Raw genomic sequence first — 57,671 nt, forward strand, 5'->3', positions numbered from 1 at the left:
GCTGCCACCGCTGCTCGCGCTCAGCGCCAGCTCCCCGTACTGGCTCGGCGCCGACACCGGCTACGCCAGCTACCGCACGCTCGTGTGGGAACGCTGGCCCACCACCGGGCCGATGGCCCGCTTCGGCTCGGCCGCCGAGTACGAGGAGATGCTCGCCGAGCTGATCCGGTCCGGCGTGATCAGCGACGCCGGCATGATCTACTACGACATCCGCCCGTCCGCCCACGTGCCCACCGTCGAGCTGCGCATCTGCGACTCCTGCCCGCGCATCGACGACATCGTGCTGATCGCCGGCCTGTTCCGGGCCCTGGTCGCCAGGGAGCTGGCCGAGATCGGCGACGACCCCGACCGTGAGGTGCCGCTGGACCCGGTACGCGCCGCGCGCTGGCAGGCCGCCCGCTCCGGCCTCGAAGGCGAGCTCGTCGACCCCGTCGAAGGGGTGCCCGCCCCGGCAGCCGACGTGGTCACCCGCCTGGTCGCCGCGCTGCGCCCGCACCTGGAGGAGGCCGGCGACTGGGAACTCGTCTCCGCCCTGGCCGCCGACGCCCTCGGCCGGGGCGGCTCGGCCCAGCGCCAGCGGCGCGCCTTCGCCCGCCGCGGCTCCCACGCCGACGTCGTCGACCTGCTGCTGGAGGAGACGAGACCCGGGGGCTGGACCACCGGCCGCGGCTACCCGTCGGCGGCCTGAGGTGTGCGGGCTGAGCGGCGAGATCCGCTTCGACGGGCACAAGGCCGACCTCGGCGCCGTCGGCCGCATGACCGAGGCCATGCACGAGCGCGGCCCCGACGGCTCCGGCCTGTGGTCACGCGGCCCCATCGCGCTCGGGCACCGCCGCCTGAAGATCATCGACCTGTCCGAGAAGGCCGCCCAGCCCATGGTCGACGCCGAACTCGGCCTGGCGGCGGTCTTCAACGGCTGCCTCTACAACTACCGCGAACTGCGCGACGAGCTGCGCCGCGCCGGCTACCGGTTCTTCTCCGGCTCCGACACCGAGGTCCTGGTCAAGGCCTACCACCGGTGGGGGCCCGCGTGCGTGGACCGCTTCGCCGGCATGTTCGCCTTCGCCGTCGCCGAGCGCGCCGACGGCCGGCTCACGCTGGCCCGCGACCGGCTCGGCGTCAAACCGCTCTACCTCGCCGCGGACGGCCGCCGCCTGCGCTTCGCCTCCACGCTGCCCGCCCTGCTCGCCACCGGCGGCGTCGACACCGCCATCGACCGGACCGCGCTGCACCACTACATGACCTTCCACTCGCTGGTGCCCGGCGAGCGCACCATCCTGGCCGGGGTCCGCAAGCTCCCGGCGGCCACCGTACGCACCTACGAGGCCGACGGGACCGTCACCGAACGGCGCTACTGGGAGCCCGACCACACGCCGGCCGACCGGCCCCCGCACGCCGGGGAGTGGCGCGAGGCCGTCCTGGAGTCGCTGCGCACCGCCGTGCGGCGGCGGATGGTCGCCGACGTGCCCGTGGGCGTGCTGCTGTCCGGCGGGCTGGACTCCAGCCTCATCGTCGCCCTGCTCGCCGAGGAGGGGCAGTCCGGGCTGGCCACGTTCAGCATCGGCTTCGAGTCCGCCGCAGGCGAGAGCGGCGACGAGTTCGCCTACTCCGACCTGGTGGCGCAGCGGTTCGGCACCGACCACCACCGCATCCGCGTGCCCGGCTCCGCGCTGCTGTCCGGGATCGAACGGGCGGTGGCGGCGATGAGCGAGCCCATGGTCAGCCACGACTGCGTCGCCTTCCACCTGCTGTCCGGCGAGGTGTCCCGGCACGTCAAGGTCGTGCAGTCCGGGCAGGGCGCCGACGAGGTGTTCGCCGGCTACGACTGGTTCCCGCCGCTGGCCGGGGTGCCCCGCGAACAGGCGGCGGACACGTACCTGGCCGCCTTCAGGGACCGCCCGCACGACGAGCTGGCGCGCGTCCTCGCGCCCGAGCACCTCGTCGAGCGCGACGTCAGCGGCGAGTTCGTCCGCGGCCACCTGGACCGGCCCGGCGCGGCGACCGCGCTCGACGCGGTGCTGCGCCTGGAGACCACCGCGATGCTCGCCGACGACCCCGTCAAACGCGTCGACAACATGACGATGGCGCACGGGCTGGAGGCGCGCACGCCCTTCCTCGACCACGAACTCGTCGAACTCGCCGCCGCCTGCCCCGCCGGGCTCAAACTCGCCGGCGGCGGCAAGGGCGTGCTCAAGGACGCCGCCCGCAAGCTGCTGCCCGCCGAGGTCGTGGACCGGCCCAAGGGCTACTTCCCGGTGCCCGCCGTCCGCCACCCCGACGGGCCGCTCCTCGACCTGCTGCGCGACGCGCTGACCAGCCAGGCGGCGCGCTCACGCGGGCTGTTCCGGCGCGAGTACGTCGACGGGCTGCTCGCCGACCCCGGCCGCGACCGGGCCGCCACCGGCGTCAACACGCTGTGGCAGGTCGGGCTGCTGGAACTATGGCTGCAAGCGCACGGCATGTGACCCACCTCCCGTGGTCCTGCTGGGCGCCCGCCCCGGCCCCGGACCGCTCGGCGGTCGTCTACGGCAGCGACCGCGACGGCACGCCGCGCGCCTGGATCCGGCCCGCGCGCGGCGAGCCCCGGCCCGTCCCCACCGGCCCCCACCCCGTCGTCGACGTGCACTGGGCGCCGACCGGGGCGCGGCTGGCCGTCCTGCTCGCCCCCGGCGGCGGCGAGCACACCGAGGTCTGGACCGTACGGCCGGACGGCGGCGACCTGCGGCCCCTCGCCGCGCCCCCGGGAGGGTCGGCGGTGTTCATCCGATGGACCGAACGCGGCGAGGACCTGCTGGTCGCTGAGACCCACGCCGGCGGGCGCACCGACGCGGTCATCGTCGACGCCGCCACCGGCGGACGCCAGATCGTCGCCTCCGGCCCGCTGCTGCGGCCCGCCGCCGTCAGCCGCGACCACGCCACCGTCCTGCTGCGGCACGGGCCCCGCGGGGCGCGCCGCATGTCGGTGCGGCACGCGGGGGGCGGTGAGCACGAACTGCTCGCCGGGCTGCCGGGGACGACCGACTACGGCATCCTCGCCCCGGACGGGCACACGGCCTACCTGCTCACCGACGCCGGCCGCGACCGCACCGCCCTGGTGGCCGTCCACGGCGACGGCCTGTGGCAGGCCTCCGACGAAGGCCCCTGGCAGGGCACCCTCGGCGGCCCCGATGGCGGACTCGGCGGCGGCCCCGGTGGCGGCTCTGGCGGTGGCCTCTGGACGGGCTCGGGTGGGGGGCTCCGGCGGGGGCTGGGGGAGCCGGAGGTGCTGGCGGAGCGGGCGGACGCGGAGCTGGACCAGTTCGCGCTCAGCGCCGACGGCCGGCACGCCGTCCTGGTGTGGAACGAGCACGGCCGCTCCCGCCTGGAGCTCCTAGACCCGCGCACCGGCCTCACCGTCCCGCTGCCCGGGCTGCCCGCCGACGTCGTCACCTCCGTCCGCGTCTCCCTGGACGGCGGCGTGGCCGTGCTCGCCGCCGAAGGCCCCGCCCAGCCGTCCCAGGTGTACGCGTGCGACCTGCAGACCGGCGCGTACGAGCACGTCGCGGGCGCCGGACGCCTGCCGGACGCGGTCGAGGCCCAGCCGGTGCGCTTCCCGGCCCGCGACGGCCTCGGCCTGGCCGCCTGGCTGTATCGCCCTGCACGGGCCCAGGGCGCCGCGCCGTACGTCGTCCACCTGCACGGCGGCCCCGAGGACCAGGAACGGCCCACGTACAACCCGCTCTACCAGCATCTTCTCGCCCACGGCATCGGCGTGTTCGCGCCGAACGTGCGCGGCTCCGGCGGCCACGGGCGCGCGTTCCGCGAGGCCGACGACCGCGAGCGCCGCTTCCGCGCCGTCGACGACGTGGCCGACTGCGTCGCCGAGCTCGTCCGGCTGGGCGCCGCCGACCCGTCCAGGATCGCCTGCATGGGCTGGTCGTACGGCGGCTACCTCACGCTCGCCGCCCTGGTCGCCCATCCCGCGCTGTTCCGGGCCGGGGTCGAGGTGTGCGGCATGGCCGACTTCGCCACCTTCTACGAACGCACCGACCCGTGGGTCGCGGCGGCGGCCGTCCGCGAGTACGGCCATCCCGAGGCCGACCGGGACCTGCTGCGCGCCCTGTCGCCGCTGCGCGCCTTCGACCGGCTGCGCGCCCCGCTCCTGGTCGTGCACGGCCGCCACGACACCAACGTCCCCTTCCACCAGGCCGAACAGGTGCTGGCCGCCGCCGCGGCGCTCGGCCTGCCCTGCGACAGCCTGCTGTTCGACGACGAGGGGCATCACATCCGGCAGGTCGCCAACCGGGTCGCGTTCATCAGCAAGGTCACCGGCTGGCTCGAACACCAGCTCCTCGGCTCCTTCGCGGACCGCGCCTGACCGCGACCCTCCCTGTGGTGACCCGTGACACCCCTTCACGATCGACTCCCCCAGACCGCCCTCGACGACCTGCCCCGCCGGTTGCGCGTGCCCGCTGCAAGGGCTCGGCCCGTCCCGGCAGCCGGTCATGAACGAGTGGATCTGTCCGGTCAATGTCCTGGTGAGGGCACCCGGCGGTCCGCGAGAGTCGTCCGGGCAAGGATCGTGTCCGGTGAGCCGAGACACGTGACAGAACTGACCGTAGAGGAATCATGACAGCAATTCCAGCCCGGGTTCTGGCCATCGCCGCTCTGCTGACCGGTTCACTGCTGGCCACCGCGAACGCTTCTGTCGCAGCGTCCGCCACCGCGGCCCACACGGCTCCGGTGTCGACCTCGATGCTCAAGTCCGGCGACAAGCTGGCCCCGGGGGAGAACCTCTTCTCCGCCAACCGCCGCTACCAGCTGCGCATGCAGCTGGACGGGAACCTGGTCCTGCTCGAGACCGGTAGGCCGATCTGGCATTCGGCCACCGGACGCAATCCCGGTGCCACCGCGTACATGCAGCGCGACGGCAACCTCGTTGTCAGATCCGCCGCCAAGCTACCGCTCTGGCAGTCCGGCACCCACAGCCTGGGCGCGACCGCGCACGTGCAGAACGACGGCAACTTCACGGTCCGCACCACCACGGGGAAGGTGCTCTGGGCGCGCCGTTAGCATTCGGTGAGCAGCTGCAGCTCGCGCCGCAGCCGGTCAGCCTGCGCGATCCGGTGCTGGCTCCGGTAGAGCGCCTCGGCCTCGCACCAGGCGGCGCGGGCTTCAGCATGCTGCCCCAGAGCGGCATGCGGGTAGCCCAGCCCATCCAGGGACTCGGCGGCCTCGTAGTGGTCGCCGAGCTGGCGGCGCAACTCCAGCGCCCGCTGGTAGTGGGAGATCGCGTCGTGGTGCCTGCCGGTGTGGTGGTCGATCCAGCCGAGGCTGTCCAGGGTCGCGGCTTCGCCGGCCGGATCGTGGTGGCGCTGATACAACTCCAGGGCGGCGGCGCAGTGCCTGCGGGCCTCGCCGTGGTCGCCCAGGTGGGCCGCATGCCACCCGACCGCGTTCAACGCGGCGGCCTCCCATACCGGCAGGTCGAGACGGCGGAAGAGATCCAGGGCCCGGCCCGCGTAGTGCATGGCCTTGCCGTGGTCGCCTCTGCGCTCCCAGGTGTGGGCGAGCCTGCCCAGGGTCTGGGCCTGCTGACGCAGGTCGCCTGCCTGCTCGGCCAGAGTGACGCCGCGGTGCAGCTGTTCGGTGGCCTCCTCCAGCAATCCGAGGTCTCCGTAGGCTCGGCCCAGGTAGCGGTGGGCCGCGACGCCGGCGTCGAGGGGCAGGTGAGCGGCGGCCTCCAGCCCGGTCAGCCACGCATCCAGACGGTCGTGCAGGAGCCCGCGCCTGGCCTGGAAGGTGCCCAGCGCGAATGCCAGGTGCCACACGTGCTCGTGCCAGCCTCGCTCGGCCGCGTCCTGCTGGCTGTCGAGCAGGTTGGCGTACTCGGCGTCGAGCCACTCCATCGCGGCTTCCTCGTCCGCAAGCGGGTACGGTCGGCTCTTGCTCGCGGGCGGGGCGAGCGGCCGGGGCATGTGCGGGTCCAGCAGCCAGTCGGCCTCGTGGGCGGTCCGTACGTAGAAGTCCGCGAGCCGCATCAGCGCCGCATCTCGCTCGTCCGCTCTCAGCTCGGCTTTGGCGCGCTCGGCGGCGTGCTGCCGGATCAGGTCGTGCATCCGGTACCTGCCCTGCTCGTCGCGCTCCACCAGAGACGCGTGCTCGAGCTCGCGCAGCAGCGTCGTGGTCTCGGCGGTGGTCGACCCCAGCAAGTTCGCGGCGCCGTACGGTGCGAGGTCTGTTCCCGGCGCGAGCGAGAGCAGGGCAAGGGCGTGGGCCTGCGCTTCGGTGAGGCGATCGTAGGACCAGGACAGTACGGCCGGCAGGCTCGTGGCGCGGTCTCCCTCCGCGAATCCGGACAGCCCGGTCTCGCGCAGTTCGGCGACCAGCGCCGTCAGCGAGAGTCCAGGTCTGCCTGCGACGATGCTGAGCGCGAGAGGGAGTCCGCCGCAGCGGGTGAGCAACTCAGCCACGGCTTCGGGGTCTTCGGCGAGCCGTTCCGCACCGAGTCGTATGACGAGGAGCTCCCGGGCCTCGGCATCGCTGATCATGCGCAAGGCGAGAGGGCGCGCGCCGTATGCGATGAGCAGGCCCGAGAGCCTGCTGCGGCTGGTGACCAGCACGCCGCAGGAGGCGCTGCCGGGCAGGAGCGGCACGACCTGGTCGGTGTCGGCGGCGTTGTCGAGAACGACGAGCATCCGGCGACCGGCGACGAGGCTGCGGTACAGCGCGGCTTGGGCGTGCACGTCCGCCGGAAGCTGTTCCGAGGGGACACCCAGGGCACCCAGGAACCCGCGCAGCACCGAGGTGGCGGCCAGTGGCCGGCTGTCCGGGCTGAACCCACGCAGATCGGCGAAGAGTTGCCCGTCCGGAAAGCGATCCAGCCGCTGGTGTGCCCAGTGCAGTGCCAGCCACGTCTTCCCGATCCCGCCCGCGCCCGTCAGCACGCAGATCTGCGTGGTGCTCGCGTCCAGAACTGCCAGCTCGAGATCCCGCCCGGTGAAGTATCGCGGCTCTGCGGGAAGCTGACGCGGGGCGGTCAGCGGTGCGGGCGTGCCCTGGGCGGCCGCGGTGAAGATGGCGCGCTCCTGCTCGTTCAGCCCGAGTGCCGTGGCGAGCTGAAGGATGGATGCGTTGCGCGGGCGCTGCACGACGTCGCGTTCGAGCCTGCGGATCGTTCGAGCGTCGACGCCTGCCCGCTGAGCGAGCTGCTCCTGGGTGAGCAGAGCGCGTTCGCGCCAGGCCCGCAGAAGTGCTCCTAAGCCCTCCGGACGTTGATCGTCGGGCATCGCACACCTCCCGGTAGACGGAATTTCCTGAATCCGGATCGCTGGTGCTGGCTGTTCCGTGAGATCCGGGCGCAGGGATACCGGGGCAGCGCGAGCCCGGTTGACCGCACCATGTCGCGCCACCTGTGCGGCGACCGTATCCCGCCCGGATCGACGCAATTCCCGGTGAACCGCCGCCTCCGATCAGGAGGAGGCGGCGTTCACGTTCCTGGGCTGCACCTTCCGGGTCAGGAAAGCCCCGACCCGGGACATGGCGTCGATCTTCTCGGCGTTTCCGCCCGCGGTCAGCACGGGCGTCCTCAAGACGATGGGCGCCGAGCTGCCAGACAGATCCGGGTGCCCTCGACTCAGCTGTGCAGGGTAGGCCGGTAGATGAGCTCTTGAGTCCGGCCGTCGAGTGTCCGGCTCTTGAGCAGTTCGAGGTCGAAGTCGGCCGCGTTCTGGAAGATCGGGGCCGTTCCGGTGTGTCCGGTGATCACCGGGAAGATCGTCACCTGGATGTGGTCGACCAGCCCGGCGGCCATCAGCGCTCGGTTCATGGACAGGCTGCCGTGCGAGCGCAGTGGCACGTCGGACTCTTCCTTGAGCCGGGCGACGACGTCGACGGCGTCGCCGCTCACGAGGGTCGCGTCGGGCCAGGCGAGGGGGCCTTCGAGTGTGGTCGAGATCACCGTCGTCGGCAGGTTCCTCAGCCGGGCATTTACAGGATCGAGCGCCTCGGGCTCGGTGCTCAAGTCCAGAAGCTGCACGGATTCCCGGTAGGTGCGGGCTCCGAAGACCATCCGCTGCTCCTCGCCGTACAAGGCGAAGCGGTAGTCCAGGAACTCGGGGCCTTGCTTGCCCCAGTAGCCGCCCCAGTCGCCGTCGCCGCTGTAGGAGCCGTAGCCGTCGAGGGTGGAATAGACGTCCCAGGTGTAGGTCGCGGTCATGATGTTCTCCTTACGTGTGGTTGATCGGGTGTGATTGCGCGGCGGTCATGCCGATCACGTGATCCTCGGGATCGGCGAACCGGCCTGATGGCCGGGCCGACTGTCAGTGGAGTTGAGGCCCAGGTGATCCGTTCGGCTGGATGAGGCCGTACGACGGGTTGGGCTTCTCCTCGATCGGGGTCAGATCGGGGAGCGCTCATCGCCCGGGGCGGCCGGCGTGGCCGTTTCGGCTGCGGGCAGTGGGGCGGCGGCCGGCGCCGTGTCGCCGCCGTGCGAGTTCCGAACGTGTTTGAACGCCCGCACAGCGAGAACGGCCAGGCCGACATACATGATGGCGCTGACGATGCCCACCGCGTGCACGCCGGAGGTGAAGGCGTCGCGGACTGTGGCCAGCAGGTCGCCGCTCTGCTCCGCGGGCAGCCGGCCGGCCGCGGCGACCGCGCGGTCGATGCTTTCCCGGGCCGCGTCCGCCACCTCAGGCCGTGCCGTGCCGAGCGCGCCCTCCACGTTGCCCCGGTACACCGCTGTCCCGAGCGTTGCGAGCGCGGCGATGCCGAACCCGATCCCGAACTCTGCGGCCGTCTGGACGATCGACGCCCCCGAACCGGCCTTGTCCGGCGGCACGGCTCCCATGGCGAGGTGGTTGCAGAGCGCGGCCAGCGGAGCGGTGCCGAGCATGACGACACACATCGCGACGAAGATCGTCGTCGGGCCGGACGTCGAGTCGGCCAGCGTGAAGACCAGGTAGCCCGCGCCCGCGACGAGAAGGCCGCCCGCGATCAAGTACGCCGGGCGGATGTGGTTCGCCACAGGAGGAGTGGCCAGATTGCCGATGATCATCAGTACGTTGGGCACCAGCAGGAGCAAGCCGGCCGCCAGCGGGGTGAGCCCGGCGACGTTCTGCAGGTACTGCGTGACGAGGAAGAGGGTGCCGGCGCCCACGACGGCGGTGACGAACATCAAGGTCAGAGCTGAGCTGAACGTGCGGTTGCCGAACATGCGCAGATCGAGCAGCGGGTGCTCCAGGCGCCGCTGCCGCTGGACGAACACCAGCCCGACCGCGATGCCGAATGCCAGTGTCCCGGCGGGGAACCACTCCCAGCCGTTGCGAGCGAGTTCCTTGAGCCCATAGACGAACGGCAAGATCGCTGAGAGGGACAGCACGACGCTGACCGGATCGAGCTTGCCGGTCTGCGGCGCCTTCTGCTCGGCGAGCAGGGAAGGGCCGAACGCCAGCAGCAGCACGATGCCCGGCACGGACACCAAGAAGACCGAACCCCACCAGAAATGCTCCAGCAGTACGCCACCGACGAGCGGGCCGAGCGTCGCCCCGCCCATGAAACAAGCCAGATAGACGGCCAGAGCGCGGCGGCTCTGCTGCGGGTCGGTGAACATGCCGGTGATCAGGGCCAGCACCGACGGCGTCACCGCGGCGCCTGCCACGCCGAGCAGCGCACGGCTGGCGATGAGCATCTCCGGGCTGGTGGAGAACGCCGCCGCCACAGAGGCGATGCCGAACACCGCGGCGCCGATGAACAACAGCTTCCTCCGGCCGATCCGGTCACCGATGGTGCCCATGGTGACCAGCAAGCCCGCGATCATGAGGCCGTAGATGTCCACGATCCACAGCTGCTGGATGCCGCTGGGTGCGAGGTCGGCGGTGAGGCGTGGTACGGCCAGGTACAGCACCGAGAAGTCCATCGTGACGAGGAACGTGGGCACGCTGAGCACGGCGAGCCCAACCCATTCCCGCCACCCGGCTCCAGGCCTCGCATGTCCAGTAGTCACGATCTACTCCAGTCTGTGGTGCTTAGCTCCTGGTCCACCGATCCGCCGGGCGAGGCGATCGCCGCGGCAGCCCGGCGGCCCTCGATCGTCAACGACGCCGAGCATCACGCAGCGGCGACCATGGAACGGCGCGCGGGCCGCTGCACCAGGTCGTCGACGCCACCGACGATGAAGGCGACCGCTACGTGGCGTGCGATGGCGAAGACCGGGCTCAGTCGCCCGCCGCCCGACCGCGACCGCGGCGGCCGTGGTGCTCGGCACGCTGATGCGGGCGGGTAAGGGCCCATGCCATACCCGCCCGCCCCTCAGGTCAGCCCTCTCTGGTCCTCATCTCGCACCTCCCTTCCCCGAAACGGTGATCAGTACAGCCATGGCGATGCCGACGGCGGCGCAGCCCGCGATGGCCAAGTGCGGCCCGATCAGGTCACCGAGCACGCCGCCCGCCAGAACGCCGAGCCCCTGCCCGCCGACCAGCCCGGCTGAGCCGACCGCGATGATCTGCCCGCGCTGCTCCTCCGGAGCGGCGCGGAACAGCAGCGCGTGCGCCACCACCATGTAGCTCGACAGCAGCCCGGTCAGCCCGAGCAGCACCAGGGAAGCCGGCATCCCCGGCAGCCACGCGAAGAGCACCAGCGGCACCCCGGTCAGTACGGCCAGCGGCACCATCAGCCGCGCCCGCCGCTCCGGCGGCAGCAGGCGGGTGATCAGCAGAGTCCCTACGGCCGAGCAGACGGGATCGGCGGCCATGAAGACGCCGACCGCCGCGGCGTCCTGCCCGATCGCCGCGGTGTACGGCGCGGCCAGCGCCTCGGGCACCACGAAGAAGGAGTACAGCCACGACAGCGAGGCGTAGTACCGCAGCCGCCGGTCGGACCAGAGCGTCCTGATCCCGCCCAGCGTCGTACGGCTGGGCGCCTTCCCCGTCGCCGCTGCCGGGCGGTGCCGGACGAACGCTCGTAGCACGAGCGCGCACCCGGCGAACGTGGCGGCGTCGAGCAGCAGCGCGACGTTGGGCCCGAGCGCCGCCACCAGCAGGCCGCCCCCGCCGAAGCCGAGGAGCTGGATGGCCTGCTGGGTGGTGTGGGTGATGCCGAGCCCCACGGCGTACCTGTCGCCCGGCAGCACGTCGGACAGGGTGGCCAGACGGGCGGCGTTGAACGGCGCGTTCAGCATCACCACCGGCACCAGCAGCACGCCGATCGCCGGCAATGGCAGCCCCGGCACTGCCATCGCCAGCATCAGCACCGCCCGCACCACGTCGGCCGCGATCATCACCCGGCGGCGCGGGTAGCGGTCGGCCAGGCCGCCCAGCAGCGGCCCGCTGACCAGCGCCGGCACCAGCGTCAGCGCGTACGTGAGCGCCGTCAGCGAGACCGAGCCGGTGCGGCCGTAGACCAGGACGGCCAGCGCGACCCTGGCGACCTGGTCACCGACCAGGGACAGGGTGTGGGCCAGCCACAGCGCGCGGAACTCGCCGATGGCAAGAACCTCACCGAGGGTGGTGCGCGGCTTCTCTTCGACGGTCATCGGTTCTGGGCGGGATTCTCTTTCTTGCCGGTCAGCGGATGTCAGTATTCGCGGTCGCGCATGGTCGCCTCCCTCGGGTGGATTCCGGTTCAACAGAAAGCATGGGATGCGGCGGCCCGGGTTCCCAGGACAGCGATCGGACATCGGCCGGACGTTTCGTCAGCAGCCGGTCGAGCCATCAACCGGCTCGAAGGCCGCCGCCCACATCGCGAGACAGGCTCCAGCAGCGCACGTGGGTGTCCTACGGCCCCAAGCGGCCGATCTTCTTGGTGGTGAGAGTGGCGCCGATCCGCGTGGAGAAACGTTGTGCGGCCAGGTTGTCCTCCGCCACCTCCCAGCGGATGAGCTGACCCTTGGCGGCCTCCGAGGCCGCTCGCATCAGTTGTTCACCCACGCCGCGTCCCCGCTGCCCGCCGGTGACGAACACATCGTCGATGTGAAGGTAGTCCTGACCGGACCAGAAGTTGATCCGTTCCATCCAGGAAACGTAGCCGACGGCCAGGCTGTCGCGTTCGGCGAGCAGGTACGTGATCTCCGGCCGGGTCAGCAGCTCCTGGAGATCAGTGACGCTCACGCCGATGGACGCGATCTGGCCGAGGTGGTCAGCCAGCTCCAGGATCAGGTTGTGCACAGTAGCGGCGTCTTCGACGGTCGCGCGGCGTATTGATATCACGCTGGTTCCTTCCAGGGATTGGGCATGGAGTTATTCGCCGGCCTTACCGGGACCGGTGGGCGGAATGTGGCCGAGCCGGACCAGAGCCAGCACTGCCGCGCCGGCGGCGATGGTCGCGGCGACGGCAGCCGCAGTGTTGAGTCCTCCGGCGAAGGCCGCTCGAGCTGGTGTGAGCACTGCTGCGGCGAGGTCGCCAGGCAGCGTCTGCGCGGCGGCGACGGCGCCATCCAGGCTGTCCCGGCTGTCGGCAAGCGCCTGTGGCGGCAGGCCGTCGGGCAACTCGGCGCCGGCCTGGCCGCGGTAGACCGAGGCGGCGATGCTGCCGATGACCGCGATGCCGAGCGAGATGCCGAGGTCGCTGCACGTGGTTGCAAGTCCAGAGGCTGCCCCCGCCTTCTGGGGCGGGACCGAGCCGACGACGATGTTCGTGGTCAGCGCCATGGACGGCGCAACTGCCGGGTACAGGACCATGAAGCCTGCGATGAGCAGCCCCAGGCCACCGATGGCGCCTACTTGGGTGAGCATCAGGTAGCCGATCACCTGAGTGGCCAGCCCGGCGGCGATGAGGTGTCCCGGACGGACACGTCGGGCCAGAATGGGGGAGGCGCTGGAGACCAGCACGAGCAACGCCGCTGCCGGTAACACCCACAGCCCCGCCTGCAGGGGAGAGAGTCCTTCGACCAGCTGGAGGAACTGAGTGAACAGCAGATACACGCCCCCCAGCGCGGTCGCCGCCAGAAGGAACACGCCCAGGGCGCCGCTGACCGCTCGGTGAGTGAAGAGCCGGACGTCCAGCAGCGGTTCGGGCAGGCGCAACTGCCGGATGACGAACCAGGCGCCGAAGGCCAGCCCGATCACGATCGCGGCCAGCGCCACAGCGAATTGGTCGTCCTTTCCGAGTTCTTTCGCGCCGTAGACGATCGGCAGCAAGGTCGCCAGGGACAGCAGCACGCTGACCACGTCCACGCGGCCGGCGGCGGGATTGCGGTTGGCAGGCAGCAGGAAGGGCGCCCCGATCGCCACCAGCACCATGACGGGAACCGCTAAAAGAAAGGCCGCACGCCAGGAAAAGGCCTCCAGAAGCGCCCCGCCGATGACCGGCCCCAGTCCTGTCCCGACCGAGATGGCGCCCGACCACACTCCGACCGCGACCCCGCGCTGGCGCGGGTCGGTGAAGGTGGAGAAGATCAGACCCCGGGGTCGCGGGCATCTGGGTAGCTGCGGCGATGCCGAGGACAGCTCTCCAGACGATCAACAGAGTGGGGTCGGAAGTGCTGGCCGCCAGGATCGAGACGATGGCGAAGACGACCGCACCAGTTATTAACAGCCGTCTGTGCCCGATCCTGTCCCCCAGAGTGCCCATCGTGACCAGGAACCCGGCCATCAGGAAGCCGTAGATGTCGATGATCCAGAGTGTTTGAGTGCTGCTCGGCCTGAGCTCTGCGGCCAACTGCGGGATGGCGAGGAACAACACTGTGAGCATCGCGAAGAGCAGCATCGCGGGCAGGACCAGCACGCCCAGACCGAGCCACTCCTTCAAGCCGGCACGGTGGGCGGAACTGATGTCGGCGGTCGTCACGAGAACGTCCTTTCTGTCGTCGGGCCAGGCACCGTGTGCCGGCCACATTCCGTAGTCGGCCTTGCTGACTTCGCCGCTGGGCCGAGTCACATGCTGTTTGCCGGGGACCAGGAGGGCTGAGCACGCTCCGCGCCCGAACTGGCCTCGGCCCACGCTGCTGGTGACTGAGCGCGCTCGCGTCCTAAAGCATGAAGAGCACCTGAAGGGCGACCAGTACGTCCACCACGCCGCACCACTCAGCGAAGGATCGGGCCACCGGCTTGTTCAGCCGCAGATGCGCGAAGTCCCACACCCCGTGGAAGAACCAGCCCGCCGCCACCAGGTAACGACCGACGGCCGGATCGACCAAGAGCGCAGCAACGGCCAGACCGCCGAAGATGAGCATGCCCACCGCCTGTGCGCGGAAGGTGCCGTCGCGGCGCAACTGCCCGTCCACCCCTGACCACACCAGCACAGCCAATGCCAACATGGCGAAGGCCGTAGAAGGTGTGACGACCTCCGTCATGCGCAGCCCGACCGTCGTGACGAGCCCGACCACCAGCCCGATCCACGTCAGAGCCGGCCGACGCAGCTTGGCCATGACCAGATACAACGTCGGTAGGAGCATCAACGCGTGGGCCAGTCCCCACACGCCCTCGTCCGTCGCGCTCCCGCCGAAGGTCGCCGCCGAAGCAGCCACTGCCAGCGCTGTTGGCCAGCGCCTCACCAGCCAGCCGACCCAGCTCGAACTCCACCCCGCCGCTCGACGTTCGCCCTGCATTTCTTGTACGTCCTGAGGGGACCTCGGCCCGGGATCTCGTTGTGTCCCCAGGTACGGGGAAGAGGTGTCCATGTCCCCAATCCTGAAGATGAGCACGCCGGACCCACCAGTGCCGAGAACACTGGCTGCGCCTGGGTAACGCACTGCCGCAGCCATGACAATTGTCATATGGTCATGGACGTCACCCTCGGGGCATCACGTCGCTTGCCTACCGCTATTTCGGCGCCACCGCCTGGCAACAGGGCCCCTCGCCACAGCCTCTGTTCGCCGGCGGAAGCCTCACCCGCCTGTCGTACGCCATGACCAGACGACATCCTCGTGCCCGCCCCTACGACGATCAGGCCGAAGCGTCGCTATAAGAAGCTCTGACGACTGATGTACCAAGGTGTGGCTCTGTATCATTTGGGCCCCACCTTCAGGTCTGCTCGCCCACGAGACGATGGAGCCGAAGTCGGGAGCCCGATGTGTCCGCTTCCAGACGGGCAGGGTGGGGCATATCGGACCCTGGGCTCTCCTGCATTGAGTGACTCCAACGGCGGAAGGGACACCGCACGAAGCCGAACGCCTCCACTCCTGGCAAGGGCGGTCCGGCATAAATGTCCGGTCACTGTCCTGGCCCTGGGATGTCGGCTCCGCAAGGGTGTCTGCACACGCGCGACCGGGTGACGGTGAAGGGATCCGGTGAGCAGATGCCCGCCTGCAGCGCCGGAGGCGTGCCGCTCTGCGTCAGGACCCTGAAGAAGGCCCCCAAAGGTGGCATCGTCACCTTCGGCAGCTCGGTCCTGGTGCAGACTCTCACGAACGCGGGGCTGGTCGACGAGTATCGGATCCTCGTCCACCCGGTCATCGTGAGCGAAGGCAGGCACCTGTTCCAGAATCTGACGGGGCGCACCGATCTCCAGCTCGTCGGATCGGAGACGTTTGCGGGTGGCGCCATGCTGGTCACCTACGCACCGAAGCGACTCTAGGGCGGGGTGGCGCGTTCGGCGTCGTGCGCTCTGCTCAGGCAGCTCAACGAAGTACGGAAGATGGAGCGCGATGGACGTCACCAGGTACACCAATGCCACTGTCCTGTGCCGACGGCTCGCCGGACGGCTCTCCGACGTGGTTCTCGAGTCCGTCCGGGTCTACTACTTCGTCGGCGAAGACGGGCTCGCCGACGACACACTCCTGGTCAACCTGGTGATCGAGGAAGTCCAGATCGATCCCGCGGAACGGGACCTGCTCCGTGCTGTGGTCGGAGATCCGAACGCACCCGAGATCGACCGTCTGCGGGTCGTGGACAAGCCGGCGAGCAGGACGCACGATTTCCGGCTGACGGCGCCCCCCGCGGCCCCTGACCCGTCCCGAGCCGATGACCTCCTGGCCACTCAGGCCGAACGACAACGCGTGCACGGCCTGTATCGCACGTGGCGCAGCCGCGCTGACAACGCCGAAGCTGGAACATGGCTGTATGTGGCTTTGGTGGACGACACGGCCGACGAGCTGCGGGTGCACTCAGCCCTCAGTTCGATGCTCGGCACGGCACTCGGATTGGCGTGGCCGATCGAGGTGACGACGGCGTATGGCGAGCCGGCCTCCTACCAGCACCGAGCCTTGGCAAGCGCCGTCCTGGTGGCCGGCGAAGACGCTTCATGAACGATCGAGCTACGGCGTACGTGAGCCAGCGCGTCGTTCTTGGGCGACGGTGCCGGGGCCGACCAGGGTGCGCAGTTCCCCCTAGCCCAGCGGGATCTGGATGGCGACCTCGAACTGCCGCTGCCCCGACCGGGTGGTCAGGCACCCGCCGAGCGCCTCGGCGCGTTCGGCGAGGTTGGCCAGGCCATGCCCTGGACGCTCCGGTGCTGCCGGCCGGTCGCCGGCGAGCCCGTCATTGACGACCCGCAGTCCGGCAGAGTCCCGCTCGATGGTTACCACGATCGTGCACTCTCGTGCCGTGGCATGCCGTACGACGTTGGTGACGGCCTCCCGCAGCGAGATCGCCAGCACCGTCGCGACCGGTGAGGGAACGGACTGTTCCGTCACCTCCACGTGGACCTGGACGCCGGCCAGAGCGAGCACGGCTCCGGCGGACACCAGTTCGGCCTCCAGCGACAGCGGATGCCCCTGGTCTGCGATCGCCTGGATGTCGCTGCCGGTGGTGGCGGCGACGGCCACAAGCTGCTCCAACTCGGAGCGGGCCTTGCGATCATCACGTCCGATGAGGCGGACGACCAGGTCGCACTTGAGCGCCACTGCCGACAGTCCCAGCCCCAGCAGATCGTGAATGTCCCTGGCCAGCCGCGACCGCTCCCGCAGCGCGGCCGTCATGGCGAGATTCCGGCGCGCCGTGGCCACCTGGCGTGCCAGGTCGGTCAGACGCGACAGCCCGTACACCGCCAACCCGTAGGCCGCCGTCCCCGCCGCCGCGTACACCCCGTCGAAGGCCCCGTAGGGGGAGACGGCCCCGCTGATGACCCCGACCGTGGCGGCGATGGTCAGGAACACGGCCCACGCCCACCGTCCGGGCACGAGCAGCAGAGCAGATCCTGCCGCGAACCCCGCCAGCCCGAGCACCGCGACCTGCCCGACCACCCAGAACGACCCGAGGCTCACGGCCGTCTGCGCCGATAGCGTCCACACCCACCCGCGAGGCCGAGCACCCGTCCGGTAGGCCGCGGAGTGATGGAGCTGGAGCCCGCCGACGACGACCACGACGGCCGCCACGCTCGCCGCCACGGTGATGCCCAGCCCTGCGGTGTTGGCCAGGACCTGCACGAGAAAAGCCGCCAGCACCACCACGAGCACCGCGCGCGCCAGCCGGGGCGCCAAGATGCCGTCGTCGGGATCCACATCGGCTTGCGGCGGGGCGGCGTGGGCCTCACCTGCCACTGCCCTGACTCCCTGGAGCGCTTGCCTGGCGATGCTGCCGCCTTCGATCAGCCGGGCGCGGGCCTGCTCGGCGTATTCGGGCAGCAGGTCCAGGGCGGCCCGGGCCCGATCGGTGACCGCCTGGAGGTGGTCGCCGACCGCCTCCCGTAGCCGACCGGCCGAGCGGCGGCGCTGGTGATCGGCGGCCGCGGCTGCGAGCTTTCGCCGGGTGGTGTGCAGCTCGGTGACGAGATCGGCAAGCCGAACCAAGCCGAACAGGGTCAGCGCCGTGCTCGCCAGGGAGACGACCATGTTGACGGACAGCGCGAACGGCGCTCCCGGAGTCGGCACCCCGGCGGTCCGTAGCACCACCTCGATCACCACGATGGCGCAGAACCCCAGCCACGACAGCGGGTACCGAACGGTGAGCAGGATGAGCCCGCCGAGCAACCCCGACACCGCCGCGACCCAGTCGGAGCCGAAAACGAGAAAGGGCAGGTAGGTCAGGGCGGCCTGCGCGGCCAGCAGCGGCCCGCGGAAACGCGACCAGAAGACTCGGCCACGCGGGATCGTGTAGAGCAGAGGCAACAGGAACAGCATCACGGTCGTGATGACCCCACCGGGCCCGGCCCAGAACGCCGCGAACGACGCTCTCGCCGGCACCAGCAGGCACAAGAACGCGGTGGCGAAGACCCACGCCCCCCGAGGCTCCGGACCGGTTTCCGGATCCGAGCCCATGAGGTCGCCCCGCCGTGTCACCGCGCCACCCCGCCCGCCCGTCCGCCTCGCCCCCTGCCTACAGCCAGCCGGCCTCGTCGGCGATGCGGGCCGCGTCGACGCGATTGCGCGCGCCGAGCTTCGTCACGGCCGCGGCGAGATAGTTGCGTACGGTTCCGTACGACAGGTGCGTCACCGCGGCGATCTCGGCCGTGGAGGCTCCGCCCGCATGCCGCCTGAGCACTTCCGCCTCGCGCTGCGTGAGCGGATTGTCGGATCGCTCGAGCGTCGCCAAGGCCAGCTGCGGGTCGATGACCCGTTCTCCGGCGACGACCCGGCGGATGGCGTTGACGAGGACGTCTGCGGGGGCGTCCTTGACGATGAAGCCGGACACCTGTGCGGCCAGCGCGCGGCGCAACGTTCCTGGCTTGGCCAGCCCGGTCAGGATCAGGATGAGGCAATCGGGCAGCCGGGTGGACAGTTCCGCCGCTGCCGTGAGGCCGTCCACCTGCGGCAGGTCGACGTCGATCAAGGCGATGTCGGGGCGATGCTCGAGCGCGGCGGGAACGATCTGGTCGCCTGCGCTGACCGCGGCGACGACCTCGAGATCGTCCTCCAGATCGAGCAGAGTGGTCAGGGTGTCTCTCAGGATACGCATGTCTTCGGCGATGAGAATCCGGATCACATGGTCCTCCCGAATGGTGCGTATGGCTTGATGCTCAAGCGAAACCGCATCGTGGCCGCCGTCCGCCCTGTCCAGCTGTAACCGGCGGGGCCGTGGGGCCCGGTTCCGTCTTGGCCGTGAACCGGGAGAACGACCCAAGGGCAACACCGTCACGGCGACGGAGACAGACGATGCCCTGTGCCGGGCGCGCACCGTGCCGCCGGCCAAGACCTCGGTCGGCAGCAAGATGCTATACCAGCCAAGGTCCGCGGCTACCCGCCCGAACGTACGCATTGCGGAGGTCGCGGCCGCGGCCGGCACCAATGCCCTTCACAAGGCCCGACGGTGGCGTGCGTCCAGGGTGGAGGCTCAGGGCTGGACGTGGATGAACTCGGCGCCGAGCAGGTCGGCCACCGCCCGCAGGTCGGCGGCCCGATGGCCGGTGCCGAGCGCCCAGTGGTGCGAGATGCCGCTCGCGCTCCAGGCGTCGGTCCATTCGCCCGGATCGCAGCCGAAGTCCACCCGGGACGTGGTGTTGCCGATCCGCAGCAGCGGGCCGGGCACCACCTCGCCCTCGGAGACGACGAAGCCGAACGCGCCGTCGCGCCCCTGCCGCAGCCCGAACGCGGTGACCGGCCCGTGCGCCACGTCGAACTCGACGGACACGCCCCAGCCCCGCTTGCCGTGGTAGACGCCGAGGCCGCGCAGCAGCGGGCGGCGGGAGCTGATCGCCAGGTGGGCCGGTCCGTCGTGGCCCATCTCCACGTGGCCGCGGCTGAAGTCGAGCGCCTGCAGTTCGGTGAACGAGCCGCCGCCGCCCAGCCGGTCCATGACGAGCATGGCCAGCGACGTGCGCAGCTCGTACTCGCCGGCGGCCGGGATGCCGCGGGCGGTGAGCAGCGACGAGCCGAGGATCATGCCGGCGCCCAGCCGCTCGTGGATCTCACCGTCGAGTCCGCGGTGGTAGTAGGCCAGGCTGTCCAGCTCGAAGTCCGCGACCAGCCGGTCGAGCCCGGCTGAGACGCGGGCCGCCCACGCCAGGTCGTCCTCGTTGACGGTGTCGGCCAGTTCGAACACCTCGCGGGCCAGCTCCGTGCGCTCACGCGCCTCGGCGTCCGTCACCTTCTCGACGCGGACCCGCAGGTCGTCGAACTCCAGCACCTCCACGTGCCCGCCGAAGTTGGCGCTGACCAGCGTGAGGTCGCTCGCCACGTCCAGCATGCCCGGATACAGGTGGCCCATCAGGCCGTGCCGGCCCTTGCGCAGCGCGGCCCGCACCCCGGCGGCGCGCACCCAGCGGCCGATCTTCTCCCATGCCCGCTCGTCCTCCAGGTAGCCGGAGACCGAGCGGAACGGGATGTCGCAGCGCATGAACGCGTTGGCCATCTCCGGCAGCGGGCAGGCGCCGCAGTAGGCGAGCCACTGGCCGGTGTCGAAGGTGGCGTGGTCCATCGACTCGGTCGGCTGGAGGTTGATCAGCAGCACGGGCGCACCGCTGCGCTGGGCGATCGGCACCAGCATGGTGGCGGTCATGTACGTGGTGAGGAAGCCGACGATGAGATCGCAGCCGGCTTCGCGCAGTCGTTCGGCCGCGGCGGCGCCCTCCTGGGCGTCGGAGATGAAGCCGACGTCGACCACCTCGCAGTCCAGCGCCTTCATCCGCTCGGCGACCCGCGCCGACGAGCGCTCCAGCTGGGGGAGCAGGTCGGGGAACTGCGGCCAGTAGGCTCCGAGCCCGCCGGCCACCAGCCCCACCTTGGTGCGGGGCGGGGTGACGCGGGTGAACGTGGTCATGAGGGCTCTCCCTTCGCCCGGCGGATTTCTCCGCAGTCAAAGCCCTCACTTTGTAGCAAGCTGTCACATTCTTAACAAGAGGCGCGTTAAAAATAACAACCTTGGCCGTTACAACGGCGCCACCTCGACGTTACGGTGATGGTCACGCAACCGCTGCAGCAATGCGGCGGGCGCGTTGGAGTCGACCACGACCAGGTCGAACTCGTCCAGCGCGGCCACCCGGTGCAGGGCCACGCGCGCCAGCTTGGAGCCGTCGACGGCCAGGATGCGCCGCGCGCCGGAACGCAGCATCGCCCGCTTGACCAGCACGATCTCCTGCTCCTGATGGAACGCGTACTGCTCGGAGATCGCCGAGGTGGACACCACCACCACGTCGGTGCTGACCGCCTGGGCCGCGTCCACGCAGCCGAGGCCGAGGAACGAGTCGTGCGTGGCGTGATACTCCCCGCCGAGCGCGATGAGCCGGATGTCGGGGGCGCCGGCCAGCAGCCTGATCGCCTCCAGGAAGTTCGTCACCACGGTCAGCGGCGCCATCTGCGCGAGCCGCCTGGCCACGGCCAGCGCCGTGGTGGAGTCGTCGAGCATCACCGAGCTGCCCGGCTCGATCAGCCCGGCCACCACCCGGGCGATCGCGTCCTTCTCGGCGGCGTGCGCCTGGCGCCGGTAGGCGATGTTGCTCTCCCAGACGTTGGACGCCTGGGCCGTGACGCCGCCGCGGACCTTGCGCACCATGCCCTGGCGCTCCAGCTCGTCGAGGTCGCGGTGCACGGTCATGACGCTGACGCCGAAGCTCTCGGCCAGCTCGGTGACCGATGCCGACCCCTGGCGCACGATCAGCTCGGCCATGTCCCGCCACCGCGCGGATCTGCCGGAGGAGTGCTGCCGCGCATTCACCTGAATCCCACCTCGCCTGGACGGTCGCGAATCCTACTCTTGACACCTCGCTGGGGCGACTCCTAATCTCCCCCCACCATCACATCTAACAGAGCAGGCTGTGAAGTTAACAGCAATGCGGGACGGAGGTGGGGCGTGGGCTCGGTACGGGCATACGGCCTGAGCTGTGACCATCGCACGACCCCGCTCGGTGTGGCCGGCTCCGCGCCACGCCTGTCCTGGCGGCTCGCCGGTGCCGACCCGGTCTCCTGCGTCGTCGAGGTGGACGGCCTCTGGTCCAGCGGAGAGCTGGCCGACCCCGCCGAGATCGCCGTCCGCTACGCCGGGCCGCCGCTGAGCCCGGGCGCCCGCTACGACTGGCGGGTCACGCTCCGCGCCGCCGACGGCACCACGAGCACCGCCCGCTCCTGGTTCGAGACCGCCCGGGACCGCTGGACGGCCGCCTGGATCGCCGCCGACCCCGACGCGGTCGAGCACGTGGACCCGCCCACCGAGGGCGAGCGGGCGCTGCCTCACCACGGCCTGCTGCCCAGCCCTCAGCTCCGCCGCGCCTTCACGCTCGACGCGCCGGTGACCGCCGCGCGGTTGCGCATCAGCGCCAGGGGCCTGTACGAGGCCGCCGTCAACGGCACGCGGGCCGGAGACGCCCAGCTCGCCCCCGGCTGGACCGACTACCACCGGCGCGTGCACTATCAGACGTACGACGTCACCACCCAGCTCGCCCCCGGCGAGAACGTGCTGGCCGTGACGCTCGCCGACGGCTGGTGGAGCGGCTTCACCGGGTTCGACCCGCGCCGGCCCGGCTTCCACTACGGCCGCTTCCCCGAGCTGATCGCCGAGCTGCACCTGACCTTCGCCGACGGCACCACGCGGGTCGTCGGCACCGACACCGCCTGGCGCACCGCCCCCGGCCACGTCCGCTACGCCGACCTGCTCAAGGGCGAGTTCCACGACCTGCGCGCGGCCACCCCCGGCTGGGAGCTGCCCGGCTTCGACGACACCGGCTGGCGGCCGGTCGTGGTGACCGGGCGCGACCACGACCTGCTGGTCCCGGCCCCGGACGAGCCGATCAGGGCGCTCACCCGGCTGCCCGCGGTCACGCTCACCCGGACCGGCCCCGACTCCCACGTGGCCGACTTCGGGCAGAACCTCGCGGGCCGCGTCCGCCTCACCCTGCCCGAGCTGCCGCCCGGCACGCGCGTCACCCTCAGGCACGCCGAGACGCTCGACGAGCAGGGCCGCCCCGACACGGCCAACCTGCGCACCGCCGACGCCACCGACACGATCGTCAGCGCGGGCCCGGCGACCGTGTTCGAGCCCGCCTTCACCTACCACGGCTTCCGCTACGCCGAGATCACCGGCCTGGAGCGGCCCGCCGACGTCGAGGCCGTGGTCCTGCACAGCGACACCCCGTGGACGGGCACGTTCGCCTGCTCCGACCCGGAGGTCGAGCAGTTGCGGCGCAACATCGAGTGGGGGCAGCGGGGCAACTTCGTCAGCGTCCCGACAGACTGCCCGCAGCGCGACGAGCGGCTCGGCTGGCTGGCCGACGCGCAGGTGTTCCTGCCCACTGCCTGCTTCAACGCCGATGTCGCCGCGTTCTTCGCCAAGTGGCTGGACGACGTGCGCGACGCGCAGACCGCCGAGGGCGGTTTCCCCAACGTCGCGCCCCGGATCAGCGGCGTCGCCGAAGAGGGAGCGCCAGGCTGGGCCGACGCCGGGGTGATCATCCCGTGGCACCTGTACGAGACCTACGGCGACGCCGGATTCCTCGACGTGGACTCCATGGCCGCGTGGGTGGACTTCGTGCACCGCCACAATCCCGACCTGATCTGGCGCTTCAGGACGGGCCCGCACTTCGCCGACTGGCTGGCGCCGGGCCCGGCGACGCCGCGCGAGCTGCTGGCCACCGCCTTCTTCCACCGCAGCGCCGACCTGACCGCCAGGGCCGCGCTGGTCCACGGCCGCACCGGCGACGCGGAGCGGCTACGCGCCCTCGCGGACGACATTCGCACGGCCTTCATTAAAACGTTCGTATCGGCCTCGGGCAGGCTGGCGGGCGACACCCAGACCGGCTACCTGCTCGCTCTCGCCTTCGGCCTGCTGCCCGGCTCCGGCGTCGCCCTCGCCGCCCGGCGGCTCGCCGAGCTGGTCGAGGAGCACGGCCCGCAGACCGGGTTCATCGGCGTGAGCCTGCTCTGCCCCGTCCTGTCCGAGCACGGCCGGGCCGACCTGGCCCACACGCTGCTACGGTGCACCACCCCGCCGTCCTGGCTCTACCAGGTACGCAACGGCGCCACCACGATCTGGGAGCGATGGGACGGCCGGGGCGCGCCGTCCATGAACTCCTTCAACCACTACGCGTTCGGCTCGATCGGGGCCTGGCTGTACGGCGGCGTCGCCGGCATCGGCCAGGCGCCCGGCTCGGTCGCCTACCGCGAGCTGGTCATCCGGCCGCTGCCCGGCGACCTGACCTGGGCGCGGGCCGCGTACGAGTCGGCGCGCGGCCGGATCGCCGTCTCCTGGGAGCGCCGCGACGGCGCCTTCCATCTGGCGGTGACCGTCCCGCCGGGCGCCACCGCCACCGTCCACCTGCCCGACGGGCAGACCCGCCAGGTGTCCTCGGGGGACCACCACTTCAGCACGACCGAGGAGTCATGACATGACCGACCTGCGCAACGCCCGCGTGAGCCGTGGCCAGTTCTTCCGCATGATGGGCGGCCTGGCCGTCGCCGCGGCTGCCACCGCCTGCTCGACCAAGCCGCAGACCACCGCCACGACCGGCGGCGGGCCCGCCGCCACCGAGCTGAAGTTCGTCGGCGTCTCCGACCAGATGACGCCGATGGACAAGCTGGCCGCCGCCTACCAGAAGGTCAAGCCAAGCGTCCGGCTCACCACCTCATACGCCCCCACCGACCAGGTGCAGACGTCCGTACGCACCCAGCTCGGCGCGGGCAACGCCCCCGACCTGCATGTCGTTTACCCGGGCAACGGCAGCGCGATGTCGATGACGCAGATCGCCAAGGCCGGGCTGCTGGCCGACCTGTCCGACCAGGCGTGGACGCGGAGCATCCCGGACGGGTTCAAGCCCGCCCTCCAGCTCGACGGCAAGACGTACATGCACTCGGCGGGATCGACGGTCATCGGCGCGATCTACAACAAGAAGGTCTTCGAGAAGGCCGGCATCGACGCGCCGCCCACCACGTGGAGCGAGTTCCTGGCCGCCTGCGGCAAGCTGAAGAAGGCCGGCCTCGCGCCCATCGCGCTCGGCGCCCAGACCCCGTGGGTCACCCAGCTCATCACGTACGCGCTCGTCCCCTCGACCGTCTACGCCAAGGACCCGACGTTCGACGACAAGCAGCTCGCCGGGCAGGCGACCTTCGCCGGCTCGGGCTGGCGCCAGGCCATGGAGATGTACCTGGAGCTGCAGAAGCGCGGCTTCTTCAACGACAACCCGAACGGCACCACGTTCGAGCAGCAGATCTCCCTCGTGGCCACCGGCAAGGCCGGCATGGCCATCCAGGTCTCGGCAGTGCTGCCCGACTTCCGCAAGGCCGCCGCCGCGTCCGCCGAAGACCTGTCCATGTTCCCCGTGCCGGGAGCCGACCAGGCCGACGCCGTGTGGATCCCGGCCGGCGTCGTCGTCGGCCTTGGCGCCGGCGCCAAGGGCGCCAACGTCGCCGAGGCCAAGGCGTTCGTCGACTTCCTCGGCAAGCAGGAGAGCATCAACGCCTGGGCCGAGGCGATCTCCGCCATCCCGCTCACCCAGGACGCCACCTCCGTCGTGGACCCCGCGGTCGAGTCGTTCCTGCCGTTCACCAAGGACCGCGCGGTGCCGTTCATGGACCAGCGCTGGCCCAACGCCGAGGTGCAGCCCGTCCACTTCGCCGTCGTCCAGGAACTGCTGGCCGGCAAGTCGTCGATCGACGAGGCGCTGAAGAAGATGGACGAGGCGTACCGGAAGTGACCCGCGTGAAACGTGCCCGCCTGACCACCCCGCCCTGGCTGTTCGCCGCCCCCGCGCTCGTCGTCTACGCCGTCGTGGTGCTCTACCCGGCGGCCGGCGGAGTCGTCTACGCCTTCACCGACTGGAGCGGCATCGGCCAGGACATGTCGTTCGTCGGCCTGGACAACTTCGCCACCCTCCTCGGCGACGACCAGGCCACCGGCTCCATCGGCAACACCCTGCTGCTCACCGTCGCCATCATGATCGTGCAGAACGGCGTCGGGCTGCTGCTGGCCCTCGGCGTCAACGCCAGGCTCAAGAGCCGGGCGCTGCTACGGGTGATCTTCTTCGCGCCCGTCGTCGTCAGCCCCGTCATGGTGGCGTTCCTGTGGAAGTACGTCTACAACCCCGACCCGTCCGCCGGGCTCAACGGGCTGCTCGGCCTGCACGTCGACTGGCTCGGCGACCCATCGGTCGCGCTGTGGTCCATCGCCGGCATGGTCGTGTGGCAGTACGCCGGCTACTCCATGGTCATCTTCCTGGCCGGGCTGGAAGGCGTGCCCAAGGAACTGCACGAGGCCGCGATGATCGACGGGGCCGGCACCTTCCAGCGCTTCCGCTACGTGACCTGGCCGCTGCTCGCCCCCGCGGTGACGATCAATCTGATGCTCTCCACGATCGGCGGGCTCAAGCTGTTCGACCAGGTCTTCGCCGCGACGAACGGCGGCCCCGGCTACGCGACGGAGACGCTGTCCACCGTGCTCTACAAGCAGGCGTTCGTGTTCGGCAAGTTCGGCTACAGCACCGCGATCGCGCTGGTGCTCGCCCTGTTCGTGGCCGCCGTATCGCTCGTCCAGGTCTACTACCTGCGCAGCCGGGAGGTGACGGCATGAGAAGGACGTTCCTGCTGGAGATCGTCATGGTGGCGGTCGCCGTGGCGTTCCTCTTCCCGGTCTACACGCTGGTCTCGCTGTCGCTGAAGGACCCGGCGCAGATCTCCCAGGCGCCGCTGGCCCTGCCCGACCCGCCCACGTTCGACAACTTCGGCAAGGCGTGGACCGCCGCCGCGCTCGGCCCGTCCCTGATCAACAGCACCGTCGTCACCGTGGTCAGCCTCGTCGCGCTGATCGCCCTCGGCTCCTTCGCCGCCTACTACCTGGCCAGGGTCCAGACGCGGCTCGGCTACGGGCTCTACATCCTGTTCCTGCTCGGCATCGTGCTGCCGTTCCAGCTCGGCATGATCCCGCTCTACGAACTGGTCACCGACCTCGGGCTGATCGGCACGCACGCCGGGATGATCCTCTTCTACACCGGCATCCAGCTCCCGTTCACCGTCTTCCTCTACACCGGCTTCATCCGCGCGCTGCCCCGCGACTACGCCAGCGCCGCCCAGATCGACGGCGCCTCGCAGCTGACCGCGTTCACCCGCGTGGTCTTCCCGCTGCTGCGGCCGATCACCGGCACCGTGCTGATCCTCAACGCGGTCTTCATCTGGAACGACTTCTTCACCCCGCTGCTCTATCTCGGCGGCTCCGGCTTCGAGACCGTCCCGGTCAGCGTCTTCGCCTTCGTCGGCCAGTACGTCTCCGACCACGGCCTGGTCTTCGCCGGGCTGGTCCTGGGCGCGCTGCCCATCGTCGGCGTGTTCCTCGCCCTGCAGCGCTACGTCATCAAGGGCTTCTCGAGCGGGCTCAAGGGATGAACGTCCACGACGTGCTCCGCGAGCCGCCCGCCAGCCACTCACCGGCGGCCATCTGGTGGTGGAGCGGCGAGCCGCTGCGCCGCGACCGGCTGCGCTGGCAGATGGAACGCCTCGTCGCCGGAGGCGTCCGCAACCTCGTCATCCTCAACCTGGCGCCGTCGGGGCCGCTGTTCGGCTCCGACGCCGACGATCCGCCGTTCCTGTCGGAGGCGTGGTGGGAACTGCTCGACGGCGTCTGCGCCGACGCCTTCGAGCTGGGCGCCCACCTGTGGTTCTACGACCAGCTCGGCTTCTCCGGCGCCGACCTGCAAGCCCGGCTCGTCCAGGAACGCCCGGAATTCGCCGGCCAGTGGCTGGGCGCCGACGGAACCATCACCACCCGAGGCTTCGACTACCTGTCACCCGGAGCCTGCGCCGTTCTGCTCGACCGGGTGCACGGCGAGTTCGAGCGGCGCGTCGGCCACTGGTTCGGCCGCGTGATCGCGGGCTCCTTCCAGGACGAACTGCCGACGCTGCCCACCTGGTACGCCGACTTCGCCGCCGAGTACGCCGCCCGGCGCGGCCGGCCGTTCTCCCTCACCGAACCGGACTGGCAGGCCTACCACCTGACCCGCGCCGAACTGGCCGAAGAGGCGTTCTTCCGGCCGCTGGCCGACTGGCACCGGCGTCATGGCCTGCTCAACGGCTGCGACCAGCAGGACCCGGCCCGCGCCGGACACCCCGTCGACGGCGTGCGCCTGTACGCCGACTACGCGCGCACCCACCGCTGGTTCAGCGCGCCGGGCTCCGACCATCACGGCGACGCGCGGCTGCACTCCTCGCTCGCCCACCTGTACGGCCGGCCGCGCACCTGGATCGAGGCGTTCCACTCCAGCGGGTGGGGCGGCACGCTGGAGGAGACCCTCGACTGGCTGCTGCCGTGGCTGCGGGCTGGCGCCAACCTCTACAACCCGCACGCCGTCTACTACACGACCCGGCGGGGCTGGTGGGAGTGGGCGCCGCCGTCCACCGACTGGCGCCAGCCGTACTGGCGGCACCACCGCGTCTTCGCCGACGCCGTCACCCGGCTCTGCGCGGCGCTCTCGCTGGGGCGGCACGAGTGCGACGTCGCCGTCCTGCTGCCCGCCACCACCGCCCGCGCCGGCACGCCCGCCGACGGCGCCGCCCCCGCCACCGCCGACGCCGGACGGGCCCAGCGGGTGTACCGCGAGATCGTGGGCGACATGGCCTGGTTCGCCACCGAGCCCGGCGCCCTCGACCTGCTGTGCCTCGACGCCGACGTCATCGACGACGACTCCGTCCGCCGCGCCGCCGCACTGACGCGTGGCGACGACCCCGCACGGCCCGGGCCGCGGCTGGCGGTCGCGGACGAGGCCTATCGGGTGGTCGTCCTGCCCGCCGTGACCGTGCTCGACGAGGAGGTGGCCGAGCGGCTGGACGAGTTCGTCGCCGCCGGGGGGCTGCTGGTGGCGGTGGAGGCGCTGCCGGAGTCCCCGCGGCTCAGGGCGCGGTTCGCGGCCGGTGAGGCGCGGTTCGCGCCGACGGCCGGGGAACTGGGGGAGGCGCTGGCCGGGCTGGAGCGCCGGGTGGAGGCGCCGGTGCCGCCGCTGGTCCGCTCGGTGGGTGACACCACGCTGGTCTTCCTGACCGCCGCGTTCCCGATGGCGAGCAGGGTCGGCGTGGCGCGGCCCGGCGAGCGCGGCGTGGAGCTGGGGTGGCTGGACGCCTCGATCGACTTCGAGCCCGCCAGGTACGCCCGCGAGATGCGGGTCAAGGTCACCGGCGTGACGGGCACGCCCCTGCTGGCGGGCCTGTTCGGCGCGGAGCCGAGGCCGCTGCCGCACCGGGTGATCGGCGACGCGGTGGAGGTGGACGTGCCGTTCGACGACGGCCCCGCCGCCCTGCTGATCTTCGACGGCGGCACCGCCGTCCCCGCTCCGCCCACGGTCTACGCCGACCCCGTCGACCTGGGGGAGGAATGGGACGTGGAGCTGGTGCCGACCCTGGACGACACCTGGTCGGACTTCGGCGCCGCCCCCGCCACCGTCGAACGCTGGACGCTGACCGGCGCGGACGGCGTACGGGTGCATGCCACCTTCGGGCCGAAGGGCGAGCAGCGCACGGGCGACGGCCCCTGGACGCCGTCGGTGTGGTCAGATTCGCGGGGATTGCGCAAGGACCCGGTGCACCGCGACACGCTGGGACCGAAGGGGCACGTACCGTCGGAGTTCCTGGCGCTCGGCCGCGTCGCGGCGGGGGAGCGGGCCCGCTTCCGCAGCCTGCTCACCGTGCCCGGCGACGGCGGGCTGCTGGCGCTCGGCGCCCCGGCGGCCAAGACCGTCCGGCTGGACGGGGCGGAGCTGCCGATCGAGGACACCGGTTACGCCGCCGTCTCACGTGACCGGCTAAAGCCCGGCACGTACCTGCTGGAACTCGACCTCGTCCCCGACGAGGAGCTGGACCTGCGGGCGTACGTGTGCGTGGTCGCCGAGCCCGGCGACGCGGCGCGGCCGGAGTGGATCAGCGGCGCGCCGATGGAGACGACCGTGACCGTGGGCGCGCCGCCGTACGAGGTGCTTCAGGTCGCCTCGGTGGCGCCCTGCCGGGTGCTGGTCAACGGGGAGGAGGCGGGCCGTCAGGGCGGCTTCGACCCGTACGCGGACGCCGACATCCCGCGCCTGCGCCGCTACGACGTCGCTCACCTGCTGCGGCCTGGCGCGAACGTGATCCGGGTGGAGTCGGACGGCTGGGTGCTCGTCGACGGGCTCGTGGTGTCCGGCCCGAGCTGGGACTCGCGCCCGCGCGTGCGGCGACGCCAGAACGGCGACCCGGCGGCGCTGTATCTGCGCCCGCGCCCGCACCCGCTGCCCGGGGCGGACTGGCTCGACGGGCGGCCGGTGGCGTTGCCCGCGACGTTCGCCGTGCCCGGCGCGCGGCCGGGTGCCGCGCGCTACCGCCTGGACCCGCCGCCCGGCGTGACCGCGATCGAGGTGGACACGGCTCTCGGCGCGGCCCGGGTGGACGGCGCGGAGCTGGAGGTCGCCACCGGGCCAGGGGCGCAGGGGGGCGCGGCGCTGACCGGCCCGGTCCGCTTCACCTGCGGACCCGGCCGGATGCGGCTGGGCGACTGGGAGGAGCGCGGGCTGGCGGGCTACAGCGGCGGCGTGCGCTACCGGACCACGCTCACCGGCTCCGCCGGGCCTGCCCGCCTCGACCTCGGCCGCGTCCGTGGCACGGCGGAGGTCACGGTGAACGGCAGGCCGTGCGGCGTCCGGGTGTGCTCGCCGTACACCTTCGACGTCGCCCTGGACGAAGGGGACAATACGCTGGAGATCCTGGTTCTTGGCACGCTGGGCCCGTATCTGGACGAGGTCAGCCCGACGCACTTCGTCTTCCCCGGCCAGCGCGTCACGGGCCTGTTCGGCCCCGTCACGCTGGCCGCCCGTCTCACGACGCAACCTGGCGATCTTCAGGTGTGGCACGGGGCGTAGCCGTGGAGCAGTCGTTCGACGGCGCTGCGGGCGAAACATGCGCGATCGACGACCGTGGCCACCCCCGGAAGCATCCTCACCGAAGCGATCACAGCGTTCCTGTCGGCGCCGGGAGTCAGCTTCAGGGCGAAGGACTGGGGCATGCCGGTGTCGGCCGCGTCGGGGAACTTGCCGCGCATCCAGGTGAAAGCGCCGGGGGGTGAGGCCCGCGGCGACGATGTCGATCAGCAGGTCGAGGACTTTCGCGCGGGCGCTGCCGGTTCTGGCCTCGTGCTCCGAGCCGGGGCGGGAAGGGGCCTACGGGATGATGAGTCCCCAGAACAGGGCCCAGGGCACGAACGCCAGCCCGGCCACCAGCAGCAGCCAGAGCCGGACCCGCCCCTCAGGGGCCGGCGCGATGTCCTGCACGGCGGCGCGGCTCGCGCCCCTGGCTCCGTGGGCCGGGCGGCGGCGGGTGCGCCACGCGGTGACGGCGGTCGTGATCCCGGCCGCGACCACGGTCACGGCGAGAAGCTGGAGCAGCAGCCAGGGCACCGGCCGGCCGAGCACGACCGGCCCGATCACGGTCGCGCCGGTCAGGGCGAGGACGCCGACGTAGCCGAGGAAGCCCAGCGTCGTCGCCGCCAGCGCGGCGACGAACACGCGGGCGGGCCGGGCGGCCACGGGGACGCCCCGGCGCCCGCGCACCCGGCGTACGAGGGCCGCGACGGGATGGCCGAGGCAGGCGAGCGCGAAGAGCGCGAGCGCCACCGGCTGCCACCAGGGCGCCTCGTACCAGGCGAGCGGCCCGTCCACCGGCTCGCTCACCCGCGCCCGCGCCTGGGCCGCCGGGATGCTGACGCTGGACGGCGGTGCGCCATCGGCCTGAGACTCGATCCAGGCCGTCTCCAGTTCGGCGTAGCTCGCCGGCAACAGGTCGGGCCGGTCGAAACCGTCGTCACGGGTACCGTTGAGGTTGTGGCGCACGCCGTCGATGAACCGGATCGTGTGGTGCTCGTTGCCGCCCCTGGCCAGCGCCGCCGCGATGATCTTCGCGCTCTCGGCGGGCACCGCCTCCCTGTCCAGGGTGCCCCACACCGCGAGGACCGGCTGGCGTATCCGCTCCCACTCCCGTACGGGATCGTGCCCCGCCTCCGCGAACAGCCCGGCGGCCACAGCGTAACGGGTGAACCGCCACGGCAGCGCCGTGACGAGCGACCCCCGCACACCCGCGTGCGCGAGCCGCTCGCCGTACGCCCACGCCTGCTGCCTGGCGGGAGTCGTGCCGACCGCCCCCGCGACGATCAGGAAGGCGACCTGCGGCGAGCGCACCGCCGCGACGGGCGCCACCCAGGCCCCCTCCGACAGGCCCCAGATTCCCACCCTGTGCGGATCGACCTCGGGCCGGGCACGCAGGGTGCGCACGGCGGCGAGCGCGTCGGCGGCCAGCATCCCGTAGTCGCGCCGCACGGGGGAGTAGCCCTCGGTGCGCTTGTCGTAGATCAGGGCCACGACGCCGCGCCTGGCGTACGCCTCGGCCTCGTCCCGGAATTCGTCCCTGGTGACCGGTCCCGCGCCGTGCACCATGACGATGGCCGGGCGCCGGCCATTGGCCTGCGGCGGGGCGACGACCGTCCCGCGCAGGGTCACGCCGCCGGCACCGGTGAAGGTGACCTCACTGCTGCGCACGTCCCGCGTCCCGGCGTCGGCGGCAGCGCTCCCCGGCCCGGGAGGTAACCCGGGGAGCAGTACGACGGCGAGAAGGGCGACCGTGAACGCGGTCGCGCGGCATCTTGAGTTGCGTAGGAGCAGCATGAGCTGCTCTCCTTTCTCTGGGAGTTCGCACACGTAGAGACACGCCCTTCGCGGGCGTGGTGATGCGGTTTCCGTTCCCGGGCCGCCGGGCTGGCACCCGGCGGCCCGGACTCACACGTCCCGGCGCTAGCCCTCGTGACGGTCCTCGTCGCCGGGCGGTTCAGGGAAGGCCAGCAGCCGCGCGAGCACGACCCGCGCGCCCTCCGGCGTCTCCTCCGGCGGACGCTTGTAGCGGTAGATCAGCTTCACGTACGCCTCGAGGAACTCGCCCAGCTCCTCGGCCGTGAGCGTGATCGCCGAGCGGGACCAGGCGAGGGCGTCGGCCCACTCTCCCATCCCCCCGCGCTGGAGCTGGAAGCGGGTCAGCTGCTCCAGCTCCTCGGCGAGGTCGAGGCGGCTGATCTCCTCCGCCACCGCGCGCATCTCGGGCGACTGCCTGCTGTATGGCGGGAGCCTGCGATCGGCCGGGACGTGCCGCCACCATCTCTCCCGCCCCCGCGACAGCTCGGGGACCTCTTCGATGAAGCCGTGCCTGGCCATCTGACGGAGGTGGTAGCTGGTCAGCCCACTGCTCTCACCCAAGGCGCGGGCGAGTGTCGTGGAGGTGGCCGGGCCATGTCTGAGCTGCCGTTCGATGCGCTGCCGCATGGGGTGGGCCAGCAGCTTCAGCGCCTCGACGTCGGTGATCTCCTGCCGGGCGGGCGAGTCTGACATGGGGACACCGTACGGTCTACAAAGAGTCTTTGCAAACAGTCTTTGTAAGTCTACGAGTGCTACCACGTGTGGGCCAGCACGCGGTTGTAGAGCCAGCGTCGACCCGGCCGGCAGCAGTCCGCCCGCCACGTCTGCTTTCCGGGGGCGCCGCGCACCACTACCGGTGGAGTCGCGTATTGAAGTGTCGCCAGTTGCCGTTCCGCAGAACCCGGTGGTGACGTTCGGATGAGCGAGTTGCCTAGGGTCGTTGGCGTGGGCCGGACGCCGTTCGAGTTTGGCGCGGCTGTGGCCGGAGGGTTGTGACGATTGGAAGGCGAAGGTGTGGCGGGCGTCGTGTGGACGCACGCCCAATCGGAGCAGGGCCTGGGGGGCGGTGCGCAAGTGGCGGACCGTGCGTGACTGTGCTCCCTCCTCGAAACGGCACTGCCGCGTACGAGGAGGGCAGCCTCGGGCTGCACACCTACGAGGGAGTCCACTCGATATGAATCTACTTTGTAAAGGGCCCCGTATCGGACATGCTGAAACGACCTTGACCATCGAGGACACCGACGAGACCCTCCGCGCCACCACGAAGCCGATCGCCCGGTTCGCCGTTCGAAGGCGGCATCCGCAGAAGGCCTTCTCCTGAAAATCGCGCGGGACACGAATGTCAGGGCGCTGGCGTACCTTCCACACCGTGATCTCTTATGTGACCGGCGACGCGACCCATCCCCACGGCCAGGGACCAAAGGTCATCAGCCACGTGTGCAACGACGTCGGCGGCTGGGGCAAGGGCTTCGTCCTTGCCCTCTCCCGCCGCTGGCCGCAGCCGGAAGCCGACTACCGAGCCTGGCACCGCTCTGGTGACGACTTCCGGCTGGGTGCGATCCGGCTGGTGCAGGTCGCGCCCGAGTTGTGGGTCGCGAACATGATCGGCCAGCACGGCATCCGGCCCACCAAGGACGGCCCGCCTATTCGCTACGACGCCCTGGACCGTTGTCTGTCCGCTCTGGGTGACGAAGCTCTGAGTCTCCACGCGAGTGTCCACATGCCTCGGATCGGCGCTGGTCTCGCCGGCGGCTCTTGGGAGCAGATCGAACCGCTGATCCTCAAGCAGCTGACCGAGCGCGGTATCGCGGTCACGGTCTACGACCTGCCCTGACCGTGTGGCTTTACGGAGGCCCAGATCCATGACATCCCTGGGCGTACCAGGGCGCGATACTGTCATCCACCGGACCTACCGAAGATCACCTCCCGAGCCCCATCTGCCGCACGGGTCCTGAGACCTGACGGAACAAGCTACCGGGCCCAGTGCGGCGGGGGCGGCGTCGCGCCGTACGGGCCGGTGCCCTGCCAGGCGTGCTCTCGTGGGGCGGTGCTCATGCTGGGGAGGTACCGGGCCGGTCGCCGGGGTGTTCACTCCTGGTTCCTGATGAACTCGCGCAGCCAGTGGAAGCTCGCCTTCTCCGTACGGACCTGGGTCTCGTAGTCGACGTGGACGAGCCCGAACCGGGCGGCGTACCCGCGGGCCCACTCGAAGTTGTCCAGCAGCGACCAGCAGAAGTAGCCGCGCACGTCCACCCCGTCGGCCATCGCGGTGCGGATGGCGGCCAGGTGGTCGCGCAGGAAGCCGACCCGGCCGGTGTCGTCGAGGGTTCCGTCGTCGCCGTAGCCGTTCTCGGTGATGAAGATCGGCGGCAGCGCGGGATAGCGCCGGGCCAGGCCGAGCAGGGTCTCGTGGAGCCCGTGCGGCTCCATCGGCCAGCCCAGCCCGCTGGTCGGCGCCCCGTCCGGGGTGACGCTGCGCACGCCCAGGTCGAAGGCGGAGCGCAGTGCGGGGTCCGCCTGCTGGTACGGGGCCGCGGCGGCGTGGATGCGGTAGTAGTAGTTGACCCCCAGGAAGTCCAGCGGGGCGCCGATGACGTCCAGGTCGCCCTCGCGGCGGAAGGAGAAGTCGCTGATCGCGCCGAAGACCTCCGCCATGTCGGAGGCGTAGGCGCCGAGCAGCAGCGGGTCGGTGAACTGCCGGTTGACCAGCAGGTCCATCTTGCGCGCTGCCTCCGCGTCGGCGGCCGAGCCGGTCGCGGGCACGGTGGGCGACATGTTGAGCGTGATGCCGACCTGCTGTCCCGGCCGTGCCCGCGCCCGTAGCCTGGCCACCGCGAGGCCGTGGCCCAGCAGCAGGTGGTGGGCGGCGGCGAGCGCGCCGTGTCCCTCGCGGGCGCCGGGCGCGTGGCGGCCTTCGGCGTAGCCGACGATGGACGAGCAGTACGGCTCGTTCAGCGTGATCCACTGTGTCACCGTGTCGCCCAGCGCCTCGTGCGCGACCTCGGCGTAGTCGGCGAAGCGCGCGGCGGTGTCGCGGGCGCGCCAGCCGCCGCGGTCCTCCAGCGCCTGGGGCAGGTCCCAGTGGTAGAGGGTGACGTACGGCTCGATGCCGCGCTCGCGCAGGGTGTCGGCGAGCTTCCGGTAGAAGTCGAGGCCGCGCTGGTTCACCCGGCCGTCACCGTCGGGCATGATCCTGGGCCAGGCCAGCGAGAAGCGGTAGGCCCCGGCGCCGAGCCGGTCCATCAGCTCCACGTCCTGCGGCCAGCGGTGGTAGAAGTCGCAGGCGTGCTCGCCGCTGTCGCCTCCGGCCACGGCGCCGGGGACGGCGCAGAACGTGTCCCAGATGGAGGGCCCGCGCCCGTCGGCGGCCACGGCGCCCTCGATCTGGTAGGCGGCGGTGGCCGTGCCCCACACGAATCCAGGGGGAAAGGCGGTACGTTCCCGGGTCATCCCTTGATCGCTCCTGACATGATTCCCCCAATGATCTGACGGCCCAGCGCGGCGAAGACGGCCACGATCGGCACGATGGCGAGCACGGTGCCGGTGAGCACGAGCGCGTAGTCGGTGGTGTAGCCGCTGGCCAGGCTGGAGAGCGCGACCTGGACGGTCGGGTTCTCCGGGGTGAGGACGACCAGCGGCCAGAAGAAGTCGTTCCAGGCCTGCATGAAGGTGAACAGCCCGAGCACGGCGGCGGCCGGGCGGGCGGCGGGCAGCACGACGTGCCAGAACAGCCGCAGCGTGCTGCACCCGTCGATGCGCCCGGCCTCCAGCAGCTCGTCGGGGATGGCGCTGGACAGGTACTGGGTCATGAGGAACACGCCGAACGCGGTGACCAGGCCGGGCACGATCACCGCCTCGAGCCTGCCGGTCCAGCCGAGCTCCGCCATGAGGATGTACAGCGGGATGATGCCGAGCTGCTGCGGCACGGTGGTGGTGGCGATGGCCATGACGAGCAGCACGTTGCGCCCGCGGAAGCGCAGCTTGGCGAAGGCGAATCCGGCCAGCGTGGAGAACAGCACGACCGAGACGGTGACCGAGCTGGAGACGAGGACGGAGTTGAGCATCGCCTGCCCGAACGCGGTGGTGTCGAAGACCCGGGCGATGTTCTCGAACAGGTGGCCGCCGGGGGTGAGGACCGGCGGGACGCTGGCGATGGCGTCGTTGTCGTGGGAGGCCACGACCAGCGACCAGTAGACGGGGAACAGCGAGCCGAGCAGGACGGCGATGAGCGCGGCGTAGGTCCAGAACCCCGCTCCTTGGGGATGGAAGCGGCGTCGGACGGCGGTGACGGCGGCCATGTCAGCTGCTCCTGATCCTGCGCGTGATGGCGAAGTTGACGAGCGCCATGACCACGATGATCATGCAGAGGGTCCAGGCGATCGCCGAGGCGTAGCCGAACTCGTACAGGCTGAAGCCCTGCTCGTAGAGGTAGAGGCCGACGGTCTGGAACTGGCGGTCCGAGCCGCCGGTCGGGTTGCCGGTGCCGGCCTGGAACAGCAGCGGTTCGGCGATGATCTGGAAGCCGCCGATGGTGGACACGACGGCGGTGAAGATGATCGTGGGGCGGAGCATCGGCACGGTGATCCTCCGGAACTGGGTGAACTGGCTCGCGCCGTCCAGCCGGGCCGCCTCGTACAGGTCCTCGGGGATGGTCTGCATGGCGGCCAGGTAGATGAGGGCGTTGTAGCCGGTCCACCGCCAGATGACGATCAGCGAGATCGCGACGTGCGACGAGAGCGTGCCGGCCTGCCAGTCGATCGGATCCAGGCCCACCAGTTCGAGAGCCCAGTTCACCATGCCGAAGTCGCGGCCGAAGAGCTGGGCGAAGATGATCGTGACCGCGACGATCGAGGTCACGTTGGGCAGCAGCACGCCCATCCTGAACAGCGTGCGGGCGCGCAGCCTGCGGTTGAGCATGTGCGCGATGAACAGCGCGGCCAGCAGCTGGGGCACGGTGGACAACAGCCAGATGCTGACGGTGTTGACCAGCGCGTTCCAGAAGTAGTCGTCGGCCAGCAGGTCGGCGTAGTTGGCCAGGCCCACCCACTCGTGGGCCGGGTCCAGCAGGTTCCAGTCGGTGAGGGAGACGTAGGCGGTGTACAGCAGGGGGAACATGCCCACCAGGCCGAACAGCAGGAAGAACGGCGCGATGTACAGGTACGGCGAGCCCTTGACGTCGAGCTGGTAGGCCCAGCGGCGCCGGGGCCCTGATCTGACGGAGGTCATGGTCGGCTCCTCGGGGGGCGGGTGGTGACGGCGGGCCCTGACCGCCCGCCGTCACCGGCTTTCACAGGTCGGCGCGCGTCACTTGCTGATGCGCTCGACGTCCCCGAGCATCTGCGTCCACGCCTCGGCGCCGTCCTGCTTGCCCTCCTCCACGCGGTTGATCGCGTCGCGGATGGCCGTCTGGATGTCGCCGGCCCTCGGGCCCTGGTACTGCGGCTTGAGGTTGCGGGCGGCGGTGGTGAAGATCTGGCCGATCGGCGCGTCGTTGAAGAACTCGTGCTTGAGCCCCGTCACCTCGGGCTTGTCGTACGTGGCCACGGTCGAGGGCAGAATGCCGTGCTTGGTGAACACCTCGATCTGCTGTTCGGGCGCCGTCAGCCAGGCGATCAGCGCCACGGCCTCCTTCGTGTGCTTGCCCTGGGCGGGGACGGTCAGGTACGAGCCGCCCCAGTTGCCGCCGCCGCCCGGGATGGCGGCCACGTCCCACTGCCCGGCGAAGGCCTTGCCCTGGTCCTGGATCTTGGCGAGCATCCAGGCGGGGCAGGCGATGGTGGCGAACTGGCTCTTGGCGAAGCCGGTGTTCCAGGCGGGCGAGCTGCCGACGAGCTTGGCCGACTGGCCGTCGGCCACGGCCTTGAGCACCTGGTCGTAGGCGGAGCGGATGGCCGGGTTGGTGGCGACCACGACGTTGTCCTGGGTGTCGTAGTAGCCGGTCTCCATCTGGCCGACCATCGCGTTGAACACCTGGGGGCCGCCGTCGAAGAACGCGGCGCCTTCGGGCTTCTTGGCGGTGTAGCGCTTGCCGGTCTCGAAGTAGGACGTCCAGTCGGGCCAGAGCTCGGCGACCTTGTCACGGTCGGTGGGCAGCCCGGCCTTCTCGAACAGGTCGCGGCGGTAGCACATGGCCAGGCCGCCGACGTCGGTGCCGTAGCCGATCTGGGCGCCCGACTTGGCCAGCGACGCCTCCCACTTCCACGGCAGCCAGCGGTCCTTGAGCTGGTCGGCGCCGTGCTGGCGCAGGTCGGCGAAGTGCTGGGGCTGGTTCCTGAACTGGGCGATGAAGCCGGTGTCGATCGCCTCGACGTCGGCGGCGCCGCTGCGGGTGGCCAGGTGCGCCGCGAGGTTGCGGTGGTGGTCGTTGTACGCCGACGTCCTTTCGACGATCTTGATGTTGGGGTGGGCGGCCTCGTACTTGGCGTAGAGCTCCTTGAAGCCCATGTTCCCGAACAGGTTGAGCGTCAGTGTGATCTTGCCGCCGGTCGGCGTGGAGCCGGCGGAGGGGGAGCCGCCGCAACCGGCGGCGAGCATGCCGATGACCAGCGCTCCGGCGGCGAGACGGGTTCGTCCTGCAGACACCTGGGACTCCTTCGAGGGGAGAGAAAGGGTGACTGCGAGATGCGATGAAGGCCGAGCCCCGCGGCAACGGTGCGGCATCGGCCTGTTAGAGCGTCATCTCACATACTGCTGCCACCCTCTGTCAAGTCACAGGAACGTCACGTGTCGGAAATCGACGGTGATTGATTGACAGGGGATGGACCCTCACATAGGTTTCATGCAACCGGTTACATGAAACCGGTTTCAGCGAGATGCGATAGCGTACGTCCGTGGCAACGATTCGAGAGCTGGCGCGCCTTTGCGGGGTGTCACCGGCGACTGTCTCCCGCGTGTTCAACAACCCCGAGGTGGTGAACGCCCAGACCCGCGAGCTGATCCTCAGCACCGCGGCACGCATCGGATACCTGCCCAACGAGTCGGCCCGCACCCTGGCCACCAAGAGATCCCACATGGTGGGCCTCATCTGGGACACCGACCACCGCCGCCCCGGCTGGCGGCACCCGTTCTTCCAAGAGATCCTCATCGGGCTGAAGACCGCGCTGAGCGAGCGCGGCTACCACCTGCTCATGCTCGCCACCAGCGAGGACGGCACGCCCGACAACTTTCTCCGCGCCGTGCGCAGGCACAACCTCGACGGCGTGGTCTTCATAGACAACGGCAGAGCCGACCCCTCGCTCCAGCCGCTGGCGGAGTCGGAGGTGCCCTGCGTCTCTCTCGACCGGCCCGTACGGGGACCGTGGACCACCTACGTGACCTCCGACAACGTGGGCGGGGCCCGTGAGGCGGTCCGCCACCTGCACGCGAGCGGGCGCCGGGCCATCGCCACCATCACCGGCCCGGCCGGCACCAGGCCGGGCGCCGAGCGGCTGCGCGGCTACCTGGACGAACTGGCCGCGCTCGGCCTGGCGCACCGGCCGGAACTGGTCGTCGAGGGCGACTTCTACCTGTCCGGCGGCTACACCGCGATGCGCGCCCTGCTGGAGCTGGAGGAGCGGCCCGACGCGGTGTTCGCCGCGGGCGACGAGATGGCGATCGGCGCGCTGCGGGCCGTGACCGAGGCGGGGCTGAAGGTGCCCGAGGACATCGCGCTGGTCGGGTTCGACGACATCGAGCTGGCCGCCCTGGTGCCGCCGGGGCTGACCACCGTGGCCCAGGACAAGGCGGGCTTCGGGACGGCGGCGGCCGCGGCGGTCATCACGATGATCAACGAAGGCGCCACCCCGGCCCCGCGGATCCTGCCGACCTCCCTGGTCGTCCGGGGCTCCACCGGGTAGACCTCGGGCGGGCGGCCGTCATCCCTGTGATGGGGAAGGGCCGTGCGGCCCAAGATCACCGGTAGGGTTCGCCGGGAAGCGAAGGAGCCCGTGACGTGTCACCCTCAGCCCCGTTGGCCTGGCCGGCGGCCATCGCCGCCGCTAGCTACCCCACCTGGGACGCCTGGAAGAGCTGGTTCGACTGGTCCTCCCTGTACGTGGCGGCCAGTCTTTACGAGGAACACGACGCGAGCGATCACGACGGGGGCTTCACCGAGGGCGTCATCCGCTGCGTACGCCCGTACGACGCGATCGACCGCTCGCCGTTCCTGCCGTTGCGCGACGACCTCGCCACGCTCACCGAGCTCGCGATCGTCTGGGCCGTGCCGGTGGTGGCCGTGCTGGTCGCCCTCGTGCGGCGGCGTTCGGCGACGGCGGGACCGCGTGCCGCCGGGGTGCTGGCGCTGGTCGCGCTCGTCCGGCCGCTCTCGGCCGACTACCGGGGGGACGGCATCTGCTCCGGCTCGCTGCCGGTGTTCGGCGCGGAGTGGTTCGGGGCGTTGGCCGGCGGCTGGGGGCTCTGGGAGCTGTGCCTGCTGGTGGCGGCCCTGCTGGTGTTGCTCGCCTCCGGCTCCCCGGCGCCGCCGGTCCCGGGGCGGCGCGCGGCGGCGGCGGTCCTGGACGCCCTGGTGGTGTGGGGGCTGGTGGCCCTGGCCCCGCTCCTCACCGGGGACGACTCCCTGCGCGCCGGCCTGCTGAGCCTGCTCCGGTTCGACGACGTCCGCGACGACCCCGCCCGGCTGCTGGTGCTCGTGCTGCCGGCCGGCTACCTGCTGTGGCGGCAGGCCCGGCGGCGTAAAGGGGGGTTGGATCGCCTTGACGGGCCGGTGTCCTAGAGGCCGAGGAGGGAGAGGGCCTGGTGGCCGGCGGGGCCGAGCCAGGTGGCGATGGCGGTGATGGCCTGGATGACCGCGAGGCCCGCTCCGGCGAGGGCTCCGGCGTGTTCGAGGGTGGTGGTGAACGCCTGGAGGTGGCGGCCCATGCGGCCGGTGTCGGGGGAGGGCTGGGCGGCTTCGTGCTCCAGGGCGGTCAGCTCGGTCTCGGCGGTGCGGTGTTCGGCGGGGGTGAGCCGCAGCTCGTCCAGGGCGCGGCGCAGGGTGCCGAGGTCGGCGCGGAGCGCGGTGGCGGGGTCGGTGGCGGGGCCGGTGCGCAGGTCGCGGCCGGCGATCTGCTGGTGGCCGTGGATGTTCAGGTTGCCGCTGCCGGCGTTGACCGGGCCGCGTACGTCGCCGAACCGGAAGGTTTCGCCGCTCATCGGGCGCCGCCTCTCTGCCGCCGCCGCCCTTTACGGGGCTCGGTTCTTTTGCGGGCGGCTTTCGCCATGGACAGGCCGAGGGCGGCGAGCAGTCCGCCGCCGAGGAACAGCGCGAATCCGGCGGGCGCCGACGGTATTCCGTCCACCAATTCCTGTGCGAAAGGGTCGTCGAGGAGCTTTCCCGAGAATCCGCTGAAGATGACGCCGGCGAAAAGCGCGAATCCCAGAAGTGACACGCACGCGCCGAGGACGGCGATGCCGCGCCCGGGGCCGCGTCCCTGGAACACCTCGTCCCACGGGTCGTAGTCGTCGGTGACGTGGACGGCGTCGCCGTAGATGTCGCCCCCGGCGATCTGCTGCCTGCCGCCCACGTTGAGGTGGCCGCTGCCGGCGTTGACCGGCCCGGCCACGTCGCCGAAGCGGTAGCCGTACTCCGGCTCGGGCTCTTCGGCCTGCATGAACCGCAGCGTGGCGAAGCCGATGCGGACCTGGTCGCCGTCGCGCAGCACGTGGCCGGAGGTGAGCTTGCGGCCGTTGACCCAGGTGCCGTTGAGCGAGCCGAGATCGCTGATCACGGTGCGGCGGCCGTCGTTGTCGATGGAGGCGTGGCGACGGCTGACCCCGTCGCAGTCCAGCTGGATGCCGGCGCCGTGGGCGCTGCCGATCTCGGTGTGACCGGTGAAGATTTCGAAACTCGCGCCCGCCATCGGCCGGCTGGTGACGACCAGGCATGGCTGAACAGCGTCATTGTAGGACATATGCACCCCCTTTTGTGGTCAGCGCGATAAGCTTCCAGCCCGCAAATACTGCGTCGACAGTATTCGGGAGGTAACAATAACCTACTCTCCGGCTCAACAACCCATTCGATAAATTCCCTTTTATCGGTTAATAGTGGGAAATGTCGATCAGGCTTTCCCGCCATCCGTCACGTACGGCCGCAGGGTCGCGGCCAGGTCGTCGCGCAGGGCGGCGGCCAGGGTGCCGTCGCCGGACAGCGCCCACACGATGAGCGTCCCGTTGTAGGTGACCTGAACGGCGCGCGACAGCGCCGCCACGTCGGTACCGGCGGCGAGCTCGCCCGCGGCGACGGCGTCGGCGAGCAGGGCGGCGATCTCCTGCCGCATCCGCCGGGCGTGCTCGGCGGCGTGCTCGCGGAAGCCGGGGTCGGTCAGGTCGAGCTGCAGGAAGCCGAGGCTGCGGGCGAGCTCGTGGGGCGTGGCGACGCCGGAGGCGAGCGTCTCCAGGGCGGCGTGCAGGGCGGCCAGCGGCGCCGGGTGCTCGTCCCTGGCCCGCTCGAAGGGGACGGCGACGGTGCGGGCGGAGTGGGCGGCGACGGCGAGCAGCAGCCCGCGTTTGGAGCCGAACCGCTGCACGAGCGTGGCCGCCGCCAGCCCGGCCTCGCAGGCGGCCGCGGCCAGGGTGAAGCCCTGTGCCCCGTGCCGGCCGATGGCCCGGGCGGCCGCCTCGAGGATCGCCTCGTCGCTGGTCGTGCGGGGTCTGGCCATGCCGCTCCTTCGTCCGGGTTTGTAAATGAGCATACATTTACTAATGTGGTGCGCATGACTTCATGGACCGATGTCGAAGCCGCGGCTCCAGAGCTGGCCGCGAGGGTGCGGCGGCTGCTGGAGGCCCAGCAGCACAAGGTGCTGGCCACCCTGCGCGCGGACGGGTCGCCCCGGGTGAGCGGCACCGAGACGCAGTTCCGCGACGGCGAGCTGTGGATGGGGTCGATGCCCGGCGCGGTCAAGGCGCTCGACCTGCGCCGCGACCCGCGCATGGCGCTGCACGTCGCCACGCCGCCCGAGCCGCCGGGCGGCGGCGTCTGGGAGGGCGACGCGAAGCTCGCCGGGCGGGCCCAGGAGATCACCGACGAGGCGACGCTGGCGGCGTTCGAGCTGCCGGGCACCGGCTCGCACCTGTTCAGGATCGAGGTGACGGAGATGGCGCTGACCCGGGTGGAGGGCGACGAGCTGGTCATCGACATGTGGCACCTGGGCAGGGGCGTCCGCCGGGTCCGGCGTAAGTGATCTACTTTGTAAAGGCGGTCAGTGGACGGAGAACCCGCCGTCCACGTACAGCATCTGCCCGGTGACGAACGCCGAGGCGTCGCCGGCGAGGAACACGGCGGCGCCGGCGAAGTCGGCGGGCACGCCGTTGCGGCGGGTCATGTGGCGGGCGGCGAGCTGTTCGACGCGGCCGGGGACGGCCTGGGCCGGCTCGGTGAGCGGGGTGAGCACGAAGCCGGGGATGATCGTGTTGACGCACACGCCGCGCGGCGACCACGCCTCGGCCTGGGAGCGGGTCAGGCCGCCGATGGCGGCCTTGGCGGCGCCGTAGACGCCGCTGTCGCCGAACGCGCTGACGGTCTGCTGGGAGCCGATGTTGATGATGCGGCCCCAGCCGCGTTCGGCCATGCGGGGGCCGTAGTGCTGGCCGAGCAGGTACGGGGCGGTCAGGTTGACGGCGATCGTCTGGTCGTAGTCGTCCTCGGTGAGCTCGGCCATGGGCTTGCGGATGTTGTTGGCGGCGTCGTTGACCAGGATGTCGATCTGCCCGGCCTGCTCGCACACGCGGCGGACGGCGGCGCGCTCGCCCAGGTCGGCGCTGATGGCGGTGGCGCGGACGCCGTGGCCGGCGAGCCGGTCCAGGGCCTTGTCCAGTTCGGGCTGCCTGCGGGCGACGATGACGAGCTCGGCGCCGGCCCGGCCGAGGGCTTCGGCGATCTCGTAGCCGATGCCGGAGCTGCCGCCGGTGACCAGGGCCCGGCGGCCGTCGAGGGAGAACAGCGCGCGCAAGTAGTCGGACATGGCCGAAGAAGCTAGCACGGCGCCCGCGCCGGACCGCCGGGCGGGGCGGGCGAGCACTGTGAATCTACTTTGTAAAGGCGCCCGGCCGGTGCGACAGACCGCGATCAACCCTTCTGAACGACCTCGACGAGGCTCGTGAGGCTGTCCTGGTCGCGGCCGGCGGCGACGCCGCGGCGGAAGAGGTCCAGGGTGGCCGCGGGGAGTGAGGCGTCGACGCCGGACTCCTCGGCGGTGCGCACCACGTGTTCGAGGCTGGCCACGGCCATGGAGAGCGTCTCCACGTCGCCCGCGTGGTTGCCGGCGTCGATGCGGGGCGCGTAGAACTCCAGGAAGTAGCGGAAGTCGATCGTCTTGAGGGCGTGCGGCAGGAAGTCCTGCGCCGAGATGCCGTTGGCCTGCGCCAGCGCCTGTCCGTGCAGGTAGCCGGTCAGGCCGATCCAGAACATGTCGATGCCGATCTGGTAGTACAGGGCGGCCAGTCCCGGGTCCTCGCCGAGGTGGTCGATGCCGGTGAGCGTCTCGAGGGCGGCCCGGTGGGTCTCGATCGCTTCCGCGGGGCCGCTGTAGTAGGTCATGGCGCCGGGGGCGCCGATGCCGGGCGGGGGGACCTGGACGCCGCCGGTGAGCTGGACGGCGCCGTGGCGGGCGAGCCAGGCGGCCGCCTCGCGGGCGCGGGCGGGGGTGTCGGAGGTGAGGTTGGCGACGGTACGGCCGGCCAGGGCGGCGGGGGCCTGTTCGAGGATGGCGTACACGGCGGTGTAGTCGGTCAGGCTGAGCACGACGAGGTCGCTGGCCCGCAGCGCGTCCTCGACGGTGGGGGCGAGGCGGGCGCCGCGGGCGACGAGGGCGTCGGCCTTGGCGGGGGTGCGGTTCCAGATGGTGAGGTCGTAGCCCCGGTCGAGGTAGGTGGTGGCCATGGCGTGGCCCATGGGGCCCAGGCCGATCACGGTCACGGACGTGGCGGTCATGAAGGACTCCTCCGGCTAAAACGAACGTTCTATTCAACGTGGAGGACCCTAACACGGCTAAAACGAACGTTCTACTCAGTAGGATGGCGGCATGACGACGACGCACGAGCTCGGCACCCGGGAGCGGATCGTCCGGGCCACCTCCCGGCTGATGCAGCGGCGGGGCTACGAGGCGACCGGGCTGAAGCAGATCTCCCAGGAGGCGCGGGCCACGCTCGGCTCCGTCTACCACTTCTTCCCCGGCGGCAAGGCGGAGCTGGCGGTCGCGGCGGTGCGCCACGGCGACGAGGAGTTCGCCGCCTTCCTGCGTGAGGTCCTGGACGAGGCGGACGACCCGGCGCAGGCGATGATCGTGTGCGCCGAACGCCTCGCGCAGGGGCTCAGCGACTCCGGCTGGCTGGACGGGTGCCCGATCACCACGACCGCGCTGGAGAGCTCCGGGCGGGCGCCCGACATCCAGCGCGCCGCCGACGAGGCGTTCGCCCACTGGCGTGCCGTGGTGGCGGCCAGGTTGCGCCGGTCGGGGTTCGCCGGCGACGTGGCGGCCGACCTCGCGCACACGGTGGTCAACACGCTGGAAGGCGCCGAGATGTCCGCGCAGGTGTCGCAGAGCCGGACGCCGCTGCTCGTGGCGGGCAGGCACCTGGCCCGGCTGATCGACTCCTACCGCTGAGGCGCCCTCCCGGTCAGTAGGCGGGCAGCCAGGTGGTGAGCGCCGTCATCAGCAGGTCGGGGGCCACGTCGTGGTCCTGGCCGGGCAGCTCGCGCAGCGTGGCGTCGGGCAGCACGGCGGCCAGCGCCGTGGCGGCGCCGGCGAGCCAGGGCCGGCTGGCGCCGCCGTACATGACGAGGGCGGGGACGCCGACGCCGGCGAAGCGGTCCAGGGCGGCCGGGTCGCCGCTCTGGGTGGCGCCCATGACGGCGGCGTCGTGGGCGAGTGAGGGAGCGAGCCGTTCCATGCCGGCCCAGAACGGTTCGGCGCGCATCGGGGCGACGGCCTCGGCGGGGAACCCGGCGGCCTCGGCGAAGAACTGGGCGAGCGCGTCGCCGGGGCGGCCTTCGGCCAGGGCCCGCTGGAGGCGTTCGCGGTAGCCGGGGCCGAGCGGCGGGCGCGCTTCGTCGACGACGAACGGGGGCTCCCACAGGGTGAGCGCGGTGATCGGCAGCCCGGCGCGTACGGCTTCCAGGGCCAGGACGGCGCCGGAGGACAGGCCGAGCACGGCGGCCTTGCCTCCGGCCAGGTCGATGAGGGCGGCGACGTCGGCGATCTCGGCCGCGACGGCGTCGGCGGCGGGCAGGGCGGGGTCGGCGGGGCCGCTGGCGCCGCGCCCGCGCCGGTCGTAGGTGATGACGGTGTGCCGGTCGGTCAGGGAGCGGGCGAGGATGCCCTCGGTGGGGTGGGAGTCGCGGTGCGCGAGGGCGCCGTTGACGACGACCAGGGCGGGGCCGGAGCCGATCACGGTGCAGGCGATGGGGGTGCCGTCGGCGGAGGTGACGGTGTCGTTCACGGGGGGTCTGTCCTCTCGGCGGGGCGGTTCGGCGCGGGTGGGGCGCTTCAGCGGGGTGGTTCGATGAGGGCGCCGGCGCGCAGGCAGGCGGCGAGGGCGCGGGGGTCTCCGGTGCGGGTGTAGACCTCGGCCGCGGTGTCAGTGAACTTGATGACGTGCTCGTCGGCGTGCGCGACGGCCCGCTCCACCACGTCGGCGGCCCCGTCGGAGTCGGTGGGTGCGCCGGGCAGCGTCTCGGCCGGGGCTGGGCGCGCGGGGGCGTAGGCGGAGAAGATCGCGGCGGTGGTGGTCCAGATCGCGGTCAGGCTGGGCTCCCACAGCTCGTGCGGGAGCGCGGGCAGCGCGTGCAGGACGGCGTTGGGGGCGGTGGCGGTGTGGACGAGCAGGACGGGCGCGCCGTGGCCGTGGGTGAGGTAGCGCAGGGTGGCCGCGGTGACGAGGTCGGCCAGGCGGGCGCGTACGTCGTCGGGGGTGGCGGCGGGGCGCAGCGCGGTGACCGTGGTGTCCCAGCCGGGCAGGCCCGGAAGCTGCCCGAGCCGGTCGGCGACATAGCCGCTCTGGTCGGGGATGCGGGGCAGGGCGTCCAGCGCGGCGTGCGGGTCGAGCGTCCCGGAGGGGCGGCCGACGGCGGGCACGGGCTGGGAGCGGGCGGCCCAGAAGGCCAGGCCGTGGGCGAGTTCGCCGAGCGGGGCGGGGCCTTCGGCGCCGGCCAGGAGGGCGCGGGTGGCGTGGCCGACCCTGATGACGCCGTGGGTGGTGCCGGCCAGGACGCCGGGCAGCAGGCGGGCCCACCAGGTGGCGAGCACGTCGCGCCAGGGCTGTTCGGCCAGCAGGCGGGTGAAGTACGCGGTCCAGTCGCCGACGCGCCGCCCGTCGCCGAGCGCTTCGGCCCAGGTGGCGTCGTCGATGTCGGCGGTGCGGCCGGGCAGGTCGTCGAGCCGGTCGAGGTAGCCGGTCATCCAGCGGTCCACGCGGTCGGCGTGGCCTCGGCGCACGAGCACTTCGACGGCCATCGGGCCGTGGTTGGTGAGCTGGTTCTCGCCCCATTCGGGGCCGGTGCGGTGGAATCGTGCGTAGGCCTCGTTCAGTACGTCGCCGGCCACGGTGATCTCCTTCGTCCTCGTCCGGGTTCGTGGAGATCAGTATGCGCCGGGGTGGTGGTGCGGGACATGCGTGGTGGCCACGGATTCACCACGCATGCCCACTGATCGGCCACCTATGGTCGATGTGCCAGGCGGTCCCAGAAGGCCAGGTTGTGGAGGGCGTCCTGGTCGTAGCCGCCGACGCCGCCGGGGCGCGGGGCCAGGCGATGGACGTGCCCGGTGCGTACGGGGCTCCAGCGCGGCAGGCCGGGAGCGTTGGGGTCGCCGGTCGTGGCGAAGCGCGACCAGTACGCGATCATCAGGTCGCCGAGCTCGCGCTGCTCGCGGGTGAGCGGGGCCCCGGGGAACAGGAACGACAGTTCCGATCCGTGCGAGGCGAGCGGCTCCACGCCGCCGGGAAGGGGGAAGATCGGCGGCGCGGTGCGGTCGGCGAAGGCGTAGGAGTAGACCGGGGTGTGCTCGCTGAGCAGGCGGTCGCTAACTCGGCCGGCCCAGGCCCAGTCGAGGTCGCTCATGATCGCCGCCACGGCCTGCGCCGGCCGCCCGCGGGACGGGTACATGGCCGCGATCGCCGCGGCGTCGTCGCCGAAGATGTCCCGCAGGCCCTGCTGGTATTCCTGCTCGGTGAGACCGGGGAAGATCAGCGAGGTGAACAGCGTCCCCTCGTCACGGGTGATGCCGGTGAGGATCGGCACGCGGTGGAAGCGGCCCTGCGCGAACACGGTGGCGGGATCGGCGGGCAGCACGGCGTTGCCGTAGCCGGGGAGGGGGAGCGGCTCCTGCGCGAGGAGCTGCGAGACGGGCTTGCGGCGCAGGCAGGCGACGGCTGTCTTCGGGTCGGTGCAGCCGAGCGCGGTGGCGATGGTGGCGCCGTGCGCCTCGTGGGCGGTCTTGGGCACCCACATGGGGAGGTCCATGACCGGCCTCAGGCGGCTGCCGGTGAAGGCGGTCTGGGAGCAGAACGTGCTCTGGGTGATCGCCCGGTGGAAGAGGCCGGCGGCGGTGGGCGACGCCAGGTGGGCGCAGACCGAGTGCGCTCCGGCGGACTCCCCGAACAGCGTGACGTTGCGCGGGTCGCCGCCGAAGGCCGCGGCGTTGCGCTGGACCCAGCGCAGGGCGGCCTGCTGGTCCTCCAGCCCGTAGGCTCCGCCGCCCGCCAGTCCGGGATGGCCGAAGAAGCCGAACACGCCCAGCCGGTAGTTGACGGTGACCACCACGACGTCGCCGCGCGTGGCCAGGCGGGTGGCGTCGTAGTCGCTGCCGGCTCCCTTGGTCAGGCTGCCGCCGTGCAGCCAGACCATGACGGGCCTGGGGTGGCGCGCGGTGGCCGGGCGCGGGACGGTCACGTCGAGGTACAGGCAGTCCTCGCTGTCGCTGGCCGGCAGTCCCCACAGGTCCGTGGACTGGGCGCATCTGTCACCGGGGCGTGTCGCGTCGCGGACCCCACGCCAGGCGGGCGCCGGCTGGGGCGACCGCCAGCGCAGGTCGCCGACCGGGGGAGCGGCGTAGGGGATGCCCCGGAAGGTCCGGTGGTCGCGGGCGGTCTCGCCTCGCACCAGGCCCGTGTCGGTCCGGACGACGTTTCGTGGGGCCGCGTCCGCCGGAGCGGCGCCCGCCATGACGAAGGCCAAGCTCAGCACGGCTGCGCCGAGAGTACGTTTCACGGTCATGCCGCGAGCCTAGGGATGGCGGCTCGGCGGGGTAATGGCGGTGAATCCCGGCTCGGGGTGCACCTGGATACACCGTCGGGCTTGCCACGGACGCGCGGGAACGGGTAGGCTCGACTGCTCAGAACGGCGACAGCCTACAAAGCCTCCTATTAGGAGTGTATCACGGAATGGCGAATCGTCAAGATGCTCTTGCGGAAGCCCTTGACACCGAGCAGGGTGTCGTCTCGGCGCTCTACGCCAGGCTGGACGAGGCCCGCCGGCGGACGGCGGAGCTGCTGCGCGACGTGTACGGGCGTGACGCGGGCGGGTCGCGGCAGGCCAGGGTGGAGCGCGAGGCGCTGGCGGCCGAGCAGGCGCGCCGGCTGGCGCAGCTCAACGCGGTCGAGCGCGGCCTGTGTTTCGGCCGGGTCGACGACCGGGCGGGGCGCACGACGTACGTGGGGCGGATCGGGCTGCGCGACGAGGAGCACGAGTCGGTGCTGATCGACTGGCGGGCGCCCGCCGCCCGCGCGTTCTACCTGGCGACGGCGACCGATCCGGGCGGGCTGGTGCGGCGCCGCCATCTGCACACGCGGGACCGTACCGTCGTGGGGCTGGACGACGAGGTGTTCGACCTGGAGGGGATGAGCGACGGCGACCGGCGGTCGCTGGTGGGCGAGGCGGCGCTGCTGGCGGCGCTGCGCCGGGGCCGGACGGGCCGGATGGGCGACGTGGTGGCGACGATCCAGACCGAGCAGGACCGGGTGATCCGCTCGTCGCTGCAGGGCGCGCTGGTGGTGCAGGGCGGGCCGGGCACGGGCAAGACGGTGGCGGCGCTGCACCGGGCCGCCTACCTGCTCTACACCCACCGCGACACGCTGGAGCGGCGCGGCGTGCTGGTGGTGGGGCCGAACGCGATGTTCCTGCGCTACATCAGCCAGGTGCTGCCGGCGCTGGGCGAGACGCAGGTGGTGATGGCGACGCTCGGCGAGCTGTTCCCGGGCGTGCGGGCGACGGCCGCCGACGCGCCGCGCGCGGCGGCGGTCAAGGGGGACGCGCGGATGGCGGAGCTGGTCGCGGCGGCGGTCCGCGACCGGCAGCGGGTGCCGGACGGCGACCTGGAGGTGGTGGCCGACGGGCTGACGCTGCGGGTGCCGGGCGAGGTGTGCCGGCGGCTGCGCGAGCGGGCGCGGGCGGTGCGGCTGCCGCACAACATGGCGCGCAAGCTGTACGTGACCGAGCTGCTGAAGGAGCTGGCCCTGGCCGAGGCGCGGGCGCTGGAGGCGGGGCTGCGGCTGGCGGAGATGGAGCTGGAGGATCCGGAGCTGCACGAGCCGCTGGACCTGGAGCGTGACCTGGACGAGGTGGACGTGGCGCTGGCCTCACGGCGGCTGTGGGCCGAACCGGCGGTGCGGCAGGCGGTCGACGCGCTGTGGCCGGAGCTGACGCCGCAGCGGCTGGTCGCGGAGCTGCTGTCCTCGCCGGAGACGTTGCGGGCGCTGGCGCCGGCGGGGCTGGACTGGCGTGCGCTGGTGCGCCCGCTCGAGGCGGGGTGGACGGTGGGTGACGTGCCGCTGCTGGACGAGGCGGCCGAGCTGCTGGGGCGCGACGACTCGGCCGAGCGGGTGGCGGGCCGGGCGGCGCTGGAGGAGCGGCGTGAGCAGGAGCTGTACGCCTACGAGGTGCTGGCGACGACGGGCCTGCTGGACGAGGGCGTGTTCAACGAGGCGGCGATGCTGGCCGACCGGCATGACGGCGGCGGCGGTGACGATCTGACGACGGCGGACCGGGCGGCGGCCGACCGGACGTGGGCGTACGGGCACGTGATCGTCGACGAGGCGCAGGAGCTGTCGGCGATGGCGTGGCGGATGGTGATGCGGCGGGTTCCGGCCAGGTCGCTGACGGTGGTGGGCGACATCGCGCAGACGGGGTCGGCGGCGGGCGCGCGTTCGTGGGGTGACGTGCTGGATCCTCATCTGGCGGGCCGGTGGCGGGTGGAGCGGCTGGAGGTGAACTACCGGACGCCGGCGCAGATCATGCGGGTGGCGGCGCGGGTGCTGCGGGCGATCGATCCGGGGCTGCGGCCGCCGGAGTCGGTGCGCGAGGGTGACGCGCCGCCGCGGGCGGTGCGGTGCGGCCTGGCGGGGGTGCCGGCGCTGGCGGCCGAGGAGCTGGCGGCGATCGGCGAGGGCCGGGTGGGCGTGCTGGTGCCCGACGCGCTGCGGGAGCGGGCCGGGGAGCTGTTCCCGGGCGGCGACCTGGACGCGCCGGTGGTGGCGCTGACGGTGGGGCAGGCCAAGGGGCTGGAGTTCGACGCGGTCGTGGTGGTGGATCCGGCGGGCATCGCGGGGCAGTCGCCGATGGGGTTGCGGGACCTGTACGTGGCGCTGACGCGGGCGACGCGGCGGCTCACGGTGGCCTACGAGGGCGATCTGCCGGACGTGCTGTCCGGCCTGACCGAGAAATCTACATTGTAAAGGACGTGGGCTAGGGCGATTCCATGGAATCGCCCTAGCAGAACAACCAATCAACGACGGGGAAACCTCACTCCTTGTAGAGCTTCTCGGCGACCTCGCGCAGGCGGGTGGTGACGTGGTCGAGGCAGCGCAGCGTCTCGGTGTCGAGGTGCTCCATGATGCGCCGGTACTGCCGCAGCCCGACGTTGTTGATCTCCTCGACGAGCTTGGCGCCGGCCTCGGTGAGTTCGACGCGGCGTACGCGGCGGTCGTGGGGGTCCTCGTGGCGGCTGACGAGGCCGTGGGCGACGAGGCGGTCGACGAGGCCGGTGACGGTGGCGAGGGCGACGCCTAGGTGGTGGGCGAGGTCCTGGCCGGTGGCGGAGCCGTTGACGGCGACCAGCATGATCACCTTGAGCTGGCGCATGGTGAGGTTGGAGGTGAACAGGGGGGATTTGTGCTGGGCGAAGACTCGGCCGAGGCCGCGCTGGGTGTCGGAGATCCGCTGGATCAGGTCTTCGCGTTCGTCGTTCACATACACCTCTCGGTTCCTGAGAAGGTTATCAGGAAAGTCATGTAGGGCTAAATATTCGTATCAGGCGAAGTGTTAGTCTCGGGGCGAACTCTTGAAGGGGACACCTCCATGACCGCACTCGCCCGGTTGAGCCTTGCCAACCGCAGCCTTGTGATATTGATCGCGGTCGTGCTCAGCGCCTTCGGCGCGTTCACGATCCCGCAGCTGAAGCAGCAGTTGCTGCCGTCCTTGTCCTTTCCCGGCGCGTTCGTGGTGGCGCCGTATCCGGGTGCTTCTCCGGAGATCGTGGAGGAGCAGGTCACCGAGCCGCTGGAGGATGCGTTCCAGGGGCTGGCCGGGATGGAGTCGATGACGTCGACGTCGAAGGAGGGCCTGGCGCAGATCCAGGTGGCTTTCGCGTTCGGGACGGACATCGAGCAGTCGGTGAGCAAGATGCAGCAGGCGGTGAGCCGGGTGCAGAGCCGGCTGCCGGCTGATGTGGAGCCGCAGGTGGTGGCGGGTAACACCGATGACCTGCCGGTGCTGGTGCTGGCGGTGGGTGACGGCGGGGATCCGCGGGCGATGGCGGACAAGCTGCGTCAGGTGATGGTGCCGGAGCTGCAGGCGGTCGAGGGTGTGCGGGAGGCCGAGGTCACGGGTACGCGTGACGAGGTCGTGACGATCACGCCGGATGTGAAGAAGATGGCGCTGGCGGGGGTGTCGGCGGCGCAGATCCCCGAGGTGCTGCGGGCGAACGGGACGCCGATCCCGGCGGGCACGCTGGTCGATGACGGCAAGTCGCTGACGGTGCAGGTGGGGTCGCGGGTCGATTCGCTGGCGGAGCTGAAGGGGTTGTATCTGACGCCGGCTCAGCCGCAGGCGCAGCCGGGTCAGGTCCAGCAGGGTCAGCAGGGTCAGGCGCGTCCTGGTCAGGGTCAGCAGCAGGCCGCTCCTCAGCAGGCCCAGCAGCAGGCCCAGCGGCAGGGTCAGCAGGCGGTGGCGCAGCCTCGGCCGTTGAAGCCGGTGCGGCTGGGTGATGTGGCGACGGTGGAGCGCGGCCTGGCCGACGCGACGACGATCACGCGTACGGACGGCAAGACGAGCCTGGGCGTGTCGGTGACGATGACGCCGGACGGCAACGCGGTGGCGATCTCGCACGAGGTGCGGGAGAAGCTGCCGGAGCTGACGCGGGCGCTGGGTGACAGTTCGGACACCGCGGTGGAGGTGGTGTTCGATCAGGCTCCGTACGTGGAGGAGTCGATCGAGAACCTGACGACCGAGGGCGTGCTGGGCCTGGTGTTCGCGGTGCTGGTCATCCTGGTGTTCCTGTTGTCGGTGCGTTCGACGCTGGTGACGGCGGTGTCGATCCCGCTGTCGGTGGTGATCGCGCTGCTGGTGCTGTGGGCGGGTGATTACTCGCTGAACATGCTGACGCTGGGCGCGTTGACGATCGCGGTGGGCCGGGTGGTCGACGACTCGATCGTGGTGCTGGAGAACATCAAGCGTCATCTGGGTTATGGGGAGGCGAAGCTGTCGGCGATCCTCGCGGGTGTGCGCGAGGTGGCGGGGGCGGTGACGGCCTCGACGTTGACGACGGTGGCGGTGTTCGTGCCGATCGCGGTCGTGGGCGGCATGGTGGGTGAGTTGTTCAGCCCGTTCGCGATCACGGTGTCGGTGGCGTTGCTGGCGTCGCTGGTGGTGTCGCTGACGGTGGTGCCGGTGCTGGCGTTCTGGTTCCTGAAGGCGCCGTCGCTGTCTCCTGAGGAGGCGCGTAAGCAGCGTGAGGTGGCCGAGGCCAAGGAGCGGCGCAGCCTGTTGCAGCGGGCGTATCTGCCGGTGTTGCGGTTCGCGACGCGGTTCAAGCTGGTGACGGTGCTGATCGGTGTGGCGGTGTTCGTCGGCACGATGGGGCTGGCGGGTGGTCTGCAGACGAACTTCCTGGATTCGTCAGGGCAGAATTCGGTGTCGTTGAGCCAGCGGATGCCGGTGGGCACGGATCTCAGGACGACGGACGAGGCCGCGGCGAAGGTGGAGGACGTGCTCTCCGGTCTGGAGGGTGTGGAGTCATACCAGGTGACCGTGGGTGGCGGCAACGCGATGATGGGCGGGGCCGGGGGTGGCGCGGATCGGGCGTCGTACTCGGTGACGCTGGCCGAGGGCGTGGACGCGCCGGCGGTGGAGCAGGCGTTGCGTGAGCGGCTGGCGTCGGTGTCGGGGATCGGTGAGGTGACGGTCGGCGCCGCGGGTGCGGGGGGTTTCTCCTCCGACGGGGTCGAGGTGATCGTGCGGGCGCCGGACGAGCAGGCGTTGCGGTCGGCGGCGGACGCGGTGGCGTCGGCGATGGGTGAGGTCGCGGGTCTGCGTGATGTGTCGTCGAACCTGGAGTCGTCGGCGCCTCGGATCGAGGTGCGGGTGGACCGTGAGGAGGCGGCCGAGCGTGGTCTGTCGGAGGCGGCGGTGGGTCAGGCGGTGGCGCAGGCGTTCCGGGGCGCGCCGCTGGGTCAGCTGACGCTGGACGGGCGGGCGAGTGATCTGGTGCTGCGGGGCGGTGACGCGCCGGAGGACGTGAAGGCGGTGGAGGATCTGCGGTTGCCGACGGCGGCGGGTCTGGTGAAGCTGTCGTCGGTGGCCGAGGTGGAGCGGGTCGCGGGTCCGACGCAGGTGACGCGGATCGACGGTGAGCGGTCGGCGACGGTGTCGGCGAAGGCGACGGCTGCTGATCTGGGCAGTGTGACGCAGGCGTTGACGGAGAAGCTGGACGGTCTGGGGTTGTCGGCGGGTGCGTCGTACGAGATCGGGGGCGCGTCGGCGGATCAGCAGGAGGCGTTCGCGGATCTGGGGCTGGCGATGCTGGCGGCGATCGCGATCGTGTTCATGATCATGGTGGCGACGTTCCGGAGTTTCGTGCAGCCGTTGATCCTGCTGGTGTCGGTGCCGTTCGCGGCGACGGGCGCGGTGGGGTTGCTGGTGGCGACGAACACGGCGATGGGTGTGCCGGCGTTGATCGGCATGTTGATGCTGATCGGCATCGTGGTGACGAACGCGATCGTGCTCATCGACCTGATCAACCAGTATCGGGATCAGGGGATGGGTGTGGTGGAGGCGGTCATCGAGGGTGGCCGGCAGCGGTTGCGGCCGATCCTGATGACGGCGGTGGCGACGATCTGCGCGTTGACGCCGATGGCGTTGGGTGTGACGGGGTCGGGCGGGTTCATCTCGCAGCCGCTGGCGATCGTGGTGATCGGCGGGCTGGTGACGTCGACGTTGCTGACGCTGGTGCTGGTGCCGACGCTGTACACGATGGTGGAGCGGGCCAAGGAGCGGTTGCGGCGCTCGCCGCAGGAGCCGAAGGCGGGCAAGGTGCTGGAGCCGGCCTGACCTGGGCGGGTGGTGTGTGGCGGGCGTCTTCCCTGGGGTGGGGAGGCGCCCGCCGGCGTTGGGCGGGGGGTGGGGTGCGGGGTGGGGGGTGGTGAATACACTTGTCCAACGTGACTTCGAAGCCTCGTATCCCTGATGTTCTCGCCGCTCGTTACGCTTCGCCGGAGCTGGCGCGCCTGTGGTCTCCCGAGTACAAGGTGGTGGCGGAGCGGCGGCTGTGGCTGGCGGTGCTGCGGGCTCAGGCGGAGCTGGGGGTGGCGGTTCCGGAGGGGGCGCTCGATGATTACGAGAAGGTCGTCGAGCGGGTGGATCTGGAGTCGATCGCGGCGCGGGAGCGGGTGACGCGCCACGACGTGAAGGCGCGGATCGAGGAGTTCAACGCGCTGGCCGGGCACGAGCAGGTGCACAAGGGCATGACGTCGCGTGATCTGACGGAGAACGTGGAGCAGTTGCAGGTGCGCGACAGCCTGCTGCTGGTGCGTGATCGGGTGGTGGCGTTGCTGGCGCGGCTGGCGGAGCTGGCGGCCGGGCATGAGGCGACGGTGATGGCGGGGCGTTCGCACAATGTGGCGGCGCAGGCGACGACGCTGGGCAAGCGGTTCGCGTCGGCGGCCGATGAGCTGCTGGTGGCGTATCGGCGGCTGGAGGAGCTGCTGGCGCGTTATCCGTTGCGGGGGATCAAGGGGCCGGTGGGGACGGCTCAGGACATGCTGGATCTGCTGGGCGGTGACGAGGGGGCGCTGGCGGAGCTGGAGGGCCGGGTGGCGGCTCATCTGGGGTTCGCGCACCGGTTCACGAGTGTGGGGCAGGTCTATCCGCGGTCGCTGGACTTCGAGGTGGTGACGGCGCTGGTGCAGCTGGCGGCGGCGCCGTCGTCGCTGGCCAAGACGATCCGGTTGATGGCCGGGCACGAGCTGGTGACGGAGGGGTTCAAGGAGGGGCAGGTGGGCTCCTCGGCGATGCCGCACAAGATGAACACGCGCTCGTGTGAGCGGGTGAACGGGCTGACGGTGGTGTTGCGGGGTTACGCCTCGATGGTGGGTGAGCTGGCGGGTGACCAGTGGAACGAGGGGGACGTGTCGTGTTCGGTGGTGCGCCGGGTGGCGTTGCCGGATGCGTTCTTCGCCTTCGACGGGCTGGTGGAGACGATGTTGACGGTGCTGGAGGAGTTCGGCGCGTTCCCGGCGGTGGTGTCGGCGGAGCTGGACCGGTATCTGCCGTTCCTGGCGACGACGAAGATGCTGATGGCGGCGGTGCGTGCGGGGGTGGGGCGTGAGCAGGCGCATGAGCTGATCAAGGAGCATGCGGTGGCGTCGGCGCTGGCGATGCGGTCGCGGGGGGCGGCCAATGAGCTGCTGGATCGGCTGGGGGCTGATGAGCGGTTCCCGCTGGATCGGGCGGCGCTGGAGGGGTTGCTGGCGGATCGGGTGTCGTTCACGGGGGCGGCGGCGGGTCAGGTGGCGTCGGTGGTGCGGCAGGTGGGTGAGGTGGTGGCGGCTCGTCCGGAGGCGGCGGCTTATCGGCCGGGCGCGATCCTGTGACGTCGGTGTCGCCGGCTTTCGTACGCGGGGGTGTGCGGGAGCTGGGGTCGCCGGCTGAGGTGCGTGCGGCGTGCGGGGATGACGATCTGCTGGTGTGGGCGGCTCAGCGGCTGGAGGGCGGGGCTCGGGCGTGGGCTCTGGGTGATGCGGTGGTGGCGGCGGCTCCGGCGATCTCGCGGCGGGACCGGCTGGTGGTGTGGGCGGGTCCGGGGCCGGCGTCG

The 57,671-nt window shown here is 71.4% G+C and carries 47 protein-coding genes and 1 pseudogene (2 of these 48 only partly in view); 20 read left to right on the forward strand and 28 right to left on the reverse strand.

The features are described from left to right. From AB0J53_RS10795 to AB0J53_RS10810, 4 genes are all read left to right on the forward strand, one after another. Positions 1–688: the 3' portion of a glutamate--cysteine ligase gene (locus tag AB0J53_RS10795; RefSeq protein ID WP_364170912.1), read on the forward strand. The gene continues 479 nt to the left of window position 1, outside the view; the window shows 688 of its 1,167 coding nt (coding positions 480–1,167); its start codon lies off the left edge, out of view; it ends in the stop codon at positions 686–688. A gap of 1 nt (position 689) precedes the next feature. After that, entirely contained in the window at positions 690–2,465 is a 1,776-nt protein-coding gene (locus AB0J53_RS10800; RefSeq protein ID WP_364170914.1) for an N-acetylglutaminylglutamine amidotransferase, read from the forward strand. Then, complete coding sequence (locus tag AB0J53_RS10805) at positions 2,462–4,357, forward strand: alpha/beta fold hydrolase (protein ID WP_364170916.1); 1,896 nt, start codon at positions 2,462–2,464, stop codon at positions 4,355–4,357. Before AB0J53_RS10800 ends, AB0J53_RS10805 begins: the two co-directional genes overlap by 4 nt. A gap of 251 nt (positions 4,358–4,608) precedes the next feature. Next, positions 4,609–5,052, forward strand: coding sequence for a hypothetical protein (locus tag AB0J53_RS10810; protein WP_364170918.1), 444 nt, complete (start codon positions 4,609–4,611; stop codon positions 5,050–5,052). On the opposite strand, the gene AB0J53_RS10815 is transcribed toward AB0J53_RS10810, so the two are convergent. From AB0J53_RS10815 to AB0J53_RS10850, 8 genes and pseudogenes are all read right to left on the reverse strand, one after another. Further along, a complete protein-coding gene (locus AB0J53_RS10815) occupies positions 5,049–7,268 on the reverse strand; it encodes a tetratricopeptide repeat protein (protein ID WP_364170920.1) in 2,220 nt (739 codons plus the stop codon). The genes AB0J53_RS10810 and AB0J53_RS10815 overlap by 4 nt on opposite strands. A 347-nt stretch (positions 7,269–7,615) precedes the next feature. Then, positions 7,616–8,197, reverse strand: coding sequence for a dihydrofolate reductase family protein (locus AB0J53_RS10820; protein WP_364170922.1), 582 nt, complete (start codon positions 8,195–8,197; stop codon positions 7,616–7,618). Positions 8,198–8,377: 180 nt separating this feature from the next. Beyond that, positions 8,378–9,919 (reverse strand): MFS transporter, encoded by a 1,542-nt coding sequence (locus AB0J53_RS10825; RefSeq protein ID WP_364170923.1) that lies wholly within the window; start codon positions 9,917–9,919, stop codon positions 8,378–8,380. 393 nt (positions 9,920–10,312) lie between these two features. After that, positions 10,313–11,512, reverse strand: coding sequence for an MFS transporter (locus tag AB0J53_RS10830; protein ID WP_364170925.1), 1,200 nt, complete (start codon positions 11,510–11,512; stop codon positions 10,313–10,315). A 241-nt stretch (positions 11,513–11,753) separates the two neighbouring features. Further along, complete coding sequence (locus tag AB0J53_RS10835; RefSeq protein ID WP_364170927.1) at positions 11,754–12,143, reverse strand: GNAT family N-acetyltransferase; 390 nt, start codon at positions 12,141–12,143, stop codon at positions 11,754–11,756. A gap of 72 nt (positions 12,144–12,215) precedes the next feature. Continuing rightward, positions 12,216–13,325, reverse strand: a complete 1,110-nt coding sequence (locus AB0J53_RS10840; protein ID WP_364170929.1) for an MFS transporter — start codon at positions 13,323–13,325, stop codon at positions 12,216–12,218. A 115-nt stretch (positions 13,326–13,440) separates the two neighbouring features. Continuing rightward, positions 13,441–13,812, reverse strand: a pseudogene (locus AB0J53_RS10845) (MFS transporter); the annotation flags it as partial. A gap of 133 nt (positions 13,813–13,945) precedes the next feature. Further along, positions 13,946–14,344 (reverse strand): hypothetical protein, encoded by a 399-nt coding sequence (locus AB0J53_RS10850; protein WP_364170931.1) that lies wholly within the window; start codon positions 14,342–14,344, stop codon positions 13,946–13,948. A gap of 842 nt (positions 14,345–15,186) precedes the next feature. On the opposite strand from AB0J53_RS10850, the gene AB0J53_RS10855 reads away from it, so the two are divergent. Beyond that, positions 15,187–15,492, forward strand: a complete 306-nt coding sequence (locus AB0J53_RS10855; protein WP_364170933.1) for a dihydrofolate reductase family protein — start codon at positions 15,187–15,189, stop codon at positions 15,490–15,492. 70 nt (positions 15,493–15,562) lie between these two features. Further along, positions 15,563–16,162, forward strand: a complete 600-nt coding sequence (locus tag AB0J53_RS10860; RefSeq protein ID WP_364170935.1) for a hypothetical protein — start codon at positions 15,563–15,565, stop codon at positions 16,160–16,162. A gap of 81 nt (positions 16,163–16,243) precedes the next feature. Here AB0J53_RS10860 and AB0J53_RS10865 read toward each other — a convergent pair whose 3' ends face one another. The 4 genes from AB0J53_RS10865 to AB0J53_RS10880 form a co-directional block, all read right to left on the reverse strand. Next, entirely contained in the window at positions 16,244–18,037 is a 1,794-nt protein-coding gene (locus tag AB0J53_RS10865; protein WP_364170937.1) for a histidine kinase, read from the reverse strand. A 133-nt stretch (positions 18,038–18,170) separates the two neighbouring features. Continuing rightward, positions 18,171–18,776: a response regulator transcription factor gene (locus AB0J53_RS10870; RefSeq protein ID WP_364170939.1), complete on the reverse strand. Its 606-nt coding sequence runs from the start codon at positions 18,774–18,776 to the stop codon at positions 18,171–18,173. A 348-nt stretch (positions 18,777–19,124) separates the two neighbouring features. After that, positions 19,125–20,549, reverse strand: a complete 1,425-nt coding sequence (locus AB0J53_RS10875) for an L-fucose/L-arabinose isomerase family protein (RefSeq protein WP_364170941.1) — start codon at positions 20,547–20,549, stop codon at positions 19,125–19,127. A gap of 108 nt (positions 20,550–20,657) precedes the next feature. Beyond that, positions 20,658–21,395: a DeoR/GlpR family DNA-binding transcription regulator gene (locus tag AB0J53_RS10880; protein WP_364170943.1), complete on the reverse strand. Its 738-nt coding sequence runs from the start codon at positions 21,393–21,395 to the stop codon at positions 20,658–20,660. A gap of 240 nt (positions 21,396–21,635) precedes the next feature. Here AB0J53_RS10880 and AB0J53_RS10885 point away from each other — a divergent pair, with 240 nt between their 5' ends. Genes AB0J53_RS10885 through AB0J53_RS10905 form a run of 5 tightly spaced genes read left to right on the forward strand, consistent with a single transcriptional unit; the run spans position 21,636 to position 30,582 of the window. Next, positions 21,636–24,104: a glycoside hydrolase family 78 protein gene (locus AB0J53_RS10885; protein WP_364170945.1), complete on the forward strand. Its 2,469-nt coding sequence runs from the start codon at positions 21,636–21,638 to the stop codon at positions 24,102–24,104. A 1-nt stretch (position 24,105) separates the two neighbouring features. Continuing rightward, positions 24,106–25,410: an extracellular solute-binding protein gene (locus AB0J53_RS10890; RefSeq protein ID WP_364170947.1), complete on the forward strand. Its 1,305-nt coding sequence runs from the start codon at positions 24,106–24,108 to the stop codon at positions 25,408–25,410. Positions 25,411–25,415: 5 nt separating this feature from the next. Next, positions 25,416–26,282, forward strand: coding sequence for a sugar ABC transporter permease (locus AB0J53_RS10895; protein ID WP_364170949.1), 867 nt, complete (start codon positions 25,416–25,418; stop codon positions 26,280–26,282). Then, positions 26,279–27,091, forward strand: a complete 813-nt coding sequence (locus AB0J53_RS10900) for a carbohydrate ABC transporter permease (protein ID WP_364170951.1) — start codon at positions 26,279–26,281, stop codon at positions 27,089–27,091. The genes AB0J53_RS10895 and AB0J53_RS10900 overlap by 4 nt, the downstream gene beginning before the upstream one ends. Further along, positions 27,088–30,582 (forward strand): hypothetical protein, encoded by a 3,495-nt coding sequence (locus tag AB0J53_RS10905; RefSeq protein WP_364170953.1) that lies wholly within the window; start codon positions 27,088–27,090, stop codon positions 30,580–30,582. The genes AB0J53_RS10900 and AB0J53_RS10905 overlap by 4 nt, the downstream gene beginning before the upstream one ends. On the opposite strand, the gene AB0J53_RS10910 is transcribed toward AB0J53_RS10905, so the two are convergent. The 3 genes from AB0J53_RS10910 to AB0J53_RS10920 all read right to left on the reverse strand — a co-directional run bounded on the left by AB0J53_RS10910 (position 30,561) and on the right by AB0J53_RS10920 (position 33,090). Continuing rightward, positions 30,561–30,761, reverse strand: coding sequence for a hypothetical protein (locus AB0J53_RS10910; RefSeq protein ID WP_364170955.1), 201 nt, complete (start codon positions 30,759–30,761; stop codon positions 30,561–30,563). The two genes, AB0J53_RS10905 and AB0J53_RS10910, sit on opposite strands and share 22 nt — an antisense overlap. A 118-nt stretch (positions 30,762–30,879) precedes the next feature. After that, positions 30,880–32,376: a dienelactone hydrolase family protein gene (locus tag AB0J53_RS10915; protein ID WP_364170957.1), complete on the reverse strand. Its 1,497-nt coding sequence runs from the start codon at positions 32,374–32,376 to the stop codon at positions 30,880–30,882. A 126-nt stretch (positions 32,377–32,502) separates the two neighbouring features. Then, a complete protein-coding gene (locus AB0J53_RS10920; protein ID WP_364170959.1) occupies positions 32,503–33,090 on the reverse strand; it encodes a helix-turn-helix domain-containing protein in 588 nt (195 codons plus the stop codon). Between the two features lie 676 nt (positions 33,091–33,766). On the opposite strand from AB0J53_RS10920, the gene AB0J53_RS10925 reads away from it, so the two are divergent. Then, on the forward strand, positions 33,767–34,231 hold the full coding sequence (locus AB0J53_RS10925; RefSeq protein WP_364170961.1) for a macro domain-containing protein: 465 nt from the start codon (positions 33,767–33,769) through the stop codon (positions 34,229–34,231). 254 nt (positions 34,232–34,485) lie between these two features. On the opposite strand, the gene AB0J53_RS10930 is transcribed toward AB0J53_RS10925, so the two are convergent. The 4 genes from AB0J53_RS10930 to AB0J53_RS10945 all read right to left on the reverse strand — a co-directional run bounded on the left by AB0J53_RS10930 (position 34,486) and on the right by AB0J53_RS10945 (position 38,979). Then, positions 34,486–35,847, reverse strand: coding sequence for a GH1 family beta-glucosidase (locus tag AB0J53_RS10930; RefSeq protein WP_364170963.1), 1,362 nt, complete (start codon positions 35,845–35,847; stop codon positions 34,486–34,488). Next, positions 35,844–36,695, reverse strand: coding sequence for a carbohydrate ABC transporter permease (locus AB0J53_RS10935; protein WP_219517198.1), 852 nt, complete (start codon positions 36,693–36,695; stop codon positions 35,844–35,846). The genes AB0J53_RS10930 and AB0J53_RS10935 overlap by 4 nt, the downstream gene beginning before the upstream one ends. 1 nt (position 36,696) lies before the next feature. Beyond that, positions 36,697–37,623 carry a sugar ABC transporter permease gene (locus AB0J53_RS10940; RefSeq protein ID WP_364170966.1) on the reverse strand — a complete coding sequence of 309 codons (927 nt, stop codon included), beginning with the start codon at positions 37,621–37,623 and terminating at the stop codon, positions 36,697–36,699. A gap of 78 nt (positions 37,624–37,701) precedes the next feature. After that, a complete protein-coding gene (locus tag AB0J53_RS10945; RefSeq protein WP_364170968.1) occupies positions 37,702–38,979 on the reverse strand; it encodes an ABC transporter substrate-binding protein in 1,278 nt (425 codons plus the stop codon). Positions 38,980–39,227: 248 nt separating this feature from the next. Here AB0J53_RS10945 and AB0J53_RS10950 point away from each other — a divergent pair, with 248 nt between their 5' ends. Both AB0J53_RS10950 and AB0J53_RS10955 read left to right on the forward strand, forming a co-directional pair. Further along, the gene (locus tag AB0J53_RS10950; protein ID WP_364170970.1) at positions 39,228–40,232 is read left to right on the forward strand and encodes a LacI family DNA-binding transcriptional regulator; all 1,005 of its coding nucleotides are present in this window, start codon (positions 39,228–39,230) and stop codon (positions 40,230–40,232) included. Positions 40,233–40,327: 95 nt separating this feature from the next. Next, the gene (locus tag AB0J53_RS10955; RefSeq protein WP_364170972.1) at positions 40,328–41,107 is read left to right on the forward strand and encodes a hypothetical protein; all 780 of its coding nucleotides are present in this window, start codon (positions 40,328–40,330) and stop codon (positions 41,105–41,107) included. Here the strand turns inward: AB0J53_RS10955 and AB0J53_RS10960 are convergent. From AB0J53_RS10960 to AB0J53_RS10970, 3 genes are all read right to left on the reverse strand, one after another. Next, the gene (locus AB0J53_RS10960; RefSeq protein ID WP_364170974.1) at positions 41,104–41,526 is read right to left on the reverse strand and encodes a DUF5955 family protein; all 423 of its coding nucleotides are present in this window, start codon (positions 41,524–41,526) and stop codon (positions 41,104–41,106) included. The genes AB0J53_RS10955 and AB0J53_RS10960 overlap by 4 nt on opposite strands. Then, positions 41,523–42,284, reverse strand: a complete 762-nt coding sequence (locus AB0J53_RS10965; protein ID WP_364170976.1) for an FHA domain-containing protein — start codon at positions 42,282–42,284, stop codon at positions 41,523–41,525. The genes AB0J53_RS10960 and AB0J53_RS10965 overlap by 4 nt, the downstream gene beginning before the upstream one ends. 147 nt (positions 42,285–42,431) lie before the next feature. After that, on the reverse strand, positions 42,432–43,031 hold the full coding sequence (locus AB0J53_RS10970) for a TetR family transcriptional regulator (RefSeq protein WP_364170978.1): 600 nt from the start codon (positions 43,029–43,031) through the stop codon (positions 42,432–42,434). Between the two features lie 54 nt (positions 43,032–43,085). Between AB0J53_RS10970 and AB0J53_RS10975 the strand changes: the two genes are divergently transcribed. Next, complete coding sequence (locus AB0J53_RS10975) at positions 43,086–43,553, forward strand: pyridoxamine 5'-phosphate oxidase family protein (protein WP_364170980.1); 468 nt, start codon at positions 43,086–43,088, stop codon at positions 43,551–43,553. Positions 43,554–43,571: 18 nt separating this feature from the next. Here AB0J53_RS10975 and AB0J53_RS10980 read toward each other — a convergent pair whose 3' ends face one another. After that, positions 43,572–44,333 (reverse strand): SDR family oxidoreductase, encoded by a 762-nt coding sequence (locus AB0J53_RS10980; protein WP_357585019.1) that lies wholly within the window; start codon positions 44,331–44,333, stop codon positions 43,572–43,574. Positions 44,334–44,437: 104 nt separating this feature from the next. Further along, the gene (locus AB0J53_RS10985; protein WP_364170982.1) at positions 44,438–45,301 is read right to left on the reverse strand and encodes an NAD(P)-binding domain-containing protein; all 864 of its coding nucleotides are present in this window, start codon (positions 45,299–45,301) and stop codon (positions 44,438–44,440) included. A gap of 91 nt (positions 45,302–45,392) precedes the next feature. On the opposite strand from AB0J53_RS10985, the gene AB0J53_RS10990 reads away from it, so the two are divergent. Continuing rightward, positions 45,393–45,974, forward strand: coding sequence for a TetR/AcrR family transcriptional regulator (locus AB0J53_RS10990; RefSeq protein WP_364170984.1), 582 nt, complete (start codon positions 45,393–45,395; stop codon positions 45,972–45,974). Positions 45,975–45,987: 13 nt separating this feature from the next. On the opposite strand, the gene AB0J53_RS10995 is transcribed toward AB0J53_RS10990, so the two are convergent. The 3 genes from AB0J53_RS10995 to AB0J53_RS11005 all read right to left on the reverse strand — a co-directional run bounded on the left by AB0J53_RS10995 (position 45,988) and on the right by AB0J53_RS11005 (position 49,582). Next, on the reverse strand, positions 45,988–46,809 hold the full coding sequence (locus AB0J53_RS10995) for an alpha/beta hydrolase (RefSeq protein WP_364170986.1): 822 nt from the start codon (positions 46,807–46,809) through the stop codon (positions 45,988–45,990). Between the two features lie 47 nt (positions 46,810–46,856). Beyond that, positions 46,857–47,912 (reverse strand): hypothetical protein, encoded by a 1,056-nt coding sequence (locus AB0J53_RS11000; RefSeq protein WP_364170988.1) that lies wholly within the window; start codon positions 47,910–47,912, stop codon positions 46,857–46,859. A gap of 113 nt (positions 47,913–48,025) precedes the next feature. Next, complete coding sequence (locus tag AB0J53_RS11005) at positions 48,026–49,582, reverse strand: carboxylesterase family protein (RefSeq protein ID WP_364170990.1); 1,557 nt, start codon at positions 49,580–49,582, stop codon at positions 48,026–48,028. A 167-nt stretch (positions 49,583–49,749) separates the two neighbouring features. On the opposite strand from AB0J53_RS11005, the gene AB0J53_RS11010 reads away from it, so the two are divergent. After that, a complete protein-coding gene (locus tag AB0J53_RS11010) occupies positions 49,750–52,038 on the forward strand; it encodes an ATP-binding domain-containing protein (protein WP_364170992.1) in 2,289 nt (762 codons plus the stop codon). 67 nt (positions 52,039–52,105) lie between these two features. Here the strand turns inward: AB0J53_RS11010 and AB0J53_RS11015 are convergent, their stop codons facing one another. Then, on the reverse strand, positions 52,106–52,552 hold the full coding sequence (locus tag AB0J53_RS11015; protein ID WP_219517217.1) for a MarR family transcriptional regulator: 447 nt from the start codon (positions 52,550–52,552) through the stop codon (positions 52,106–52,108). Between the two features lie 108 nt (positions 52,553–52,660). On the opposite strand from AB0J53_RS11015, the gene AB0J53_RS11020 reads away from it, so the two are divergent. From AB0J53_RS11020 to AB0J53_RS11030, 3 genes are all read left to right on the forward strand, one after another. Then, positions 52,661–55,909 carry an efflux RND transporter permease subunit gene (locus AB0J53_RS11020; RefSeq protein ID WP_364170994.1) on the forward strand — a complete coding sequence of 1,083 codons (3,249 nt, stop codon included), beginning with the start codon at positions 52,661–52,663 and terminating at the stop codon, positions 55,907–55,909. A 110-nt stretch (positions 55,910–56,019) separates the two neighbouring features. Next, complete coding sequence (purB, locus tag AB0J53_RS11025) at positions 56,020–57,450, forward strand: adenylosuccinate lyase (RefSeq protein WP_219519078.1); 1,431 nt, start codon at positions 56,020–56,022, stop codon at positions 57,448–57,450. A 92-nt stretch (positions 57,451–57,542) separates the two neighbouring features. Then, on the forward strand, positions 57,543–57,671 hold the start of the coding sequence (locus AB0J53_RS11030; RefSeq protein WP_364170997.1) for a GNAT family N-acetyltransferase. 582 nt of this gene lie beyond the right edge of the window; only the first 129 of its 711 coding nucleotides appear in the window; its start codon is at positions 57,543–57,545; its stop codon lies off the right edge, out of view.

Origin of the sequence: Nonomuraea sp. NPDC049725, assembly GCF_040674795.1 — a bacterium.
GTDB classification, from domain to species: domain Bacteria; phylum Actinomycetota; class Actinomycetes; order Streptosporangiales; family Streptosporangiaceae; genus Nonomuraea; species Nonomuraea ceibae.

What these genes read in the sequence shown, in the direction of transcription:
- AB0J53_RS10975 (WP_364170980.1), top strand. Translation starts at nt 43,086, where the DNA reads ATGACTTCATGGACCGATGTCGAAGCCGCGGCTCCAGAGCTGGCCGCG.
- AB0J53_RS10920 (WP_364170959.1), bottom strand. Translation starts at nt 33,090, where the DNA reads ATGTCAGACTCGCCCGCCCGGCAGGAGATCACCGACGTCGAGGCGCTG.
- AB0J53_RS10860 (WP_364170935.1), top strand. Translation starts at nt 15,563, where the DNA reads ATGGACGTCACCAGGTACACCAATGCCACTGTCCTGTGCCGACGGCTC.
- AB0J53_RS10850 (WP_364170931.1), bottom strand. Translation starts at nt 14,344, where the DNA reads ATGGCCAAGCTGCGTCGGCCGGCTCTGACGTGGATCGGGCTGGTGGTC.
- AB0J53_RS10915 (WP_364170957.1), bottom strand. Translation starts at nt 32,376, where the DNA reads ATGCTGCTCCTACGCAACTCAAGATGCCGCGCGACCGCGTTCACGGTC.
- AB0J53_RS10990 (WP_364170984.1), top strand. Translation starts at nt 45,393, where the DNA reads ATGACGACGACGCACGAGCTCGGCACCCGGGAGCGGATCGTCCGGGCC.
- AB0J53_RS10965 (WP_364170976.1), bottom strand. Translation starts at nt 42,284, where the DNA reads ATGTCCTACAATGACGCTGTTCAGCCATGCCTGGTCGTCACCAGCCGG.
- AB0J53_RS10935 (WP_219517198.1), bottom strand. Translation starts at nt 36,695, where the DNA reads ATGGCCGCCGTCACCGCCGTCCGACGCCGCTTCCATCCCCAAGGAGCG.
- AB0J53_RS10830 (WP_364170925.1), bottom strand. Translation starts at nt 11,512, where the DNA reads ATGACCGTCGAAGAGAAGCCGCGCACCACCCTCGGTGAGGTTCTTGCC.
- AB0J53_RS10815 (WP_364170920.1), bottom strand. Translation starts at nt 7,268, where the DNA reads ATGCCCGACGATCAACGTCCGGAGGGCTTAGGAGCACTTCTGCGGGCC.
- AB0J53_RS11010 (WP_364170992.1), top strand. Translation starts at nt 49,750, where the DNA reads ATGGCGAATCGTCAAGATGCTCTTGCGGAAGCCCTTGACACCGAGCAG.
- AB0J53_RS10875 (WP_364170941.1), bottom strand. Translation starts at nt 20,549, where the DNA reads ATGACCACGTTCACCCGCGTCACCCCGCCCCGCACCAAGGTGGGGCTG.
- AB0J53_RS10985 (WP_364170982.1), bottom strand. Translation starts at nt 45,301, where the DNA reads ATGACCGCCACGTCCGTGACCGTGATCGGCCTGGGCCCCATGGGCCAC.
- AB0J53_RS10905 (WP_364170953.1), top strand. Translation starts at nt 27,088, where the DNA reads ATGAACGTCCACGACGTGCTCCGCGAGCCGCCCGCCAGCCACTCACCG.
- AB0J53_RS10960 (WP_364170974.1), bottom strand. Translation starts at nt 41,526, where the DNA reads ATGAGCGGCGAAACCTTCCGGTTCGGCGACGTACGCGGCCCGGTCAAC.
- AB0J53_RS10930 (WP_364170963.1), bottom strand. Translation starts at nt 35,847, where the DNA reads ATGACCCGGGAACGTACCGCCTTTCCCCCTGGATTCGTGTGGGGCACG.
- AB0J53_RS10970 (WP_364170978.1), bottom strand. Translation starts at nt 43,031, where the DNA reads ATGGCCAGACCCCGCACGACCAGCGACGAGGCGATCCTCGAGGCGGCC.
- AB0J53_RS10940 (WP_364170966.1), bottom strand. Translation starts at nt 37,623, where the DNA reads ATGACCTCCGTCAGATCAGGGCCCCGGCGCCGCTGGGCCTACCAGCTC.
- AB0J53_RS11020 (WP_364170994.1), top strand. Translation starts at nt 52,661, where the DNA reads ATGACCGCACTCGCCCGGTTGAGCCTTGCCAACCGCAGCCTTGTGATA.
- AB0J53_RS10880 (WP_364170943.1), bottom strand. Translation starts at nt 21,395, where the DNA reads ATGGCCGAGCTGATCGTGCGCCAGGGGTCGGCATCGGTCACCGAGCTG.
- AB0J53_RS10820 (WP_364170922.1), bottom strand. Translation starts at nt 8,197, where the DNA reads ATGACCGCGACCTACACCTGGGACGTCTATTCCACCCTCGACGGCTAC.
- AB0J53_RS10810 (WP_364170918.1), top strand. Translation starts at nt 4,609, where the DNA reads ATGACAGCAATTCCAGCCCGGGTTCTGGCCATCGCCGCTCTGCTGACC.
- AB0J53_RS10890 (WP_364170947.1), top strand. Translation starts at nt 24,106, where the DNA reads ATGACCGACCTGCGCAACGCCCGCGTGAGCCGTGGCCAGTTCTTCCGC.
- AB0J53_RS11005 (WP_364170990.1), bottom strand. Translation starts at nt 49,582, where the DNA reads ATGACCGTGAAACGTACTCTCGGCGCAGCCGTGCTGAGCTTGGCCTTC.
- AB0J53_RS10980 (WP_357585019.1), bottom strand. Translation starts at nt 44,333, where the DNA reads ATGTCCGACTACTTGCGCGCGCTGTTCTCCCTCGACGGCCGCCGGGCC.
- AB0J53_RS10910 (WP_364170955.1), bottom strand. Translation starts at nt 30,761, where the DNA reads ATGCGCGGCAAGTTCCCCGACGCGGCCGACACCGGCATGCCCCAGTCC.
- AB0J53_RS10900 (WP_364170951.1), top strand. Translation starts at nt 26,279, where the DNA reads ATGAGAAGGACGTTCCTGCTGGAGATCGTCATGGTGGCGGTCGCCGTG.